The 54,383-nt window shown below is 61.7% G+C and carries 62 protein-coding genes and 1 tRNA gene (2 of these 63 only partly in view); 33 read left to right on the forward strand and 30 right to left on the reverse strand.

All coding sequences use genetic code 11. The features are described 5' to 3' along the window. Together ACR0K1_RS03175 and ACR0K1_RS03180 are read left to right on the forward strand one after the other, a co-directional pair. A protein-coding gene (locus ACR0K1_RS03175) for a nucleoside hydrolase (RefSeq protein WP_480614531.1) crosses the window boundary here: on the forward strand, window positions 1-263 show its 3' portion. 679 nt of this gene lie to the left of the window's left edge; 263 of the gene's 942 nt are visible here — the last part of the coding sequence; its start codon lies beyond the left edge, outside the window; the stop codon is at window positions 261-263. Next, window positions 260-709 (forward strand): GNAT family N-acetyltransferase, encoded by a 450-nt coding sequence (locus tag ACR0K1_RS03180; RefSeq protein WP_480848734.1) that lies wholly within the window; start codon window positions 260-262, stop codon window positions 707-709. The genes ACR0K1_RS03175 and ACR0K1_RS03180 overlap by 4 nt, the downstream gene beginning before the upstream one ends. 42 nt (window positions 710-751) lie before the next feature. Here ACR0K1_RS03180 and ACR0K1_RS03185 read toward each other — a convergent pair whose 3' ends face one another. The 5 genes from ACR0K1_RS03185 to ACR0K1_RS03205 form a co-directional block, all read right to left on the reverse strand. Continuing rightward, window positions 752-922 carry a hypothetical protein gene (locus ACR0K1_RS03185; RefSeq protein ID WP_480614527.1) on the reverse strand — a complete coding sequence of 57 codons (171 nt, stop codon included), beginning with the start codon at window positions 920-922 and terminating at the stop codon, window positions 752-754. A gap of 347 nt (window positions 923-1,269) precedes the next feature. Next, window positions 1,270-2,547 (reverse strand): phosphopyruvate hydratase, encoded by a 1,278-nt coding sequence (gene eno / locus ACR0K1_RS03190; protein WP_480614525.1) that lies wholly within the window; start codon window positions 2,545-2,547, stop codon window positions 1,270-1,272. Between the two features lie 123 nt (window positions 2,548-2,670). Beyond that, on the reverse strand, window positions 2,671-3,552 hold the full coding sequence (locus ACR0K1_RS03195) for a DMT family transporter (RefSeq protein ID WP_480614522.1): 882 nt from the start codon (window positions 3,550-3,552) through the stop codon (window positions 2,671-2,673). 135 nt (window positions 3,553-3,687) lie between these two features. Then, window positions 3,688-4,101 carry a Fur family transcriptional regulator gene (locus ACR0K1_RS03200; RefSeq protein WP_480614519.1) on the reverse strand — a complete coding sequence of 138 codons (414 nt, stop codon included), beginning with the start codon at window positions 4,099-4,101 and terminating at the stop codon, window positions 3,688-3,690. A gap of 86 nt (window positions 4,102-4,187) precedes the next feature. Then, complete coding sequence (locus ACR0K1_RS03205; RefSeq protein ID WP_480848738.1) at window positions 4,188-4,892, reverse strand: endonuclease/exonuclease/phosphatase family protein; 705 nt, start codon at window positions 4,890-4,892, stop codon at window positions 4,188-4,190. Between the two features lie 188 nt (window positions 4,893-5,080). On the opposite strand from ACR0K1_RS03205, the gene ACR0K1_RS03210 reads away from it, so the two are divergent. Continuing rightward, window positions 5,081-5,998: an adenylate/guanylate cyclase domain-containing protein gene (locus tag ACR0K1_RS03210; protein ID WP_480614513.1), complete on the forward strand. Its 918-nt coding sequence runs from the start codon at window positions 5,081-5,083 to the stop codon at window positions 5,996-5,998. Here ACR0K1_RS03210 and ACR0K1_RS03215 read toward each other — a convergent pair. Beyond that, window positions 5,974-7,392 carry a protein adenylyltransferase SelO gene (locus tag ACR0K1_RS03215; RefSeq protein WP_480614954.1) on the reverse strand — a complete coding sequence of 473 codons (1,419 nt, stop codon included), beginning with the start codon at window positions 7,390-7,392 and terminating at the stop codon, window positions 5,974-5,976. The two genes, ACR0K1_RS03210 and ACR0K1_RS03215, sit on opposite strands and share 25 nt — an antisense overlap. Before the next feature lie 84 nt (window positions 7,393-7,476). On the opposite strand from ACR0K1_RS03215, the gene ACR0K1_RS03220 reads away from it, so the two are divergent. Continuing rightward, on the forward strand, window positions 7,477-7,896 hold the full coding sequence (locus ACR0K1_RS03220) for a cupin domain-containing protein (RefSeq protein WP_480614510.1): 420 nt from the start codon (window positions 7,477-7,479) through the stop codon (window positions 7,894-7,896). A 3-nt stretch (window positions 7,897-7,899) separates the two neighbouring features. Further along, complete coding sequence (locus ACR0K1_RS03225) at window positions 7,900-8,790, forward strand: fatty acid desaturase (protein WP_480614507.1); 891 nt, start codon at window positions 7,900-7,902, stop codon at window positions 8,788-8,790. Between the two features lie 8 nt (window positions 8,791-8,798). On the opposite strand, the gene ACR0K1_RS03230 is transcribed toward ACR0K1_RS03225, so the two are convergent. The 3 genes from ACR0K1_RS03230 to ACR0K1_RS03240 all read right to left on the reverse strand — a co-directional run bounded on the left by ACR0K1_RS03230 (window position 8,799) and on the right by ACR0K1_RS03240 (window position 10,737). Further along, entirely contained in the window at window positions 8,799-9,263 is a 465-nt protein-coding gene (locus ACR0K1_RS03230) for a hypothetical protein (protein WP_480614505.1), read from the reverse strand. Window positions 9,264-9,273: 10 nt separating this feature from the next. Further along, window positions 9,274-9,561: a hypothetical protein gene (locus ACR0K1_RS03235; protein WP_480614502.1), complete on the reverse strand. Its 288-nt coding sequence runs from the start codon at window positions 9,559-9,561 to the stop codon at window positions 9,274-9,276. 102 nt (window positions 9,562-9,663) lie between these two features. Then, window positions 9,664-10,737, reverse strand: coding sequence for an anhydro-N-acetylmuramic acid kinase (locus ACR0K1_RS03240; protein WP_480614952.1), 1,074 nt, complete (start codon window positions 10,735-10,737; stop codon window positions 9,664-9,666). A gap of 288 nt (window positions 10,738-11,025) precedes the next feature. On the opposite strand from ACR0K1_RS03240, the gene ACR0K1_RS03245 reads away from it, so the two are divergent. Next, on the forward strand, window positions 11,026-12,297 hold the full coding sequence (locus ACR0K1_RS03245) for an MFS transporter (RefSeq protein ID WP_480614499.1): 1,272 nt from the start codon (window positions 11,026-11,028) through the stop codon (window positions 12,295-12,297). 91 nt (window positions 12,298-12,388) lie between these two features. Continuing rightward, complete coding sequence (tyrS, locus tag ACR0K1_RS03250) at window positions 12,389-13,633, forward strand: tyrosine--tRNA ligase (protein ID WP_480848742.1); 1,245 nt, start codon at window positions 12,389-12,391, stop codon at window positions 13,631-13,633. A 78-nt stretch (window positions 13,634-13,711) separates the two neighbouring features. Here the strand turns inward: tyrS and ACR0K1_RS03255 are convergent, their stop codons facing one another. Next, window positions 13,712-14,551, reverse strand: a complete 840-nt coding sequence (locus ACR0K1_RS03255; RefSeq protein ID WP_480848744.1) for a hypothetical protein — start codon at window positions 14,549-14,551, stop codon at window positions 13,712-13,714. Window positions 14,552-14,756: 205 nt separating this feature from the next. Between ACR0K1_RS03255 and ACR0K1_RS03260 the strand changes: the two genes are divergently transcribed. Next, window positions 14,757-15,512 (forward strand): 3-hydroxyacyl-CoA dehydrogenase, encoded by a 756-nt coding sequence (locus tag ACR0K1_RS03260; RefSeq protein ID WP_480848746.1) that lies wholly within the window; start codon window positions 14,757-14,759, stop codon window positions 15,510-15,512. A gap of 9 nt (window positions 15,513-15,521) precedes the next feature. Continuing rightward, a complete protein-coding gene (locus tag ACR0K1_RS03265) occupies window positions 15,522-16,067 on the forward strand; it encodes a sugar O-acetyltransferase (RefSeq protein WP_480613914.1) in 546 nt (181 codons plus the stop codon). A gap of 14 nt (window positions 16,068-16,081) precedes the next feature. On the opposite strand, the gene ACR0K1_RS03270 is transcribed toward ACR0K1_RS03265, so the two are convergent. From ACR0K1_RS03270 to ACR0K1_RS03280, 3 genes are all read right to left on the reverse strand, one after another. Continuing rightward, a complete protein-coding gene (locus tag ACR0K1_RS03270) occupies window positions 16,082-17,890 on the reverse strand; it encodes an ABC-F family ATP-binding cassette domain-containing protein (protein ID WP_480613912.1) in 1,809 nt (602 codons plus the stop codon). 63 nt (window positions 17,891-17,953) lie between these two features. After that, window positions 17,954-18,700 carry a GNAT family N-acetyltransferase gene (locus ACR0K1_RS03275; protein WP_480613910.1) on the reverse strand — a complete coding sequence of 249 codons (747 nt, stop codon included), beginning with the start codon at window positions 18,698-18,700 and terminating at the stop codon, window positions 17,954-17,956. A gap of 96 nt (window positions 18,701-18,796) precedes the next feature. Next, window positions 18,797-19,273 (reverse strand): outer membrane protein assembly factor BamE, encoded by a 477-nt coding sequence (locus ACR0K1_RS03280; protein WP_480613908.1) that lies wholly within the window; start codon window positions 19,271-19,273, stop codon window positions 18,797-18,799. A gap of 84 nt (window positions 19,274-19,357) precedes the next feature. Here ACR0K1_RS03280 and ACR0K1_RS03285 point away from each other — a divergent pair, with 84 nt between their 5' ends. From ACR0K1_RS03285 to ACR0K1_RS03320, 8 genes are all read left to right on the forward strand, one after another. Further along, on the forward strand, window positions 19,358-19,894 hold the full coding sequence (locus ACR0K1_RS03285) for a YceD family protein (RefSeq protein WP_480848750.1): 537 nt from the start codon (window positions 19,358-19,360) through the stop codon (window positions 19,892-19,894). 206 nt (window positions 19,895-20,100) lie between these two features. Then, window positions 20,101-20,307, forward strand: a complete 207-nt coding sequence (gene rpmF, locus ACR0K1_RS03290; RefSeq protein ID WP_008756996.1) for a 50S ribosomal protein L32 — start codon at window positions 20,101-20,103, stop codon at window positions 20,305-20,307. Window positions 20,308-20,331: 24 nt separating this feature from the next. Beyond that, window positions 20,332-21,420: a phosphate acyltransferase PlsX gene (gene plsX, locus ACR0K1_RS03295; RefSeq protein WP_480613906.1), complete on the forward strand. Its 1,089-nt coding sequence runs from the start codon at window positions 20,332-20,334 to the stop codon at window positions 21,418-21,420. Between the two features lie 21 nt (window positions 21,421-21,441). Continuing rightward, complete coding sequence (locus ACR0K1_RS03300) at window positions 21,442-22,413, forward strand: beta-ketoacyl-ACP synthase III (protein ID WP_480848753.1); 972 nt, start codon at window positions 21,442-21,444, stop codon at window positions 22,411-22,413. Between the two features lie 96 nt (window positions 22,414-22,509). After that, window positions 22,510-22,812: an integration host factor subunit alpha gene (gene ihfA / locus ACR0K1_RS03305; RefSeq protein ID WP_008755922.1), complete on the forward strand. Its 303-nt coding sequence runs from the start codon at window positions 22,510-22,512 to the stop codon at window positions 22,810-22,812. Between the two features lie 18 nt (window positions 22,813-22,830). Next, complete coding sequence (locus ACR0K1_RS03310) at window positions 22,831-23,418, forward strand: MerR family transcriptional regulator (RefSeq protein ID WP_480613902.1); 588 nt, start codon at window positions 22,831-22,833, stop codon at window positions 23,416-23,418. Window positions 23,419-23,479: 61 nt separating this feature from the next. Continuing rightward, a tRNA-Pro gene (locus tag ACR0K1_RS03315) sits at window positions 23,480-23,556 on the forward strand. A gap of 61 nt (window positions 23,557-23,617) precedes the next feature. Continuing rightward, window positions 23,618-24,697, forward strand: coding sequence for a 2'-deoxycytidine 5'-triphosphate deaminase (locus ACR0K1_RS03320; RefSeq protein WP_480613900.1), 1,080 nt, complete (start codon window positions 23,618-23,620; stop codon window positions 24,695-24,697). Here ACR0K1_RS03320 and ACR0K1_RS03325 read toward each other — a convergent pair. The 6 genes from ACR0K1_RS03325 to argS all read right to left on the reverse strand — a co-directional run bounded on the left by ACR0K1_RS03325 (window position 24,694) and on the right by argS (window position 30,302). After that, window positions 24,694-24,924 carry a hypothetical protein gene (locus tag ACR0K1_RS03325; RefSeq protein WP_480613898.1) on the reverse strand — a complete coding sequence of 77 codons (231 nt, stop codon included), beginning with the start codon at window positions 24,922-24,924 and terminating at the stop codon, window positions 24,694-24,696. The genes ACR0K1_RS03320 and ACR0K1_RS03325 overlap by 4 nt on opposite strands. A gap of 64 nt (window positions 24,925-24,988) precedes the next feature. Further along, complete coding sequence (gene scpB, locus ACR0K1_RS03330) at window positions 24,989-25,639, reverse strand: SMC-Scp complex subunit ScpB (protein ID WP_480613896.1); 651 nt, start codon at window positions 25,637-25,639, stop codon at window positions 24,989-24,991. After that, window positions 25,632-26,426, reverse strand: a complete 795-nt coding sequence (locus tag ACR0K1_RS03335; protein WP_480848757.1) for a segregation and condensation protein A — start codon at window positions 26,424-26,426, stop codon at window positions 25,632-25,634. Before ACR0K1_RS03335 ends, scpB begins: the two co-directional genes overlap by 8 nt. Further along, a complete protein-coding gene (gene nagZ / locus ACR0K1_RS03340) occupies window positions 26,416-27,423 on the reverse strand; it encodes a beta-N-acetylhexosaminidase (protein WP_480613893.1) in 1,008 nt (335 codons plus the stop codon). The genes ACR0K1_RS03335 and nagZ overlap by 11 nt, the downstream gene beginning before the upstream one ends. After that, complete coding sequence (locus ACR0K1_RS03345) at window positions 27,420-28,517, reverse strand: SPOR domain-containing protein (RefSeq protein ID WP_480613891.1); 1,098 nt, start codon at window positions 28,515-28,517, stop codon at window positions 27,420-27,422. The genes nagZ and ACR0K1_RS03345 overlap by 4 nt, the downstream gene beginning before the upstream one ends. Before the next feature lie 39 nt (window positions 28,518-28,556). After that, window positions 28,557-30,302, reverse strand: coding sequence for an arginine--tRNA ligase (gene argS, locus ACR0K1_RS03350; RefSeq protein ID WP_480848760.1), 1,746 nt, complete (start codon window positions 30,300-30,302; stop codon window positions 28,557-28,559). Window positions 30,303-30,433: 131 nt separating this feature from the next. Here argS and ACR0K1_RS03355 point away from each other — a divergent pair, with 131 nt between their 5' ends. Beyond that, window positions 30,434-30,985 (forward strand): putative pterin-binding protein, encoded by a 552-nt coding sequence (locus ACR0K1_RS03355; protein WP_480613887.1) that lies wholly within the window; start codon window positions 30,434-30,436, stop codon window positions 30,983-30,985. Here the strand turns inward: ACR0K1_RS03355 and ACR0K1_RS03360 are convergent. Then, complete coding sequence (locus tag ACR0K1_RS03360; RefSeq protein WP_480613885.1) at window positions 30,967-32,124, reverse strand: deoxyguanosinetriphosphate triphosphohydrolase; 1,158 nt, start codon at window positions 32,122-32,124, stop codon at window positions 30,967-30,969. The genes ACR0K1_RS03355 and ACR0K1_RS03360 overlap by 19 nt on opposite strands. A gap of 76 nt (window positions 32,125-32,200) precedes the next feature. Here ACR0K1_RS03360 and ACR0K1_RS03365 point away from each other — a divergent pair, with 76 nt between their 5' ends. Both ACR0K1_RS03365 and xth read left to right on the forward strand, forming a co-directional pair. Then, entirely contained in the window at window positions 32,201-32,524 is a 324-nt protein-coding gene (locus tag ACR0K1_RS03365) for a HesB/IscA family protein (RefSeq protein WP_480613884.1), read from the forward strand. A 280-nt stretch (window positions 32,525-32,804) separates the two neighbouring features. Then, window positions 32,805-33,584, forward strand: a complete 780-nt coding sequence (gene xth, locus ACR0K1_RS03370) for an exodeoxyribonuclease III (protein WP_480613882.1) — start codon at window positions 32,805-32,807, stop codon at window positions 33,582-33,584. Between the two features lie 4 nt (window positions 33,585-33,588). Here xth and ACR0K1_RS03375 read toward each other — a convergent pair whose 3' ends face one another. Next, window positions 33,589-34,740: an FAD-dependent monooxygenase gene (locus ACR0K1_RS03375; protein ID WP_480613880.1), complete on the reverse strand. Its 1,152-nt coding sequence runs from the start codon at window positions 34,738-34,740 to the stop codon at window positions 33,589-33,591. A 71-nt stretch (window positions 34,741-34,811) separates the two neighbouring features. Further along, on the reverse strand, window positions 34,812-35,234 hold the full coding sequence (gene dksA / locus ACR0K1_RS03380; protein ID WP_480613878.1) for an RNA polymerase-binding protein DksA: 423 nt from the start codon (window positions 35,232-35,234) through the stop codon (window positions 34,812-34,814). Between the two features lie 386 nt (window positions 35,235-35,620). On the opposite strand from dksA, the gene ACR0K1_RS03385 reads away from it, so the two are divergent. From ACR0K1_RS03385 to ACR0K1_RS03405, 5 genes are all read left to right on the forward strand, one after another. Beyond that, on the forward strand, window positions 35,621-36,466 hold the full coding sequence (locus tag ACR0K1_RS03385; RefSeq protein ID WP_480613876.1) for an AAA family ATPase: 846 nt from the start codon (window positions 35,621-35,623) through the stop codon (window positions 36,464-36,466). Window positions 36,467-36,582: 116 nt separating this feature from the next. After that, window positions 36,583-37,032, forward strand: coding sequence for an N-acetyltransferase family protein (locus ACR0K1_RS03390; protein WP_480613874.1), 450 nt, complete (start codon window positions 36,583-36,585; stop codon window positions 37,030-37,032). Beyond that, window positions 37,029-38,399 carry a DUF2927 domain-containing protein gene (locus ACR0K1_RS03395; protein WP_480613872.1) on the forward strand — a complete coding sequence of 457 codons (1,371 nt, stop codon included), beginning with the start codon at window positions 37,029-37,031 and terminating at the stop codon, window positions 38,397-38,399. The genes ACR0K1_RS03390 and ACR0K1_RS03395 overlap by 4 nt, the downstream gene beginning before the upstream one ends. 7 nt (window positions 38,400-38,406) lie before the next feature. After that, a complete protein-coding gene (locus tag ACR0K1_RS03400; RefSeq protein ID WP_480613870.1) occupies window positions 38,407-38,577 on the forward strand; it encodes a hypothetical protein in 171 nt (56 codons plus the stop codon). Window positions 38,578-38,581: 4 nt separating this feature from the next. Then, the gene (locus ACR0K1_RS03405) at window positions 38,582-39,766 is read left to right on the forward strand and encodes a vWA domain-containing protein (protein ID WP_480613868.1); all 1,185 of its coding nucleotides are present in this window, start codon (window positions 38,582-38,584) and stop codon (window positions 39,764-39,766) included. Window positions 39,767-39,808: 42 nt separating this feature from the next. Here ACR0K1_RS03405 and ACR0K1_RS03410 read toward each other — a convergent pair whose 3' ends face one another. Further along, window positions 39,809-40,729, reverse strand: coding sequence for a DMT family transporter (locus ACR0K1_RS03410; RefSeq protein ID WP_480613866.1), 921 nt, complete (start codon window positions 40,727-40,729; stop codon window positions 39,809-39,811). 184 nt (window positions 40,730-40,913) lie between these two features. Between ACR0K1_RS03410 and ACR0K1_RS03415 the strand changes: the two genes are divergently transcribed. Next, a complete protein-coding gene (locus tag ACR0K1_RS03415; protein ID WP_480613946.1) occupies window positions 40,914-41,600 on the forward strand; it encodes a M48 family metallopeptidase in 687 nt (228 codons plus the stop codon). Between the two features lie 70 nt (window positions 41,601-41,670). Here the strand turns inward: ACR0K1_RS03415 and ACR0K1_RS03420 are convergent, their stop codons facing one another. The 5 genes from ACR0K1_RS03420 to ACR0K1_RS03440 are packed head-to-tail and all read right to left on the reverse strand — an operon-like array spanning window position 41,671 to window position 46,945. Continuing rightward, window positions 41,671-42,213: an RSP_2648 family PIN domain-containing protein gene (locus ACR0K1_RS03420; protein WP_480613864.1), complete on the reverse strand. Its 543-nt coding sequence runs from the start codon at window positions 42,211-42,213 to the stop codon at window positions 41,671-41,673. Next, window positions 42,210-43,412 carry an RSP_2647 family RNA methyltransferase gene (locus ACR0K1_RS03425; RefSeq protein WP_480613862.1) on the reverse strand — a complete coding sequence of 401 codons (1,203 nt, stop codon included), beginning with the start codon at window positions 43,410-43,412 and terminating at the stop codon, window positions 42,210-42,212. Before ACR0K1_RS03425 ends, ACR0K1_RS03420 begins: the two co-directional genes overlap by 4 nt. A 42-nt stretch (window positions 43,413-43,454) precedes the next feature. Further along, window positions 43,455-43,727 (reverse strand): hypothetical protein, encoded by a 273-nt coding sequence (locus ACR0K1_RS03430; RefSeq protein WP_480613860.1) that lies wholly within the window; start codon window positions 43,725-43,727, stop codon window positions 43,455-43,457. Continuing rightward, complete coding sequence (locus tag ACR0K1_RS03435) at window positions 43,711-46,506, reverse strand: [protein-PII] uridylyltransferase family protein (protein WP_480848766.1); 2,796 nt, start codon at window positions 46,504-46,506, stop codon at window positions 43,711-43,713. Before ACR0K1_RS03435 ends, ACR0K1_RS03430 begins: the two co-directional genes overlap by 17 nt. 49 nt (window positions 46,507-46,555) lie before the next feature. Beyond that, on the reverse strand, window positions 46,556-46,945 hold the full coding sequence (locus ACR0K1_RS03440; RefSeq protein WP_480613856.1) for a DUF4440 domain-containing protein: 390 nt from the start codon (window positions 46,943-46,945) through the stop codon (window positions 46,556-46,558). A gap of 142 nt (window positions 46,946-47,087) precedes the next feature. Between ACR0K1_RS03440 and ACR0K1_RS03445 the strand changes: the two genes are divergently transcribed. The 5 genes from ACR0K1_RS03445 (at window position 47,088) to ACR0K1_RS03465 (ending at window position 50,940) form a co-directional block, all read left to right on the forward strand. Beyond that, window positions 47,088-47,510, forward strand: coding sequence for a DUF2852 domain-containing protein (locus tag ACR0K1_RS03445; protein WP_480848768.1), 423 nt, complete (start codon window positions 47,088-47,090; stop codon window positions 47,508-47,510). Window positions 47,511-47,576: 66 nt separating this feature from the next. Next, on the forward strand, window positions 47,577-48,008 hold the full coding sequence (locus ACR0K1_RS03450; protein ID WP_480613852.1) for an RDD family protein: 432 nt from the start codon (window positions 47,577-47,579) through the stop codon (window positions 48,006-48,008). A 76-nt stretch (window positions 48,009-48,084) separates the two neighbouring features. Next, window positions 48,085-48,909: an arginyltransferase gene (locus tag ACR0K1_RS03455; protein ID WP_480848771.1), complete on the forward strand. Its 825-nt coding sequence runs from the start codon at window positions 48,085-48,087 to the stop codon at window positions 48,907-48,909. A 7-nt stretch (window positions 48,910-48,916) separates the two neighbouring features. Beyond that, window positions 48,917-49,309 carry a VOC family protein gene (locus tag ACR0K1_RS03460; protein ID WP_480613848.1) on the forward strand — a complete coding sequence of 131 codons (393 nt, stop codon included), beginning with the start codon at window positions 48,917-48,919 and terminating at the stop codon, window positions 49,307-49,309. Between the two features lie 272 nt (window positions 49,310-49,581). After that, window positions 49,582-50,940, forward strand: a complete 1,359-nt coding sequence (locus tag ACR0K1_RS03465; RefSeq protein WP_480613846.1) for a dicarboxylate/amino acid:cation symporter — start codon at window positions 49,582-49,584, stop codon at window positions 50,938-50,940. A 122-nt stretch (window positions 50,941-51,062) separates the two neighbouring features. On the opposite strand, the gene ACR0K1_RS03470 is transcribed toward ACR0K1_RS03465, so the two are convergent. After that, window positions 51,063-51,446 carry a bleomycin resistance protein gene (locus tag ACR0K1_RS03470; protein WP_480848774.1) on the reverse strand — a complete coding sequence of 128 codons (384 nt, stop codon included), beginning with the start codon at window positions 51,444-51,446 and terminating at the stop codon, window positions 51,063-51,065. A gap of 46 nt (window positions 51,447-51,492) precedes the next feature. Continuing rightward, window positions 51,493-52,338, reverse strand: coding sequence for a HalD/BesD family halogenase (locus ACR0K1_RS03475; RefSeq protein ID WP_480613842.1), 846 nt, complete (start codon window positions 52,336-52,338; stop codon window positions 51,493-51,495). A gap of 125 nt (window positions 52,339-52,463) precedes the next feature. Between ACR0K1_RS03475 and ACR0K1_RS03480 the strand changes: the two genes are divergently transcribed. Together ACR0K1_RS03480 and ACR0K1_RS03485 are read left to right on the forward strand one after the other, a co-directional pair. After that, window positions 52,464-52,586: a hypothetical protein gene (locus tag ACR0K1_RS03480; protein ID WP_480613840.1), complete on the forward strand. Its 123-nt coding sequence runs from the start codon at window positions 52,464-52,466 to the stop codon at window positions 52,584-52,586. Between the two features lie 176 nt (window positions 52,587-52,762). After that, on the forward strand, window positions 52,763-54,383 hold the 5' portion of the coding sequence (locus tag ACR0K1_RS03485; RefSeq protein ID WP_480613838.1) for an acetolactate synthase 3 large subunit. It continues 131 nt past the right edge of the window; the window shows 1,621 of its 1,752 coding nt (coding positions 1-1,621); it begins with the start codon at window positions 52,763-52,765; the stop codon falls past the right edge of the window.

The raw sequence follows: 54,383 nt of genomic DNA on the forward strand, positions 1-54,383 counted from the left end.
TTGAACGCTTCGACAAAGAAAAATATGGCTCGGAAGGCGCGCCACTTCACGATCCCTGCGTGACCGCCTACCTGATCTGCCCCGAACTGTTCTCGGGCCGCCACATCAATGTCGAGATCGAAACCCAGTCAGAATTGACCCTGGGCATGACAGTGGCCGACTGGTGGCGGGTCACGGACCGCGCGCCCAATGCCATGTTTATGGGCGACGTGGACGCCCAGGGCTTTTTCGACCTGCTAACAGAAAGGCTGGCCCGACTATGAGCGCCGCCCTCCGCCTTGCCCGCCCCGAAGATCTGGACCGCCTGATGGCGCTGGTGTCGGCCTTTCACGCTGAACAGGGTATCGAACAGGATGCGGACCAGCGCCGCGATGCTTTGCTGCCGCTGCTCGAGGGCATCCCCCACGGCTGCGTCTATCTGATCGGTCCGGGCCGTGCGCCGCTTGGCTATATCATCCTGACCTTCGGCTGGTCGGTCGAATTCGGAGGGATGGACGGCTTCATCGACGAAATCTACATCCGCCCCGCCGTTCGTGGCCGCGGGATCGCGACCGAAGTATTGCTGGATCTCCCCAAAGCGCTGGCCGAAGCCGGCCTGACTGCCCTGCATCTGGAAGTGGACCGCAAGAACGAGTCCGCGCAAAAGCTGTATCTGCGTACCGGTTTCAAACCCCGTGACCGGTATATGCTGATGAGCCGGAAGCTCTGATAGCGTCACGGGCGGGGCACGCCCCGCCGGATTGCCATCGGATCAGCGGGATTCCCCACGGAAAATCATCGACTGATTATAGCTCATTTCATGGACGGGATCGTCCGCCGACACCTGTTGTCCGCTGATCGGGTACGTGCCGGGTGCGGAGCATGCCGCCAGAAAAACAGTGGCGATAACTGATGCTACGAGAATGAATTTCGAACCAGTCATGTTGTTCCCCTTTTCTGTAATACAGTCAGGATAGGAAACAGTGCGCTTTCGCTAATAGGTAAAAGTTCACACAAAAGTTAGATAAAATCTTCTGCTGCAAGGGTTATTCGCGATTTTCGGCTGAAAAACAAAGGCTAACGGAAACAATTTATTTTTACCTCTTCCTCGCGGGCACTGCGATTTCCGCGCAAAAATTCCCCCAGAAGTGACAGGACCGCGAAAACTTCCCGCAAAGCGTGAGCGTATTTTCCCGGCCCGCCCAAAACAAACGCCGGGCCGCTTTGCAGCGATCCGGCGTTCTGGATTCCAACTTGGTCCGCCGACTAGTCCGGGGACCACAGCACCACTCAGCGCTTCAGGATCGAAGCCCCGGCGTATTCGGCGACCTCGCCCAGCGACTCCTCGATGCGGATCAGCTGGTTGTACTTGGCCAACCGGTCCGACCGCGCCAGTGAACCGGTTTTGATCTGACCGCAATTGGTCGCCACGGCCAGATCGGCGATGGTGGCATCCTCGGTCTCGCCCGAGCGGTGGGACATGACGTTGGTGTACCGCGCGCGGTGGGCCATATCGACGGCGCGCAGGGTTTCGGTCAGCGATCCGATCTGGTTCACCTTGACCAACATCGAGTTGGCGCAGCCGCGCTCGATGCCTTCGGCCAGACGTTCCGGGTTGGTCACGAACAGGTCGTCGCCCACCAGTTGCACCTGTCCGCCGATGGCGTCGGTCAGCGCCTTCCAGCCGTCCCAGTCATCCTCGGACATGCCGTCTTCGATCGAGATGATCGGATAGTCGTTGACCAAAGCGGCCAGATAGGCTGCGTTTTCTTCCGAGGTCAGGGTGATGCCCTCACCAGCCAGAACGTATTTGCCGTCCTTGAAATACTCGGTGGCCGCGCAATCCAGAGCCAGGTGGATTTCTTCACCCGGTTTGTAGCCTGCTTTTTCGATGGACTTCAGGATGAAATCCAGCGCCTCGCGGGTACTGGCGATGTTGGGGGCAAAGCCGCCCTCGTCGCCCACACCGGTCGCCAGACCGGCGGCGGACAGTTCTTTTTTCAGCGTGTGGAATACCTCGGAGCCCATGCGCACCGCCTCGCGGATATTCGCGGCCGAGGTCGGCATGATCATGAATTCCTGAATGTCGATCGGGTTGTCGGCGTGTTCACCACCATTGATGATGTTCATCATCGGCACCGGCAGCACCCGGGCCGAAGTGCCGCCGACATAGCGATACAGCGGCTGCGTGGTGAAATCCGCCGCCGCCTTGGCGGTGGCCAGCGAAACGCCCAGAATGGCGTTGGCGCCAAGACGGCCCTTGTTCTCGGTTCCGTCCAGCTCGATCATCGCCTGATCGATGGCCACCTGCTCGGTCGCGTCAAAGCCCACCAGTTCCTCGGCAATCTCGCCGTTCACGGCTGCGACGGCCTCAAGCACGCCCTTGCCCAGATAGCGCGCCTTGTCGCCATCGCGCTTTTCCACCGCCTCATAGGCCCCGGTCGAAGCACCCGAGGGAACGGCGGCGCGGCCCATGGTGCCGTCTTCCAGAATGACATCCACCTCGACGGTGGGGTTGCCCCGGCTATCCAGAATTTCGCGTGCATGGATGTCGATGATCGTGCTCATGAGGCCCGTCCCTGTGGCTGACTTGGTTGCACGCCTCATAGCATTACCGGGTAAAAAGTAAACCATTTCCGTTATCGCTAACAACGACAGAGGCCGGTGTTTGCGCCAACCTGCGACGATCCGTCAGACCGTAACGGTCAATTCGCGCGCCAGCCTGCGTTCGCGGATAAAGGTGTACATGCCCGATCCGATGATCAGCGCCGATCCCGCAAAGGTCAGAAGATCGGGCCGTTCGCCGAACACCATCATCCCGGCGATGATCGAAAACAGCAGCCGCGTGTACCGGAACGGGATCACGACCGAAGCCTCGCCCACCCGCATCGCCAGGATGATACCGTAATAGCCAAACACCCCGAACGACAGCGCCCCGGCATAAAGCCACAGGTGCCCCGGCAACAGCGGCGAGACCGAGCCCGGTGTCGTGATCATCAGACCCGCGCCCACAACAGCCAGCGCCAGATAGGCCTGCATCGCCACCACAGACGAGGCGACGCTGTGGTCAATCTTGCGGGTGATCAGGTCGCGCGCCGCCACGGCGACAACGGCGACAACGACATAGAGCGTATCCGCGTCAAATGCCTCGAGCCCCGGGCGGATGATCATCAGTACGCCGACAAAGCCGACACCGATGGCGCTCCAGCGGCGCCAGCCGACCTGCTCGCCCAGAAACAGGGCCGCGCCCGTCGTGGCCACCAGCGGCATGGCCTGAAACACCGCCGCAACGGTGGACAGATCGACCAGAGACAGGGACGTGACGAAAGCCACCGAGGCGGTCGCCTCGGCTACTGTACGAAACAACGGCAACGGACCCCAGGCACGGGCCGAGAAAATGCGTTTGCGGGTGACAAGCGACATGGTCAGGAAGATGCACATCGTGACCAGCCCCAGCACCAGCAGGATCTGCCCCGTCGATACCGTGACCGACAGTTCTTTGACAAAGACGTCCTCGATCGTGAAAGCGGCCATTGCGGCAATGACCAGCAGGATGCCGTTAACGTTGTTCATGTCGTGGTCCACAAAAAACGGCGGATGAATTCCCGCCTTGCCGGCACAACACCCCAGGCATGGGGTCTGTGGCAAGTATTATCCGGCCGAAATGGATGATTTCCTGTGATCCCGGCGATCCGGGGCCGTTATGGGTCAGTCCCGCTTGAGCGGTACCCCGTACAGTTCAAGCCGGTGGCCTTTCAGCTGATAGCCCAGCTTTTCCGCAATCTTTTCCTGCAGCGCTTCGATCTCGGGGTCGACAAATTCGATCACCTTGCCCGACTGCATGTCGATCAGATGGTCATGGTGATCCCGCTCGGCATCTTCATAGCGTGCGCGCCCGTCGCCGAACTCCAGACGTTCGAGAATCCCGGCCTCTTCGAACAGTTTCACCGTGCGGTAGACGGTAGCAATCGAAATTCCCGAATCCATGGCCGAGGCGCGCCCGTACAGTTCTTCGACATCGGGATGGTCCTCGCTCTGCTCCAGAACCTGCGCAATGGTCCGCCGCTGGCCTGTCATGCGCAGCCCTTTGGCTTCGCAACGCGCGATGATCGAATCCGTCATGATGCCCCTCAGGAACTACTCGGGTTTCTGTCTTAGTATGTCTGCGCGTCCAGCGCCACAGGGATTCGGTTCAAACCGGGCGGGATTCAGGCGCTGCGCCGCAAATCCGCCCAGACCGGAAGATGGTCCGAGGCGATATGCGCCGGGCGGTCTTCGTGTACGCCATGGGCCAGGGCCTCGACCCCCTGACCCAGCGCGATCCGGTCCAGCGCGCCCAATGGCTGCGCCGCCGGAAAGCTGGGTTTCGGTGGCAAAAACCGCATCTCGGGCGCAAGGTTGTCCAGCACCGGCTGGCGCGACCATTCGTTGAAATCGCCGGCCCAGACCGTCGGCATCCTGTCCAGAACCGAATCGCACCGCCTGAGATGCGAAATCTGCTGGCGCCGCGACGCCGGGATCAGCCCGAGATGCAGCCCCATCACCCGCAACGGCCCGATCTGAGTGTCAAATTCGACCCGCACCGCACCACGCGGCTCCAGCCCCGGCAGGTCGTGATGCGCCGTCTGACGCACCGAGATCCCCTCGCCCCGCCAGATCACCGCGTTGCCGTGCCACCCCAGACTGCCCGCGCCGCCCAGATCGACGATCTGCCACCCGGCCTCATCCAGCATGAAATGCGGCAGTGCCGCTGGCCGGGGCGGCAGGCGTTTGTCGGCCTCCTGCAGCACCACGATGTCGGCCTGCATCTTGTCCAGCACCAGCAGGATGCGCTGCGGCTGACGGCGGAAATCCAACCCGACGCATTTCTGGATATTGTAGCTGGCAAGGCGCAGGGTGCGGGAACTGGTCATGGGCATCCGGTTTAACAATCAAGTGCAAGGGTGCCAAACTCGACGCCATACGCAACCGGATTTTGCAACACTTTGCCTTTTCGATGACCGCGCATCGGGAACTTCACCCTATGCACACAGAAACGACATAAAACCATGTACAGATCGGTATGCACCGTTAAACTGCACCAAAAAAAGGGGATGCAGGGTTGGACGTTAATTCCAGGTTCGCGACGATGGTCATCGCCGATATTTCGGGAAGCACACCGCTGTACAAGGCGGTGGGCGATGATGAGGCGCAGCGGCTGCTTCAGCTTGAAATCGACCGGCTGCGGACGGTCATGCTGGAGTTCGGCGGCATACCGGTTGGCCAGAAAGGCGACGATGTCCTCAGCTATTTCGACGACCCGGATGCGGCGGTCTATGCGACCCTGCAGATGATCGAGCGCCCGGTCGAAGCGCCGGTGTCCGTTCATGTTGGTGTGCATAGCGGGCCGATCGTTGTTGCCGAGCGGGGTATCTATGGCGAGGCCGTCAACGTCACCGCCCGCCTGTCCACCGCCGCCAACCCGCGCGAGGCCTGTATCAGCGACGATGTGGCCTCGATGCTGTCTCCGAAACTTCGGCAGCTTCTCAAACCGCTCGGCGGGCTCACCCTGAAAGGGCTGAGCGAGCCGGTTACGGCATATTCGCTGGTCAACTCTGTACTGGACCCGTCAACGCAAACCCGCCTGCCGCTGGATTTCGGCAGGACCGAAAGCAACCTGCAGACCGGGGATACCCTGACTTTGATTCTCAGCTACAAGGATCGGGCCTGGCGGTGCCGGGGCGATGGTGAGTTCAAACTGGGCAGGTCGTCCGACTGCGACGTGGTGTTGCCGCAGCCATGGGTTTCAAGGCTGCACGCCGTTCTGAGCATGAAAAATGGCAAGCTGTTTCTGACGGATCGCAGCACCTCGGGCACCTATGTCAAATCGGAAGGCGGGCAGGAAATTCAGTTGAAACGCGAAACGATCATGCTGACCGGCGGCGGCTTGATTTCGCCCACCCTGCCCATCGAACAGTCCGAGGCCTGCCTGCGGTTCGACATAATCGGCCGCCCTCAGGTTCCGCAGAACGTCGCCTGAACCACCTCATTCGCCGCCGGGGGCCGCGTCAGGTCGGTCTGGTCCGGTTGATCCTCGTAAGGGTTCGCGAGCACCGTGTTCAATCGGTGGAACGGTCCGTAGTCGCCGGTGACAGCAGCGGTGATCATCTGTTCGATCCGGTGATTGCGCGGGATGTAGGCCGGGTTGGCTAAGGCCATGACCCGGTGCGGGTCAGCCTCGCGCTGAAGCCGGGCCTGCCAGCCCTCTGACCAGCTGTCAAAAGCGCCGGGATCGGTGAACTGGTCCCGCGCTTTGCCGCCGCCCAGCGCCCGGAACGTATTGGTGAAATCGGCCTGATTCTGCGCCATGCGGGTCAGCAGGTCCGAGATCATCGCAAGGTCGCCATCTTCGGGCGCTGAAAGACCGATCTTCGCGCGGAACCGTATCAGCCAGTTCTGCTGCAGCAGGTCTGGCATCGCGTGGATGACCTCGGTGGCTTCCTCGACTGCGGCCTCTTTATCCTCGTATTGCTGGATCAGCGCTGTCGCCAGTTGGGCGAGGTTCCATACGGCGATGTCCGGCTGGTTGGAATAGGCATAGCGCCCCATCTGGTCGATCGAACTGTAGACCGTATTGGGATGGTAGCTGTCCATAAAGGCACAAGGCCCATAGTCGATGGTTTCCCCGGCAATCGAGCAATTGTCGGTGTTCATCACCCCGTGAATAAAGCCAACGCTCATCCACCCGGCGATCAGCCGCGCCTGCGCATCCCGCACCGCACGCAGCAGACCCATCGGGCCTTTGGCCTCGGGGTAATGGCGGGCGATGGCGTAGTCGGTCAGGCGCCGCAAGCTGTCCAACTGCCCGCGCGCCGCGAAGACCTGAAACGTGCCCACACGCAGGTGGCTTTGCGCCACACGGGTCAGAACCGCGCCGGGCATCGGGCCTTCGCGCAGAACCACCTCACCCGTTTCAACGGCGGCCAGTGCGCGGGTGGTCGGGATGCCCAGCGCATGCGTGGCCTCGGACACTACGTATTCCCTCAGAACCGGCCCCAGCCAGGCCCGCCCGTCCCCTTGCCGCGAGAACGGCGTGGGGCCGGAACCTTTAAGCTGAATGTCACGGCGGATACCGTCGGTCCCGATGGTCTCGCCCAACAAAACGGCGCGTCCGTCGCCAAGCTGCGGGTTATAGTGACCGAATTGATGCCCGGAATAGAGCTGCGCCAGCGGCTCGGCCCCTTCGGGCAGGGTGTTCCCGGCAAAGGCCTCGGCCATTTCCTGCACGTCACCGGGCGAGACCCGCAACAGCCGCGCGAGGTCGTCATTGAACGCGATCATCTGCGGCGCGCGCACCGGAACAGGGGCTTGCCGTGCAAAGAACCCGTCCGGCAGGCGGGCGTAGGAGTTATCAAAAGGGATCGTCAGGGTCATGTCGCAAACATATGCCCCCTGCGCATGATTGCCATAGCGGATCGCGCGCTTGCGTGCATAATCGCCCTGAACCACGAGGCCCCCATGACCGCTGACCAGATCATCGACCACCTGAACCTGCAACAACACCCCGAAGGTGGCTGGTTCAAAGAGACCTGGCGCGCCGACAATCCGGGCCGCGCCACCGGGACCTGTATCTATTTCCTGCTCAAGGCCGAAGAAAACAGCCATTGGCATCGGGTCGATGCGACCGAGATTTGGTTGTATCACGCTGGTGCGCCGTTGGTCCTGTCGCTGAGCGAATCCGACACAGGGCCTGCCAGCGACCACCTGCTGACGCCCGACCTGTCCCAAGGCGCGCCGCAAGTGATCGTGCCCAAAGGTCATTGGCAGGCTGCGCATAGTACCGGCGACTATACTCTGGTAAGCTGCACCGTCTCACCGGGGTTTGAGTTCGAAGGCTTCGAACTGGCCGCCCCGGATTTCGATATCCCGAAGGGTTAAAAGATGGATCACCGCGCCCTGATCGCCGCAATTCCGCCCGAAGCAAAAGATCGTCTGCAAAAACGGTCCGATGCAGCAGGTCTGAAGCATCTGGCGCTGTATTTCGGGGCGCTCGCCGTGACCAGCACCGGGATCGCCGCGCAAATCCCGCTGTGGCCGCTGCTGATCCTGCCGCAGGGGATTTTGTTCGTCTTCCTGTTCACGCTCAGCCACGAATGCACCCACAAGACGCCGTTCAGAACCGAATGGCTGAATGACACGGTTGGGCATCTGGTCTCGGTGCCCATCGCCCTGCCCTTTACGTGGTTCCGGTATTTCCATCTGGCGCATCACAAATGGACCAATCATCCGCAGAAAGACCCCGAGTTGGACGGCAAACCGCGCCCCGACAGTTGGCGCAGCCTGATCGTTTACCTCAGCGGATGGCCTTACTGGTCCGGCATGGCGCAGACCCTTCTGCGCAACGCCGCCGGAAAGATTGACGCGCCCTACCTGCCCGCCCGCCAGCATCGCGCCATCCGGGCCGAGGCGCGGGTTCTTCTGGCGCTCTATGCCCTCGCAGCGCTCAGCCTGTTTTATACGTCCGTCTTGTTCTGGCTGTGGCTGCTGCCCGTGCTGATCGGCCAGCCCTTTCTGCGCCTCTACCTGCTGGCAGAGCACGGGCTGTGCCCGCCCGTCGCCAACATGCTGGAAAACTCGCGCACCACCTTCACCAACCGGATCGTTCGGTTCGTGGCGTGGAATATGCCCTATCATGCGGAACACCATGCGTTCCCTAACGTGCCGTTCCACCAACTGCCCGCCTTCCATGGCTGGACGCAGGCGCATCTGAAATCCACTTCGGACGGCTATACCGAATTTGCGGCCGACTACGCGCGCACCTTGAAGACCTGAGACCCGCGTTATTCCTTACGCTCTTTCGCACGCAGAATCGCGGTCAGAAGCGGAACCAACAGGGCCGGCAGAGACCCCAGAGGGTTCGCACCGATGCTTTTGACCGCCTGAACAACCTCACGTGCCTCAACCGCCAGTTCTTCCAGCTCATCCTCGATATCGGCGATGGCCATGTCGCGAACCTCGACCGCCGGGGCGATCTCATCCTCGACATTCGTGCGTTTTGCAAACAGCACAAGCAGCACGGCCAGCAGCAGGTTGGCCAGCGACAGAACAGCGGCGGAGGCCCCCGAGGACATCCATGTTTTCAGCATAAAGAACAGCGCGACATCCAACAGAACCAGACCTGCAAGGGCCGAGATTCCCGCCAGGACCATCAGAATGGTCTGCTGTTGCATGACGGCAAAACGGCGGCGCGTGATCAGGCGTTCGGTGCGATAGATCGTTGTCAGGTTTTTGCTGAGTCTGTTCATGTCCCGTATCCTAACTGCGCGCGCGGCCAACGACATATCCAAGGGTAAAGGCAATCAGCAAAGCGGTGATCGGGTACTGCTTCTGCAGCCTGCCGAATTCTTCGACCACATCCTCGCCCAGCGCTTCGGCCTTTTTTAGGTCTATGCCGTGCTCTTCCAACAGTTTCCGAATCTCGTCCGCCGTTTTCAAAGGCGGCGAGGCTTCGGGCCTCGGAGGTTCCTCAGCCTTTGCCTCCAACGTCGCGTTGCGCGCGCGAAGCGCGTTCAGCTCAGCTTCCAGTTCCGCCTTGGTCGCCATCAATACCCACCTTCAATATGCCCGGATCAGACCGCGCCCTAACCCTTGCACATCATTGCGGTTTTTTGAACTGCTGTTCTGTGGCGGTTCCTGCAAAGCGGTTCAGACAGCGCGATCCATCGACACTGCGCTGACAACCCCGCCGCCCACTAAAGCCCGCACACCAGTCGTTCCGGGGCACGAGGTCGGCAGCCCGCGCGCCACGCGCACAGCGAGATAGGCAAAGGCTTGGGCTTCCAGCATGTCGCCGTCCAGACCAACCGTCTCGACCGGTTCGACCGGGCAGTCCAACGCGGCCCGCAGCATCTCCATCAGCACCGGGTTATGACGCCCGCCGCCTGTCACCAGCAGCCGCGCGGGCGGCTTGGGGCAATGCTCCATCCCCTGCACCACCCCGGCGGCACACATGCCGGTCAGCGTGGCGACAGCATCGGCATCGCTGAGTTCCTGCACCAGCCCGATCATCTCGGCAAAGTCGTTGCGGTCCAGCGACTTCGGCGGCATGCGGGCAAAGAACGGCTCGGCCAGGAACAGTTCCAGCGCGCCGGTCTCGACCGTCCCTCCGCGCGCAACCGCACCGTCGCGATCCATCGGCAGGCCCAGCCGCACCTGCATCAGATCATCGACCGGCGCATTGGCTGGGCCGGTGTCGAAAGCCAGCAGTGCCCCCGGCATCTCGGGCCCGTCAAAGGACGGGTCCACATAGGTCAGGTTGCCGACACCGCCGAGGTTCAGAAAGCACAAGGGTTCCTCTGCCCCGATCCACTTGGCGCAGGCAAAATGGAAGAACGGCGCAAGCGGCGCGCCCTCGCCCCCCATTTTCACATCGTCGCTGCGAAAGTCCCAGACCACCGGCAGGCCCAGCGCCTGCGCCAGACCAAAGCCATCGCCCACCTGCAGTGTCCCCCGCCCGCGCGGCTCATGCGCAAGGGTCTGGCCGTGAAAGCCGATCAGGTCGACATCTTCGAATTCCGACAGCGCCTCGGCATGGGCCAGCGTCACCAGTTCCGCCGCCGCATCGACCTGCGGCCCGCTCCACTGTCCAAGCGCGGCGCGCAGTTGGGCACGCTCGGCCTCAGAATAGGCGCGATAGCCGCTTTCGCCGAACCCGAATATCCGGTGCCCGTCGGTTTCCACCACGGCGGTATCCACCCCGTCCAGCGAAGTCCCCGACATCGCGCCCAGCGCCCGGATCGCCTTGTTCGTCTTGATGGCCAGGCCCACGCCTCTCTCCTGCTTGGTGATGTGGATTTTCGCAGGGGCATTACACCCTTGGGTTGCGACCCGATCAAACTGCAACCTATCCGCGGCCCATGGCAAGGGCCTTGCGCCGCATCCTTCCGCTTTTTTCGCCGCCTGCGCCCCGGGATCAACACCAAAGCCCCAATCCCATTGCAGAAAATCGATATCTGAGCCAGCATTGAGGGAAAGCGGGACACCAATACAGTCGTGCGAAGAGAAAGAATGGGACAACCCGAGACGTCAAAGCAAACGCGAACGGTTGAAAACCGGAACTACCAGTTGATCTTCTGGTCGGGGGCGCTATCGACCATCGGGTCGCAACTGGTCAACCCGCGTCTGGTGCTGCCGTTCCTGTACCTCGCCCTGGGTGCGCCTACGTTTATCGCGGGTCTGCTGCTGCCTTGCGTGACCGGTGCCCGCCTGATTGCCGAGATTTTTGTTTCACCCTTCATCAACCGTGTCACGCGGGCGAAGCTGGCCGTCTACATACCCAACATCCTGACCGGGGTGATCCTGTCCATCGTGGCGCTTTTTGCGACCAACCTGCCGCAGGTTTTGGTCGTTCTTCTTTTCCTGACCACGGCGGCCATCATGGGCCTGTGTCAGGGGCTGTCCAGTCTCGGCACCAGCCAGATTTATGGCGTCTCGGTGCCGGATGCCAAGCGCAACCGGATGGTGTTTGCGCAGGCCACCATCTCGGGCACTTTGGCGATTGTCGTTGTCTGGGTGACGAAAGACCTTCTGGTTTCGGAAGAACCCATGCAGCGTCATATCGTCGTCATGTGGTGCGGCGTTGTCGCCATGTTCGCCGCCGGGATCAGCTTTGCCGGTGTGCGCATCTTCGAGGAAGACCAGCCGCCCAACCCTGCTGCCGCCGCCAAACCCAAACCGCTGGCCGAACTGGCGACAGGCTTCAAGACCGGCATGGGCTATCCCTGGTACCGCAAGTTCCTGTTCACCCGGCTGCTGTTCGTATCGGTCGAACTTGCAATGCCCTTCTACACCATCCACGCCGCCACCTATCACGTGGGCACGAAGCACTCGCTGAGCTACTTCGTGATCGGAGCCAGCGCAGGCGTCGTGATCGGCTCGATCATCTGGGGCTGGCTCAGCGGGCGGATTTCCGTGAAGCCGGTGATGTGGCTGGGATGCCTGATCTCGACCCTGTCGGCGGTGTTGGCGCTGGCATTCACCTTTATGGGCTATGCGCAGAACGTCTGGCTGTATGCGGCGGTGATCCTGCTGTTGTCGCTGGGCGGCAACGGCGTAATCTATGGTCGCTACCTGTATGTCATCGAAATGACCAACGAGAACGAGCGCCCCTATCTCGTCGCCCTCGGGGATGTCACCGCCGGCCTGGTCGGCATCGCCTTTGCAGCAGTTCTGGGGGCCGTGGCACATCTGCACGACCCGGTCACGCCGATCTTCGTGCTGGCGGCGTTGAACCTGATTGCGATGGTGTTTGCCTTCCGCCTGCCGCCGACCAAAAGCTGAGCTCTGCACGTTAAAACGGGCAAATGCACCTTTTACTTGGCATTGCACGGCCCTATACGTTGCCGCGCAACATTAACCCAAAGGGCACGATATGACCTACCACCCCAAATCGGATTTCATCGCCACGATGATCGAGCGCGGCTTTCTCGCCGACTGCACCGATTATCAGGGCCTTGACGACGCGCTGATCAGTGGGGTGCAAACAGCTTATATCGGCTATGACGCCACGGCTCAGTCGCTGCATGTGGGCCATCTGATGAACATCATGGTTTTGCGCTGGCTGCAAAAGACCGGCCACAAGCCGATCACCCTGATGGGCGGCGGGACGACCAAGGTGGGCGACCCCTCGTTCCGGTCGGACGAACGCCCCTTGCTGGGCCCCGAACAGATCGACGCGAATATTGCGGGCATGAAGCAGGTGTTCTCGAAATACCTGTCCTATGACGACAGCGAGACCGGCGCGCTGATGCTGAACAATGCCGAATGGCTGGACAGCCTGAACTACCTCGATTTCCTGCGCGATATCGGGCGGCATTTCTCGGTCAACCGGATGCTGTCGTTTGAATCGGTGAAATCGAGGCTGGACCGGGAACAATCGCTGAGCTTCCTCGAGTTCAACTACATGATCCTGCAGGCCTATGACTTCCTTGAACTGAACCGCCGCTATGGCTGCGTTCTGCAGATGGGCGGCTCGGACCAATGGGGCAACATCGTCAACGGCATCGACCTGACCCGCCGCGTGCTGGATCACGAGATCTATGGCCTGACCACGCCCCTGCTAACCACCAGCGATGGGCGCAAGATGGGCAAAAGCCAAGGCGGCGCGGTGTGGCTGAACGGCGATATGCTGTCGTCCTATGAGTTCTGGCAGTTCTGGCGCAACACCACCGACGCCGATGTGGGCCGGTTCCTGAAAATCTTCACCGAACTGCCCGTCGACGAATGCGACCGTCTGGCCGCGCTGCAGGGGTCCGATATCAACGAGGCCAAGATCCGCCTCGCCAACGAGGTCACCACCCTGCTGCACGGGGCCGAGGCCGCCGCAACCGCCGAGGCCACCGCCCGAGAGGTGTTCGAAAAAGGCGGCGTGGGCGGGGATCTTCCGACCCTGACGCTGACCGCCGATGACGTGCCCGTGTCGATCGTGCAACTGATCGTGAAATCAGGTCTGGCGAAGTCGGGCAAAGAGGCCAAACGCCTGATCGCCGAGAACGGTGCCAAACTGGACGATGCGCCGCTGACCGATGCGGGGCTGATGATTGACGCAGGCGCGCTGACTTCGCCCATCAAGCTGAGCGCGGGCAAAAAGCGTCACGCGCTGGTGCAGCTGGGCTAAGCAGTCCGAATATCGACACAGCAACGGCCACCCCTTGGGTGGTCGTTGTGGTTTCAGAAGGAAGCGGCTCAAACCGGCTTAAAGCTTGCCGCTACCCCTGCCGGGCTTGCCGCCGCCGCTTTCATCGTCATTGGCGTTGTTGCCGCGTCCGGGGCTGCTGCCTTCCGAGCCGTTTCCGTGGCCATTGTTGCCTTTACCGCCACCTTTACCTTTGCCGGGGCCATCACCGCCCTTGCCTTTACCGGGGCCGTCGCCGCCTTTACCGCCACCTTTGCCCTTGCCGGGTCCGTCGCCGCCCTTGCCGCCGCCTTTGCCGGGCTTGCCATCACCTGGCTTGCCACCGCCATCGCCCGGCTCGCCGCCGTCACCGGGGCCATCATTGCCGCCACCGTCGCCGGGGCCATCGTTGCCACCACCGTCACCGGGGCCATCGTTGCCGCCACCATCACCGGGGCCGTCATTGCCACCACCATCGCCGGGACCATCGTTACCGCTGCCGTCACCAGGACCCGCGTTACCACCGCCGCCGGGAGTGTCATTGCCGCCCCCGCCTGCGTCCGCAACCTGACCGGCCCCTGACGAGTTGCGATCAGAACTACGATCCTCTCCCAAAGTGCTGGCCGCGTTCGAAATGCTCGCCGTCGGCAGGTCCGTCAGCAACGCCGCCAGACCCGGGCATTGCGCTCCGGTCACAGTCAGGGTTGTTTCGAAATCGGACCGGCTCTGAAGCCGCTCCAGAAAGCTGGGCGTGACCTGCGCGCAATCGCACAAGGCGGCATAGTCACCCGCGTTTGCGTAATCCCGCGCGGTTTTCCAGTTGCAGGTTTCAGGTGCCGCAGCCGCACTGCCCACCATCAGAATTCCCATAAATGGCACAGCCGTAAGCGCGCCCAATTTCTGCTTTGTACTCTTCGACATATCAGCACCTCGTGACCAAAAAGACACCCGACGTGACCGGGCAGTTCAGCACCGAGATGGCGATGTCGCGTGAAGCACCGCTAAAGGGTTTCTGAGGATATGTTTAGAATCCACCACCCCAATGGCTGACACCATCAAACATGTGGACACAGAGAGCTGAAATCAGTTATTGAACAATCGTTCATATACCTGCGAGGAGCCTGCCATGCACCTATCCGACACCGCTGCAATCATCACCGGAGGGGCGTCCGGTCTGGGCGAGGCCACGGCGCGCCACTTCGCGGCACAAGGCGCACAGGTCACGATCCTGGACCGGGACGCGACCCGCGGAACGCAGGTCGCCGAGGAAATCAACGGGCATTTTGCCCAAACCGATGTCACGCATGAGCCGTCCGTTGCCGAGGCAATCGCCCACGCGATGGACAAAATGGGCAAGATCACCGCCGCCGTGAACTGCGCCGGTATTGCCGTTGGGGCAAAGACCGTGGGCAAGGACGGGCCGCACCCGCTGGACGCGTTCCAGCGCACCATCGATATCAATCTGGTTGGCAGCTTCAACGTCTCGCGTCTGGCAGCGGCTGAGATGGCGAAGAACGACCCCGAACCGGACGGCGCGCGTGGGGTGATCATCAACACCGCCTCGATCGCCGCCTTTGACGGGCAAAAGGGTCAGGCAGCTTATGCGGCGTCAAAAGGCGGCGTGGTGGGCATGACCCTGCCGATGGCCCGCGATTTGGCCGCGACCGGCATCCGGGTGATGGCCATTGCGCCGGGCATCTTCATGACGCCGATGCTGGCCGGTCTGCCGGAAGAGATCCAGCAGCAACTCGCCGCCGATGTGCCCAATCCGCCGCGTCTGGGCGACCCGAACGAATACGGGCGGCTGGCGGGTTTTATCGTCGAGATGGGTTATCTGAACGGCGAGGTCATCCGCATCGACGGCGCGTTGCGGATGCGCTAGGCCTGCAGCATGACCGAGCGGGAAAAGATGGAAGCGGGCGCGTGGTATTGCTGCATTGACCCGGAACTTGAGGCGATGCGCGCCAAAGCGCGCCGCGCGGTGCATGCCCATAACACCTTCGATCCCGACGAACGGGGTGCGATGGCTCCCGCCCTGCGTTCAATATTCGCCCGCATCGGCACGGATTGCTTTCTCGAGGCCCCTTTTCACTGCGCCTATGGCGTGAACATCCATCTGGGCGACCGGGTCTATTTCAACGCCGGTTGCGTCATTCTGGATACGGCGCGGGTACTGATCGGGGATGGCACCATGTTTGGCCCCAACGCCCAAATCTATTGCGCACAGCACGCCAAAGACCCCGCCGAGCGCGCCCGTGGGCTGGAAATCGGCCTGCCGGTCAACATCGGTCGCAATGTCTGGATCGGCGGCAGCGCCATCCTGATGCCCGGCATCACAATCGGAGACAACGTCATCATCGGCGCGGGCAGCGTGGTGACACGGGATGTCAGCCCCGGCGCAACGGTCGTTGGCAATCCGGCCCGCCCCATTCGCTAGCGGCCCGCCGAGGCTTACCCGCCCTCGGCCTTTTCTTCCAGTATCAGCCATTCGTCTTCGGCCGCAGACAGCTTTGTCTGGCGCTCAACCAAGGCCTCGGTCGCTTTCTGGAACTTGACCGGCTCCCGCGTGAACAGCTCGGGGTCGGACATCAGTTCTTCCAGCTTGCCGATTTCGGCCTCAAGCCGTGCGATTTCAGCGGGCAGCTTCTCAAGCCGGTGCTTCTCCGAGAATGAAAGCCCCGCCTTCGGCTTCGCTTCCTGCATTACCTTCGGCTTGGAAGGCTTTGTTTTTTCTTCTTTCCTCTCAAAAACATCGCCGCGCTGCGCAATATAGTCGGTCCATCCCCCGGCATAGACCGTCGCCCGGCCATTGCCCTCCATCGCGATGGTCGTCGTCGCCACCCGATCCAGAAAATCCCGGTCGTGGCTGACCAACAGAACCGTGCCGTCATAATCGTCCAGCAATTCCTGCAACAGATCCAGCGTCTCGACATCCAGATCGTTGGTGGGTTCGTCCAGCACCAGCAGATTCGATGGCTTGGCCATCAGCTTGGCCAGCAGCAACCGCGCTTTTTCCCCGCCTGACAGTGACTTAACCGCCGCTCTTGCCTGCCGCTCGTCAAACAGGAACTCCTTGAGGTAACCGACAACATGCTTCGGCTGCCCGCCCACCATGACCTGATCGGCCTTGCCTGAAACCCGCATCTCGGGGTCGCCGGTCAGGCTGTCCCACAGGGTCATCTCGGGGTCCAGCTGCGCGCGGGTCTGGTCGAAGACGGCAATCTCCAGATTTGTGCCCAGCGTCACCGTTCCTTCATCCGGGGCCTCCTGCCCCAGCAGCATCTTCAGCAGGGTGGTCTTACCCACGCCGTTCGGCCCGACAAAGGCCACCCGATCCCCGCGCTGCGCCAGAAGGTTGAAGTTGCGCACGATCTGCTGATCACCAAACGCTTTCGAGACACCCTTGGCTTCGATCACCTTGCGGCCCGACTTGGGGCCCGATTCCAGCGACATCGCCGCCGATCCCTGCCGTTTGATCTGCGCCGCCTTCTCGGCCCGCAAGGCCTGCAACGCGCGCACGCGGCCCTGATTGCGCTTGCGGCGGGCGCTGATGCCTTCGACGGCCCATTTGGCCTCGGACTTGATCAGCCGGTTCAGCTTGTGCCGCTGCTGGTCTTCTTCCTCCCAAACCTTGTCGCGCCAGGCCTCGAACGCCTCAAACCCCTGCTCCTGCCGCCGAACGACGCCCCGGTCGATCCACAAGGTCGCGCGGGTCAAGGCACGCAGAAATGCCCGGTCGTGCGAGATCAGAACAAACGCCGCCCGCGTCGCGCCCAGTTCCCGCTCGAGCCACGCGATGGCTTCGATATCCAGATGGTTGGTGGGCTCGTCCAGCAACATCAGATCGGGCGCCTCGGCCATCAGCTTGGCCAGCGCCGCGCGACGCCTCTCCCCGCCCGAGGCTGTTTCGACCATACGCGCCGGGTCGAATTTCAGGCCCTCTCCGGCCCGTTCGACCTTATACAACTCCCCCGGCTCCAGACCGCTGGAGGCATAGTCACCCAGCGTCGCAAACCCGTCCATTGTCGGGTCCTGCTCCATATATCCAACGGATTTCCCCGGCGGAATCACGATGTCGCCCCGATCCGCCTCGACCAGACCGGCCATCACCTTCATCAGGGTCGACTTGCCCGACCCGTTGCGCCCCACCAGCGCCACCCGATCACCGGGCTGCACCACCAGATCAAGGCCGGAAAACACCGGTTCACCCCCGAAGGTCAGGGAAATGCCGGACATCTGCAACAAAGGAATTCTCGCCATGTCCGCCAGCTAAACCGGCGGGAACAACGCGTCAACGCCCCGGCTTCATCTTTTCAAAAATACTCAAATCACCCCGGCCACTGCCCGCAGCAAACGTTTCCGCGCCGGGGGAATCGCCCCGATCTCGAGCCCAGTAAACACATGCAGCGTGTTCATATGCCGATCCACCACCGCATGATCGCTGACCCAGCCCCCCATCATCAGATAGGTGCGCAATAGCGGAGGCATCCTCAGCATCGCCTTTTTCGCATCCGGCCTGCGGCGCAGACGGGCCGCAAAGCGGAAGACATGCGGCGCCTTGACCTGCGGCAGCCAGCGCTTGGGCCCCAGATGCCGGTGCTTGAGCATGGCGAACGCGTCCAGATATTCGGCGGTTTCGGTCCCCGCGAACGAGGAACAGCCAAACAGCATTTCGACCCCGGTCTGATCGACATAGGCCGTCATCGCCCCCCACGCCACACGCAGAATGTCGGGGTCGGTCCAATCCGGGTGGATACAGAACCGTCCCATCTCGACCATACGCCCGCTGAAATCCTGCAGCGACGACAGATCGTAGAACTGCGCCGAATAGCTGCGCCCGATTTCGGCACCACGCTCCATCACCAGCATCCGAAAGCAGCAGACCAATTGCCCCGCAGACCGCATATCCTCGACCAGCACATGGGCGCATGCGGCGTCGAAATCGTCCCGATCGACCTGCCCGGTGCCAAAGGCCAGCGTTCGCAGCGCCTGAGCAGCCGACACATCCTTGGCCGTTTGCGCCAGACGGGCCTGATAGCGCCCCTTGCTCAACAAAACTGCCGTAGCCATGGTCGCATCCTCCCCGGCTGCTGACCCGTTATCTTCGCCACGTGCCTAACATAAAATTTGTGACCGTCCTGTGAAGCCACAAGAGGATGACAGAGTTTAGTTGCCGACGCCCGGGATATTGGCCGGGTTGAAGGTGCCGATATTGCCCAGCAGCTGCCGCAGGAAGCCTTTGTCCTGCACGCTGGAATCGGTCACGCGGCGTTCCAGCGGAATCACGATACCGTCCTCAAGGCCGAAGCGTTCGATGTTCCGTACCACGCCACGCTGATCGAAGCTGATCGCGACCAACTCGCGCGAGACGACCTGGGGCCGTTTCGGGCCATAGTGGCGGACCCGCGAGCGGACGTAGTAGTAACCGGAATCCTTGACAACACCCGACGCGCCCGGTGCGCCGATCGCCTCGGCCACACTGTCGCGCGTGTCTTTGCCAACCTGAATTTCGGCCAGATCTTCTGCCGGCGGCACGTATCCGTGATTCTTGAAGACAGGCGAGCAGGCCCCGACGACGGCCAGAGCGGCAATGACGACAAGCGACTTCGCAGCCGGTTTGAACCTGTTTACAACCTTCAACATACGCACCCTCTTGCCTTGGCCTGTCACGGCTTCTATCCGATTACAGAAACCGCTGCCACGGTTCAACACAGGAAAGACTCTATGATGACTAACGTCACATCCCTTCGGGTGGCCGATCTGCCGCAAAACGCCCCCACGCCGTTTGACCTGCGCCCGGGGCCCGAGGCGCTGGAAGCGCTGAAAAACGATCTTCAGCTGCTGGGCCTGCGCAAACTCAGCTTTGTCGGCCAGGTGCGCGCGCAGGGCAAACACGACTGGGAGCTGACCGGCAAGCTGGGCGCGACCGTGATTCAACCCTGCGTCGTCACGCTTGAACCGGTCACGACCCGGATCGACATCCCGGTGTCCCGCCTGTTTCTGGCCGACTGGACCGACCCGGACGAAGCCGAGTTCGAAATCCCCGAAGGCGACGAGACCGAGCCGCTGGGACCCGAGATTGACCCGGCGCAGGTGATGGCCGAGGCGCTATCCCTCGCCCTGCCTCAGTACCCGCGCAAGGACGGTGCGGAACTGGGTCAGGCCGACTATACCGAACCCGGCAAGCAGGCGATGACAGACGAAGATGCCAAGCCTTTTGCCGGATTGGCGGGATTGCGCGATACGCTGAAAAAAGACGAGTGACAGGGCGCGGATTTCCTGTCATAGCAGGCGGTCAGAAAAATCGCTTGAACATACCGAGAATCGCAGTATTTTCGCGCGCTCATCGGATTTTGGGTTGGACATTGCGGGGCTCGTCCCCTAAACGCGCGTCAAACCACGATAAAACGAACTACGAAACCCGGGTCGGCAGCGAATCTGCGGCCCCCAGTCAGACAAAGGTTGAGACCATGGCCGTCCAACAGAACAAAGTTTCCAAGTCGCGTCGCAACAACCGCCGCGCACACGACGCTCTGGTTGCTGCAAACCCGAACGAATGCCCGAACTGTGGCGAGCTGAAACGCCCGCACCACGTTTGCGCGTCCTGCGGCCACTATGATGATCGCGAAGTCGTCGCGCAGGCCGACGAAATCGATCTGGACGAAGACGCAGCCTAAGCCTGAACGAGCGCAGGCCAAGGCATGACTGAACAACCCACGCACGCCGGAAGGATCACCATCTCGGTAGACGCAATGGGTGGGGACGCAGGTCCCGCAGTCGTTGTTGCAGGCATTGCGAATTCGGCCAAAAAGAACCCCGAAATCGGGTTTCTGCTGCACGGTCCGGAACAGACGCTGCGCAAGCTTGTCGCCAAACGGCGTGTCCTTGATGGGCGCGTCGTTTTTCGTGATTGCCCCGACGTGGTCACGATGGAGGACAAGCCCAGCCAGGTTGTGCGCAACGGCAAGCAGACCTCGATGTGGTCCACGCTCGAGGCCGTGCGCCAGGGCGAGGCGCACGGGGCGGTGTCCTGCGGCAATACCGGCGCGCTGATGGCGCTGTCGATGATGCGCCTGCGCAAGCTGCCGGGCGTGAACCGTCCCGCCATCGCGATTCTGTGGCCATCTCGGAACCCGCAGGGGTTCAACGTGATGCTGGACGTGGGCGCGGATGTGCGCGCCGATGCCAAGGACCTGTTGCAATACGCGCTGATGGGGGCGTCCTACGCGCGCAACGGCATGGCGCTGACCCGTCCCCGGATCGGTCTGCTGAACGTGGGCACCGAAGAACACAAGGGCCGCGCCGAGCTGAAAGAAGCCCACGCCATGATCTCGGACTTCGCCGGCCCCGCGAATTTCGACTTTGTGGGCTTTGTCGAAGGCAGCGACATTCCCGGCGACAAGGCCGATGTCATCGTGACCGACGGCTTCACCGGCAATGTCGCGATCAAGACCGGCGAAGGCACCGCCAGCCTGATCGGCGACCTGCTGCGCCACGCGTTCAAGTATTCACCCCTGTCCCGTCTGGCCTCGGTACTGGCGATCACATCGCTGAACCGGTTGAAAAAACGCATCGATCCGCGCCGGGTAAATGGCGGCGTTTTCCTTGGCCTGAATGGTACTGTGGTCAAATCCCATGGCGGCGCAGACGCGACCGGCGTATCGGCGGCGGTCAAGCTTGCATTCACCCTGGCCCAGTCAGGATTTGCCGAAAAATTGGCGGCACGGGTTGCATCAACGGCCCAGCTTGCCCAAGATGCCGCGCAATCTGCGCCGCAGACGGAAAAATAACCAAAAAGGCAGTACCCCAACATGGCAGGCCGTTCAGTTGTTGTAGGTGTCGGGCACTATTTGCCTGAACGTGTTGTTCCGAATTCCGAGTTTGAAAAGACGCTGGACACCACCGATGAGTGGATCCGGACCCGCTCGGGGATCGAACGCCGCCACTTTGCTGCGGATGGCGAGACCACGTCGGACCTTGCGACTCATGCCGCCGAGGCGGCGCTGACCGATGCGGGACTGACGGCGGATGATATCGACGCCATCGTTCTGGCAACCTCGACCGCCGATCTGACCTTTCCGTCGGCGGCGACGATGGTTCAGGCCCGGCTGGGCATGACCAAGGGCTTTGCCTTTGACGTTCAGGCCGTATGTGCCGGATTCGTCTTTGCGCTCAGCAACGCCAACGCGCTGATCCTGTCGGGTCAGGCCAAACGCGTTCTGGTGATCGGGGCCGAGACCTTTTCCCGAATCATGGACTGGAGCGACCGATCCACCTGTGTGCTGTTCGGCGATGGCGCGGGCGCGCTGGTGCTTGAGGCGCAAGAGGGCGAAGGCACCCCCGCCGACCGTGGCATTCTGGCGACCGATCTGAATTCGGACGGGCGCTACAAGGATCTGCTCTATGTCGATGGCGGCGTGTCGACCCATACGACCGGGCACCTGCGGATGCAGGGCAATCAGGTCTTCCGCCATGCTGTTGAAAAGCTTGCAAAAACGGCTGAAACCGCCTTGGACCGAGCGGGCCTCGGCAGTGCCGATGTCGACTGGGTCGTGCCGCATCAGGCCAATATCCGCATCATTCAGGGCACCGCCAAAAAGATGGGCCTGTCGATGGATAACGTGGTGGTTACGGTACAAGATCACGGCAATACATCCGCCGCCTCGATCCCGCTGGCCCTGTCTGTGGGCAAGGAACGGGGGCAGATCAAGAAGGGCGATCTGATCGTGACCGAGGCCATCGGCGGCGGTCTGGCCTGGGGCGCGGTGGCGCTGCGCTGGTAACAGGCGCAATCCGGCTTACACAGCCGCCTGCAATTCATTGATATTGACAGCGAATTTCCCCTGACCCTATTCTTTCCTATCAACAGGGGAATTGGCATGGGCGACAAAACACTGACCAGAATGGATCTGAGCGAGGCCGTCTTTCGTGAAGTTGGCCTTTCACGCAACGAAAGTGCGCAACTGGTCGAAAGCGTTCTGAACCATATGTCCGACGCACTTGTGCGCGGCGAGCAGGTCAAGATTTCATCCTTCGGCACCTTCAGCGTTCGCGACAAGACCGCCCGTATCGGCCGCAACCCCAAAACCGGCGAAGAGGTTCCGATTCAGCCCCGCCGCGTTCTGACCTTCCGCCCGTCGCACCTGATGAAGGATCGCGTCGCCGCCGGGAACCGCAAGTAAGTCAGAGGTCCCGCAGAGATGAGCAAGTCCCCCGACGCGTTTCGCACGATCAGTGAGGTTGCGGACTGGCTGGGAGTGCAAGCCCATGTGCTGCGGTTCTGGGAAAGCCGGTTCAGTCAGGTCAAACCCGTAAAGCGTGCAGGCGGTCGGCGGTATTACCGGCCCAACGACATGCGGCTGCTGGGCGGTATCAAGAAGCTGCTGCACGAGGATGGCATCACCATCAAGGGCGTGCAGAGCATCCTGCGCGAACAGGGCGTGGCCCATGTTGCCGCCCTGTCTCAGCCGCTGGACGAACCTGCCGAGGCTGATGCCACCGTGGTTCCTTTCACCGCGAAACAGCCCGCCTCAGCCGAACAAATACACATGGACTTGCGTGAGCCCAAGGTGCAGCAAGCCGTGCCGGAAAGCCCAAAACCCGCCGTTGCACCCGCGGACCCCGCACCGCGCGAGGTGGAACTGGACACGGCCCCGCTGCTGGGCGGTGTGGCGTCGCTGGCCTGGAACCGCGACGAATACGACGACGCGCTTCTGGCCCGAATCGCGCCGATTGCGCGGGACCTGCGCGTGTGGCTGGATCGGGTGGAAACCAAGGTGGCGGGATAGGAAAAAAGGCATTGTTTTCCTCTTGCCCCTGCCGGGAAAATCTTTATGAACAGCCCAACGTCGGGCTATGGCGCAGCCTGGTAGCGCGTCCGTCTGGGGGACGGAAGGTCGCAGGTTCGAGTCCTGCTAGCCCGACCAAATCACACCGACGTTTATGGCACACAGGCCAGATCCCGCTCTGGCATCAGGGGGGATCGGAATGACCGGCGTATGCCCAAACCAGCAGATCGAAGCGATGATCGCGCGGGGTGAAATCACCGCCAGCCCCGAGATCATTCCGGCTCAGGTTCAACCCGCCAGCCTTGATTTGCGTCTGGGGACAGTGGCTTACCGCGTCCGCGCCTCGTTTCTGGCCGGCGAATCCCGCTCGGTAGCCGACCGTCTGGCCGAGTTCGAGATGCACCGCATCGATATCACCGATGGCGCGGTTCTGGAAAAAGGCTGCGTCTATCTGGTACCGCTGATGGAATCGCTGGCTCTGCCCGATGATGTCAGCGCGGTGGCCAACGCCAAAAGCTCGACCGGGCGGCTAGACCTGCTGACCCGCACCATCACCGATGGCGGGGCCGAGTTCGACCGGGTGCCCGCAGGGTATACCGGGCCTTTGTTTGCCGAGATTTGCCCGCGTTCCTTCTCGGTCCTCGTCCGCCCCGGCATGCGCTTGAACCAGATCCGGTTCCGGCAGGGTCAGGCGGTTCTGACGGATGCCGAACTGGCCGCGCTGCACGCCGACTCACCGCTGGTGGATGGCCCTGCGGTGATTCAGGACGGGTTGGGCTTTTCGGTCGATCTGCAACTGCCCGACACCGATCTGGTGGGCTACCGCGCCAAGCCGCATACCGGCGTGATCGATCTGGACCGGATCGGAGGGTACGACCCGCAGGACTATTGGGAGGAAGTGCGCACCAAAGATGGCCGCATCATCCTCGACCCCGGCGCGTTCTACATCCTCGTCAGCCGCGAGGCGGTGCATATCCCGCCGATGTACGCCGCCGAGATGGCCCCCTATCTGGCAATGGTCGGTGAATTCCGGGTGCATTACGCGGGCTTCTTCGACCCCGGTTTCGGCCACGCCGCCGCCGGTGGCGCAGGCTCGCGCGGTGTGCTTGAGGTCCGCTGCCACGAAGCGCCATTTGTGCTGGAGCACGGTCAGGTTGTCGGTCGCCTGGTCTATGAGCGCATGGCCGAGATGCCCACGCAGCTATACGGCGCGGGTATTGCGTCGAATTATCAGGGGCAAGGCCTGAAACTGTCCAAGCATTTCAAAGCTGGTGGTTAAAACTTCATGAACCGGCGCATCTGGCGGGTCATCCGCTGTGCCTGTTTCATGTTCTGCTTTTGCCGCTTGGAGTTGTCCGCCATCTGGCGCCGGGCCTCTGGGTCACGCGGGGCTTGCCCCGGTTTGCCCGCCCGACTGGCCATGTCAAAGCCCTTGTCCACGCCGCGCATCACCAGCCGCCGTATGACCTGACGCACGATCATGTCGATGATCCGGTTCGCGTTCATTGCTCAACTCCGTTTGCTGGAACACAACTTAAGGGGTCTTTGCGGTCGAAAAAGGGCCGGTTGGTCACTCTTCCTCGAAAAGTTCCGTCTGATCCTCATCCGCTTCGTCTTCGCGGCCCTCGCCCAGCGGGATCGCCCCCGGCGGCGGGCGGTTTTCCAGCAGCCCTGCGGCGCGCAGTTCCTTGAGCCCCGGCAGGTCGCGGGCGTTTTCCAGACCGAAGTGATCCAGAAACTGCGGCGTCACCACAAACGTCACCGGGCGGCCCGGTGTCATGCGGCGGCGACCCAGCCTGATCCACTCCATCTCAAGCAACTGGTCGATGGTCCCGCGCGACACCGACACGCCCCTGATCTCTTCGATTTCCGCACGCGTGCAAGGTTGGTGATATGCAACGATAGCGAGTGTTTCGATGGCGGCGCGGCTCAGCTTGCGGGTTTCGACCGTTTCCTTCTGCATCAGAAAGCCCAGATCAGGCGCGGTGCGAATGGCCCATGCCTCACCCACGCGCACGACGCGGACGCCGCGCCCCTCGTAGCGTTTCTGAAGAAATTCAACCGCTTGCGCCGCGTCGCTGCCGTGGGGCATCCGGGCCTCAAGATCGGCTACGGTGACAGGTTCGGCACTGGCGAACAGAACCGCCTCGACCATCCGTTCCTGTTCCGCCAGCGGCGGGGCTTCGAACAGCATGCCGGTCTCTTCGGGGGCGTCAGTCACGTGTTTCGGTCCTTTTCCGCAGATGGATCGGAGCGAATGTCTCGCTCTGCTTGATCTCCATATGTCCTTCCTTCACCAGTTCCAGCGAGGCCGCAAAGGTCGCCGCCGTGGCCGAGCGTCTGCGCACCGGGTCGGCATCCCAGCCATCGGGCAGATAGGTCTCCATATCCGTCCAGGTCCCGGCAAACCCGATCAGCGGGCGCATCCGTTCCAGCGCCTGTTCCATCGTGAACACCGCGTCGCGATCCATGACAAAGGGGCGGAATTCGTCGCGGGTGCGGATGCGGGCATAGCCTTGCATCAGGTCCAGCAGCGTCGCGGAATAGGTCACGGTGCGGATACGGGTGACATCCTCACCCTGCCCGCGCTTGAAGAAATCGCGCCCCAACTGGTCGCGCGCCATCAGCCGTGCGGCAGCATCACGCATGGCCTGCAGACGTTCCAGCTGGAAGGCCAGATGGGCGGCCAGTTCCTCGCCCGAAGGCCCTTCGTCATCCGGGTCCGGCGGCAGCAGCAGGCGGGATTTCAGGAACGCCAGCCACGCCGCCATGACCAGATAATCGGCAGCCAGTTCGATCCGCAGCGCGCGGGCCTTTTCGACAAAGGCCAGATATTGCTGCGCCAGCGCCAGAACCGAGATTTTCCGCAGGTCGACCTTTTGCGTCCGCGACAGGGTCAGCAGCACGTCCAGCGGGCCTTCGAACCCGTCGACGTCAACGATCAGCGCTTCGGCTGCGAGACGATCCGCGACCGAGACCGGGTCTTCGCTGAAAAGGTTATCGTTCATATACCTGCCCGCCCATTAGGGCAGATAGTTCCGCCTCGGCGGCTTGGATGTCAAGTTCCTGCGGGGCTTTGCGCATGGCCAGCGCGCGTTCCGCGCGGGTTTGTGCCATGTCCGACATCTGACCTGCAGCTTCCAGCACTTCGGCACGTTCTGCAAAGCTTCCGTTGCAGTGCAGGACAACATCGCAACCGGCCTGCAATGCCTGCTGCGACAGGTCCGCGGCAGACCCGCTGAGCGCTTTCATTGAGATGTCGTCGGTCATGATCAGGCCATCAAAGCCGATCACCTCGCGGATCACGCGCATCATCGGTGCCGAAATCGTGGCCGGAGCGAGGTCAACCTGTTCGAAGACCAGATGCGCCGTCATCCCCATCGGCAGATCGTTCAGGGCGCGGAAGGGCGCGAAATCGCTTTCTTTCAGGTCCTCCAACGGCAGGTCAACGCGCGGCAGATCGTGGTGACTGTCCAGCGTCGCGCGACCGTGGCCGGGCATGTGTTTCACGACGGGCAGAACACCGCCATCCAGATGCGCCTGCGCCACGGCGCGTCCGATCTTGCCGATATGGTCCGCGTCACCGCCGTAGCACCGGTTGCGCAGAAAGGCATGAGTTTCGCTCCGCGCCACATCCACCATCGGGGCGCAATTGCTGTCGATGCCCAGTTCGAACAGCTCATGCGCAATCAGGCGATAGCGCAGGTACATGGCCCGTTCGGCCTGATCCCCGGCGCGGTCCGCGTGATCCAGCGGCGGCAGCCATTCGCGGGCCAGCGGGGCGCGCAGACGTTGCACGCGCCCGCCTTCCTGATCGATGGTGATGGGGCAATTGCGGCCAACCGCCTCGCGAAAGTCATCGCACAGGGCGCGGACCTGGTCGGCGGTGTCGATATTGCGGGCAAACAGAATGAACCCGAACGGGTTCATCTGGCGGAACAGCGCGCGTTCCTCATCACTCAGGCGCAGACCTTCGGCATCGGTGATCGTGGCACCGAAATTCACCGCACGGCCACCGGGATGCAATCAGCCCCCTGCGCCACCAGCGCGGCGCAGAACTGGCGCGAGTCGCTCAGATCATCGAAGCCCAGCACGCGCAGGCGGTAGAACGTGCGCCCACCGCTTGAGGTTTTCTGGATAACACGCTGTTTTCCGTCCATGTACTCGCCAAACCGCCCGTTCAGCCGCGCCCATTCGGACTTGGCAACACCCACGCTTTCATAGGCCCCCAACTGCGCCAGACGGGTCCCCTTGCTCAGCGTGTCGGGATCAACATCCAGACCCACAGCCGTTTTGACGGCGGCACTGATCGCGTCCTCGGCAGGTGCACTGCGCAGGCTACGGGCCGGGCGGGTATGGGGCCGCAGAGACCGACGCACACCGGGCAGCGCCGCCAGTTCCGGGTCCGGCAGCGATGCCGCCAGATCGGCAGGGTCAATGGCGGGCTCGTCGTCAGGGGTTGCCAACGCGGCGATTTCCACGCCTTCGTCCTGCGGCTGTTCCTGTCTCGCCGCCTCTCCGGCCAGTTCCGCGACCAGCGCGTCAACGGCGTTCTGCCGCAATTCAGCCGCTTCCCGGTTCGAGATCGGCTCTTCAATCACATGCACCGCTTGCGTCGGCTTCAGCTCACCGGCGGGCAGGTCCTCATCCGTCAGGGACACCGGGCGCGGGGCAAGGATCAGGCGATCTGCCGGGGCCGCAGCCGAACCTTCAGCGGCCACCGCATTTACAGCAAGGCCCTGATGATCCGCAGGCGTACCGCCCGGCTTTTCGGGCTGGATGCGCATCGGCCCCTCGGCCGCGCGCACAACCGGAACGCCGCTGACGTCCCGCATGACCAGCTTGTAACCCCAGACACCGACCCCAACGACCAACGCCACCGAGGCAACCGCACCCAGCACATTGACCGCGCGCCCCAGACCAAAAGACCGCGCAGGCGCGTCGTGGCCCTGCACGTCTTCGGGATACTCATACGCATCCTGCGCATGGGGTTGATTCGTGTAATGCGCGTGCTCGGGGCGCTGTTGCCCCGAGTAATCGTAACTCGTCATATCCGCCTCACCGCCCGTTTCGCGCCTGAAAACGGGCGCGCGGGTCATTTCTTGCCTACCTCGTACCGGCGGTTCGGGCGATATTTGTTACCGCATCTCCTGCGCCGGAGTGACGCCAAGAATACCCAAGCCCGCTGAAATCACAACAGAAACGGCCCGGGCCAATGCGATTTTTGACTGGCTTGTGGCAACATCGCCATCCTGGATGAATCGCAGCTGGGTTTCGTCATTGCCCTTGTTCCACAACGCGTGGAAGTCGCCCGCCAGTTCGTACAGGTAAAAGGCAACACGGTGCGGTTCGTTGGTGCGTGCCGCGATTTCTACCAGACGCGGCCATTCGGCCAGCTTCTTGGCGACGGTCAGTTCCGACGCATGGTCGATCTTGCCCAGATCAGCCCCTGAAAGGGTCGCGTCGTCAGCGGAAATCCCGGCCTCGGCGGCGCGGCGCAGCACGCTCATGACGCGGGCATGGGCGTATTGCACGTAGAACACCGGGTTCTCGCGGCTCTGCTCCAGCACCTTGTCGAAATCGAAATCCAGCGGCGCGTCGTTCTTGCGCGTCAGCATCACGAACCGGGTCACATCCGGGCCAACCTGATCGACCACATCGCGCAGGGTGACAAAGTTCCCGGCCCGTTTCGACATCTTGAACGGCTCGCCATTCTTCCACAGCTTCACCAGCTGGGTCAGCTTGATATCCAGCGACACCTTGCCATCGGACAGGGCTGACACCGCCGCCTTCATCCGCTTGACATAGCCCCCATGGTCCGCACCGAACACGTCGATCAGCGCGTCAAAGCCACGGGTCACCTTGTCATAGTGATAGGCAATGTCGGGGGCAAAATAGGTCCAGCTACCGTCCGATTTCTTGACCGGGCGGTCCACATCGTCACCATGTTCGGTCGACTTGAACAGGGTCTGCTCGCGCGGTTCCCAATCCTTGGGCTTCTTGCCTTTGGGCGGCTCCAGCACGCCTTCATAGATCAGGCCCTTGTCGGTCAGCGACTCCAGTGCAGCCTCGATCCGACCCGTGCCATAGAGCGACTTTTCCGAGAAGAACACATCCATCTCAACGCCCAGCGCCTTCAGGTCGGCGCGGATCAGGTCCATCATCGCGTCGGTCGAAAACTCGCGCAGGTCCTCAAGCCACTCGCTTTCAAGCTTGTCGATCAGGCTGTCGCCGTATTTCTCTTTGAGAGCCTCACCGATCGGGATCAGGTAGTCGCCGGGATAGAGCCCCTCGGCAATCTCGGGGCTCAGCCCGTTGGCCTCGCGGTAGCGCTCATAGGCGGACCGCGCCAGCACATCGACCTGCGCGCCGCCATCGTTGATGTAATACTCGCGGGTCACATCATGGCCGGAATAGGCCAGCAGGCTCGCCAATGCGTCGCCGAACACCGCGCCGCGCGTATGCCCAACGTGCAGCGGGCCGGTCGGGTTGGCCGAGACGTATTCCACGTTCACTTTCTGCCCGTGACCCATGGTCGAGCGGCCATAATCGGTGCCCTTTTCCAGCACAGCAGCCAGCACACCCTGCCAGACGGACGGCGCAAGACGCAGGTTCAGGAACCCCGGCCCCGCCACCTCGGCACTGGTAACGCGGTCATCCAAAGCCAGTTTCCCGGCCAGCACATCGGCAATGTCGCGCGGCTTCATCTTCGCAGGCTTGGCCAGCACCATCGCCGCATTGGTCGCCATGTCGCCATGCGCCGCATCGCGCGGCGGTTCGACCGCCACGTTGTCAAAGCTCAACCCCTCGGGCAGCGTGCCTTCGGACTGCATCTGCGCCAGCGCGTCCAGTACCAGGCCGCGGATCTCGGAAAACAGGTTCATTTCGGATGTCCTTTTGCTTGCCCGGCGGTTTACCACGCAAAGCGCCAAGGTCAATGGACGCCTAAAGTTTGAGCTTGGTTTGGCGCGCGGGCCGGGTAATCTCGGCCAACCAGACTGATCGGAGATCTGCCATGCGCCACGCCCTGCCCCTTGCCCTGCTTCTGACCACCGCGCTGCCCGCTTGGGCCGAAATCCCGGCCCCCAAGGGGCACGTCATCCTGACACTCGGCGGCGCGATCGAGACAACCAACCTGCCCGCGCGTGGCGAGAACGACGGCGGCCTGTTGGGTTATCTCGAAGTCACCCACGACGGCGCGGCAGGCTTTGACGCCACGATGCTGGACGGGTTGGAGCAAACCCGGATCACGATCCCCTACGGCCCGCCGGACAACCAGCGCGACTATACCTTCTCGGGGCCGCTGCTGTCCGAGGTGATGGCCATGGCCGGTGCCGAGGGCAAATCCGCGCTACCCATGGCGATGGACGGCTATCAGGCGGAAATCCCGTGGCAGAGTATCGAGGCACATCAACCCATCGTGGCGACCCACGCCGACGGCGCGCCGATGGGGATCGGTGGCTATGGCCCCACGATGATCGTGTTCCCGCCCACGGATGACGAAGACCTGGCTCAGGAACAGGCGGGCCAACAGGTCTGGGCCATCGCCTATATCGCGATCGAGTGATCGCCGGTCAGGCGGGCGTGGTCCTGCAAGGCAAACCGGTCGGTCATGCCCGCGATATAGTCCGACACGATGCGGGCCAGCGCCGTTTCGCCCTCTGCCGCTTCGATGTCTGCATGCCAGCGCGCGGGCATTTGCCTCGGGTCGTTCAGATATATCGGAAAGAGCTCCTGCACCACCTTGCTGACCTCGGCCCGCACCTGCATCACCGCGGGCGCGCGGTACATCCGGGCAAACAGAAAGGCGCGGATTTCTTTCAAATGCGCCCAAAGTTCGGCTGAGAACTGCACGACCGGATAGCCCAGATTGCGGATATCCTCGACCGACTGCGCACTCGAGGTTTCGATCAGGTTTCGGGATGTGTCGATGACATCCGAGACCATAACGCCAAACACCCTGCGCAACGCCTCATGCCGCCGCCGATAGGGATCGAGCCCGGGGTATTTGCGATCCACCTCGGCGTAGCAGTCGCCCACGATGGGCAATTGCTCGATCTCATCATCCGAAAAGAGCCCCGCCCGCAGCCCATCCAGCAAATCGTGGTTGTTATATGCTATGTCATCCGACAGCGCCGCCACCTGCGCCTCGGCACTGGCATGGGTGTGCAGTTCCAGATCAAAGCCGCCATTGCATTCGGCCAGCGCCCAGGGCAGTTCCCCCAGCACCGGACCGTTATGCTTGGCGATGCCTTCAAGGCATTCCCATGTCAGGTTGCAGCCGTCGAATTCTGCATAGTGCCGTTCCAGTTTCGTGACGATCCGGATGGCCTGCGCGTTGTGATCGAAGCCGCCATACGGTTCCATCAAGGCATGCAGAGCATCCTCGCCCGTATGACCAAACGGCGTGTGCCCCAGATCATGCGCCAATGCGACCGCTTCGGTCAGTTCCGGGTTCAGGCCCAAAGCCCCGGCAATCGTGCGCGCCACCTGCGCCACCTCGATGGAATGGGTCAGGCGGGTGCGATAGCTGTCACCCTCGTGCTCGACAAACACCTGAGTCTTGTGTTTGAGCCGCCGAAAGGCGCTTGCGTGAATGATCCTGTCCCGGTCGCGCTGAAAGCAGGACCGGAAACTGCTCTCCTCTTCCGGCACCAAACGCCCTCTGGCGCGGCCCGGATCCGAGGCAAAACCCGCTCGCTCCACTCGTCTTGTCCTTGTCGCCTGTCGTCAGGTCTCATATATTGTACCGTGGTTCAGAAATAAACCTTTGGAGACCGGCATGAATCTGCCCCCGACAGTCACAGAACGCGCCTTTGATCGTCTGGCCGAAATCGGCGCGGCAGATCAGGGCCAGGCCCTGCGCGTCGCGGTGGAAGGCGGCGGATGTTCCGGTTTTCAATACGAAATCGCGCTGGACACCCCGAAAGAGGATGATCTGATCCTGGAAGGCAAGGGCCAGAAAGTGATCGTCGATTCAATTTCGCTGCCGTTTCTGGAAAACGCGGTCATTGATTTCACGCAGGAACTGATCGGCGCGCGGTTTGTGATCGAGAACCCCAACGCCACGTCCTCCTGTGGCTGCGGCACGTCCTTTTCGATGTAGCGCCGGTGGGGGCTTTGCCCCCACGCCCCCAGGATATTTTTAGACAGATGAAGCAGGGATCCGCTCCCCAGCTTGTATGCCGGAGAGCTTCACCTGTCGCGGTCATCGGCGTCCCCGCCTGTACCGCCTGATCTTCTTCACTCCAAATGGTTAAAAATCCGTTTCTTCATCTGTCCAGAAATATCCCGGAGCGCGAGGCAGAGCCTCGCAAACCCGCCCACCACTTGCCGCTGGGGTTTGTATGGGCGATAGGTTGCCACAGGCCAACGGAGGACCGCGCATGAAAATCGCCACGTTCAACATCAACGGCATCAAGGCGCGGGCCGAGGCCCTGCCCCGCTGGCTGGACGATGCGCAGCCCGACATTGTGCTGCTGCAAGAAATCAAATCGGTCGATGAGAACTTCCCACGAGAGATATTTGAAGATCGCGGCTACAATGTCGAAACCCATGGGCAAAAGAGCTTTAACGGTGTGGCGATCCTGTCCAAACTGCCTCTGGAAGACGTCACGCGCGGTTTGCCCGGGGATGACGAGGATGAGCAGGCGCGCTGGATCGAAGCCACTGTCATCGGTAAAAAGCCCCTGCACATTTGTGGGCTCTACCTGCCCAATGGCAACCCCGTCCCCGGTCCGAAATATGACTACAAGCTGGCCTGGATGGAGCGTCTGTATGATCGCGCCCGTGATCTTATGGCGGCGGAAGAACCGGCCCTGATGGCAGGGGACTACAACATCATTCCGCAAGCCGAAGACGCGAAGCGCCCGGATGACTGGCGCGAGGACGCGTTGTTCCGGCCGGAAAGCCGCGCCGCGTTTCGCAAGATTCTGAACCTCGGGTTCACCGAGGCGTTTCGGGCGCGCACGCAGGGGCCCGGGCATTACTCGTTCTGGGATTATCAGGCCGGGGCGTGGAACAAAAACGACGGCATTCGCATCGATCATTTCCTGCTGACCCCGCAGGCCGCCGATCTGATGCGGGATTGCCGGATCGATTCAGAAGTGCGCGGGCACGAGAAGCCCTCGGACCACGTACCCGTCTGGATCGATATGGACCTCTGAGGTCTCAGACGGTCGCGTCGTACCGATAAATCCACTCATAGCGCCGAGACAGTCGTGGGCCGATGACCGTCAGGGCTGCCTGCGCCGCGAGCCGGGTGGCTCCGGTCAGGTGGAAATTGCGTGCATTGGCGTTGGCGGCGTCAACGACTTTCTGCGCGCGCGGTCGTCGCGTTTGTTCATAAGCGGCAAGCGCTCGGGTTACGCCGGGTTGTTCCTTGAAGGACCGGGCCAGTATCCACGCGTCTTCCAGTGCCATACACGCCCCCTGTGCCATAAAAGGCAGTGTCGGATGCGCCGCATCGCCCAGCAGCGTCAGCCGCCCGTTTTGCCATTTGTCAGAAACGGGGCGCAGGAACAAAGCCCAGAGATGCGCCTGTTCCACCTTGGCGAGAATGTCACGAACCGGCCCGCCGAAATCGGCAAAGCGCGCGCGCAGATCGTCCGGGTTCCCGGGACGGCGCCAGCCCTCCTCGTGCCAGTCCGAGCGTTCCTCGATTGCCACGATGTTCAACAGGCGTTGGTCGCGCAAAGGGTACGTCACGACGTGGCGGTGGGGACCCATTGTCAGTGTCGCTTTCGGGTTTGCGTCGTGGTGTTCCCAGGGAATAGTCGCGCGCCAGGCAACCTGATGGGTGAATTGCGGGTCTTCGGGTCCGTTCAGGATGGGCCGAATGATGCTGCGCCCGCCATCCGCAGCGATGGCACATTCGGCGCGCAGCCTTTCCCCATCGTCCAGTCTCACCTCGGCCTCGCCGGGGTGTTTAACCACCTGCGTGACACGTGCACCCAGACGGATATCGACGCCCGCCTGTTGCGCTGCCTTGTGCAACAGGTCCAGCAGATCGGCGCGGTGGTAGTAATAGGTCGGCCCAGCAGATGGGCCCGGCAGACGGCTGATAAGGCGACCCTTTCGGTAGTCCCGCAGCAGAGTGCCATGCGATCTCTGCCCCGCTTGGGGAACGTCACTCACCACACCCAGCGCGCGCAGAACGCACATTCCGTTGGCGCTGATCTGCAGACCCGCGCCCACCTCGGTCAGGGCCGGGGCCTGTTCCAGCACCGTGACCTGAGCGCCGGATTGCCGCAGAGCCAGCGCAACGGCCAGCCCTCCGATCCCACCGCCGATGACGCAGAATTTCAGCCCGTCGATATTCATGGCACCGGCTTAACGCAAAAACGCCGGAGCGACAGGCCCCGGCGTTTGTGTTTTACCAAGTTTCCCAGCGATCAATCGTCGCGGTGGACTTTTTCGCGGCGCTCGTGACGTTCCTGCGCTTCAAGCGTCATGGTGGCAATCGGGCGGGCGTCGAGACGTTTCAGCGAGATGGGATCACCGGTCTTTTCGCAATATCCGTATTCGCCTTCGTCGATCCGCCGCAGGGCTGCATCAATCTTGGCGACCAGCTTACGCTGACGGTCCCGTGTGCGCAGTTCCAGTGCCCGATCGGTTTCTTCGCTGGCCCGATCTGCAACATCGGGAATGTTCCGGGTATTGTCCTGTAGCCCTTCGATCGTGTCGCGGCTGCCTGCTAAAAGTTCATTTTTCCAATCCATCAGCTTGCGGCGAAAATACTCAAGCTGTTGATCGTTCATAAACGGTTCATCTTCGGCCGGTCGGTAATCTTCCGGCAGAAAAACTTCCTGCTTCATACTTGCTCCCTCGGTATGGCCAGAAACGTCGTTGGTTGCGGTCGTTTCACCTGACATTTGGCACCCCCTTCTGCGCTGCATGTATCCGACGCGCGTGGGAATGTCACTACACAAACGTAGCGCAGACGCGCCGTCACAAGAACCAGTCTAAGTATGAGACTTTTAGAAACAAAACCTTGTTTTTCTGTGAACTTTGTCAGGCCATTTTGGGGCGCGTTACAACCCATGCGGCACCCGGTCCCGCGCGAATCAAGCGAAACGGTTTGAAGTCGCTGCGAAATTCTTCAAACGCGACGCCGGGGCCCGGGTTGTAAAAAACCCTGGCTCTCTGTAACCCGGGAACAACAATTCAGCCCGCACATCTCGCGAATCTATATGAGGGGTCCATGACCGCACGTTTTCAAGGCACAGCCGAATATGTCGCCACCGACGATCTGACCATTGCCGTGAACGCAGCCGTCACGCTGGAACGTCCGCTGCTGGTCAAGGGTGAGCCCGGCACCGGCAAGACCGAACTGGCGCGGCAGGTGGCCGGGGCGCTGAGCCTGAAGATGATCGAGTGGAACGTCAAATCCACCACCCGCGCGCAGCAGGGCCTGTATGAATACGATGCGGTAAGCCGTCTTCGGGACAGCCAGTTGGGCGAGGAACGCGTGCATGACGTGTCGAACTACATCCGCAAGGGCAAGCTTTGGCAGGCGTTTGAAGCGGACGAAAAGGTCGTTCTGCTGATTGATGAGATTGACAAGGCCGATATCGAATTTCCCAACGACCTGCTGCAGGAACTCGATAAGATGGAGTTCCATGTCTACGAGACCGGCGAGACGATCCGCGCCAAGCACCGTCCCATCGTGATCATCACCTCGAACAATGAAAAGGAACTGCCGGACGCCTTCCTGCGCCGCTGCTTTTTCCACTACATCCGTTTCCCGGATGAAACCACGATGCGCCGGATTGTCGAGGTCCACCATCCCGGCATCAAGGACGCGCTGCTGACCACCGCGCTGACCCAGTTCTACGAAATCCGCGAAACGCAGGGGCTGAAGAAAAAGCCCTCGACCTCGGAAGTGCTGGACTGGCTGAAACTGCTGCTGGCCGAGGATCTGACGCCCGAGGACCTCAAGCGTGACGGCGCGAACGCGTTGCCCAAACTGCATGGCGCTTTGCTGAAGAACGAACAGGATGTGCACCTGTTTGAACGGCTGGCCTTCATGGCCCGGTCAAAGCGGTAACGCAGGGCTGATCGGCGCGCGGGGATCACGGCTTGCCTTACGGCGGGCTGAATGCAAGCATTGTGCATGGCCCACCGCGCGGGTCCCGGCACCAAAACAGCAGAGCAGGACGTCCCTTGGCCGACACATTGACAATTCGCCCCCTGCGGCCCGAGGACAAAGAACCCTGGGCCGCGATGTGGCACGACTATCTGGCGTTTTATGAGACCTCGGTGCCGGATGAGGTCTATGACACGACCTTTTCGCGCCTGCTGGGCGAGGATCCGCAGGATTTTTCGTGCTTCGTGGCCGAACAGGACGGCCAGCTTGTGGGCCTGACCCACTACCTGTTTCACCGCCACGCGTGGAAGGTGGAAAACGTCTGTTATCTGCAAGACCTGTTCGCCCGCCCCGAAGCACGCGGAACCGGTGTCGGACGGGCGCTGATCCAGGCGGTTTATGACGAAGCCGACCGGCAGGGCGCGCCCTCGGTCTATTGGTTGACGCAGGATTTCAACCACACGGCCCGGCAATTGTATGACCGGATCGGCAAGAAGACGCCCTTTATCCGGTACAACCGCTCATGATGCGGTGGGGTGCATTCCTTCTGGTGGCTGCGCTGTCGGCCTGTACGCAGGTGGACCGGATTGAGCTTCCGACCCGGGTCAACGTCACCGAAATATCGCTGCCCCCTGCCAAGAGTTTCGCCCGCGCGTATCCGATGGCTCCGGCCCGTTCGAACAGGAACATCGCCGCCGATTTCGTCTCGCTGCATTTCGAGCTTGAAAGCGGTGCCCCCCTGCCCGTCTTCACCCGGTTCGAAACGCCCGTTACCCTGCGCCTGACCGGAACCCCGACCCCAAGCATGCAGCGGGATCTGACCCGCCTGCTGAACCGTATTCGGCGCGAAGCGGGGATCGACATTCGCCAGATCGACGAAGGTCAGGCCAACATCACCGTCGAGGCCGTTAGCCAAGAGCAAATCCACCGCGTCCTGCCGAACGCCGCCTGCTTTGTCGTTCCCAATGCCTCGAGCCTGGAAGAATATCGCCGCGACAGGCGCAAGGCCAAAAGCAGCTGGACCGAGCTGCGCCGACGCGAGCGGCTGGGTATCTTTATTCCATATGACGTCAGCCCGCAGGAAATGCGCGATTGCCTGCATGAAGAGATCGCGCAGGCGCTGGGGCCGCTGAACGACCTGTACCACCTGCCGGATTCGGTGTTCAACGACGACAATATCCACACCGTTCTGACCGGCTTCGACATGCTGATCCTTCGGGCGGCCTATGCGCCCGAACTGCGAACTGGGATGACCCGCGAACAGGTTGCCGCCGTCATTCCCGGCGTTCTCAGACGGTTGAACCCACGGGGCGAGAACCTGCCGGTAGAGTCGTTCTCGGAAACCCCTCGGGAGTGGATCGACGCGATCCAGAAATCGGTCGGGGCCGGGCCGGGTTCTCCGCGGCAGATGCGGGCGGCCAAAATGGCGGCGCAGATCGGTCAGCAGATGGGCTGGACAGACCACCGCCGCGCCTATCCCTACTATCTGATGGGCCGAATGGTGCAGTTCGATAACCCCGAAGAGGCGCAGCGCCAGTTTCAGATCGCCTTGCAATACTTGCGCGCAGCACCGGGCACCGAGGTACATCAGGCACATGTCACCACCCAGACCGCAGCCTATGCGCTGGCGCAGGGTGAAGGCCCCCGTGTGCTGCCCGATCTGGACCGGGCCATAACCGTTATGACGCGGGCCGAGAACGCCTCGATCCTCGCCACGCTTCTGTTGCTGAAGTCCGAAGCGCTGCGGCAGGCGGGCCGAACGCAAGAGGCACGCTCGGTCAGGCTGGACAGTCTGGGGTGGGCGCGCTACGGCTTCGGCTCGGATCTGGTGGCACAGTCGCTGACGCAGGACGTCGCGGCCCGAGCCCCGGCAAACGGCAGCAGAGGTGGATGAAACACATATGTTAGTGGTTCTGGGAATGGCGCTGATCGGGGCAATCCTGGGCGCGTTGACCGCGCGCAAACGCAACGGCAACGCGGCGGACATGGCGCAATATGCCGCCGGGTATGGCATTGCCTTTGCACTGGTCGGCCTCATAATCTCGATGGTGCTGGTCCGACTGGTGGTATAACGCGATGTTCCTGCCGTTCTTCGAAAATCTCCGCAATGCAGGCATTCCTGTATCGCTGCGCGAATATCTGACCTTTCTCGAGGGGATGAAAAAAGGCCTCGCCACCTATGATGTCGAGGCGTTTTACTACCTCGCCCGCGTGTCGATGGTGAAGGACGAGCGCAACATCGACAAGTTCGACCGCGCCTTTGCCGCCAGTTTTGAAGGGCTGGATCAGATCAGCTTCGATCAGGTGCTGGAAGCCGTGGATATCCCGGCCGAATGGCTGGCGAAAATGGCCGAGAAGCATCTAAGCGAGGAAGAAAAGGCCGAGATCGAAGCCCTTGGCGGCTTCGACAAGCTGATGGAGACGCTGCGCGAGCGGCTCAAGGAACAACAGGGCCGCCATCAGGGCGGCAACAAGTGGATCGGGACCGCCGGGACCTCTCCGTTCGGGGCCTATGGCTACAACCCCGAAGGGGTGCGCATCGGGCAAAAGGAAAGCCGCCACCAGCGCGCGGTCAAGGTCTGGGATAAGCGTGAATTCAGGAACCTGGACGACACGGTTGAACTGGGCACCCGCAACATCAAGGTCGCCCTGAAACGCCTGCGCCGCTGGGCGCGCGAAGGGGCTGCCGACGAACTGGATCTGGACGGCACCATCCGCGCCACCGCCGAGCATGGCTATCTGGACGTCAAAACCCGTCCCGAGCGTCACAACGCGGTCAAGGTGCTGCTGTTCCTTGACGTGGGCGGATCAATGGACCCGCATATCAAGGTGGTCGAAGAACTGTTTTCCGCCGCGCGGACCGAGTTCAAGCATCTGGAATACTACTACTTTCACAACTGCCTGTACGAAGGCGTCTGGCGCGACAACCGCCGCCGCTGGGATCAGCAGACCCCCACGCATGAGGTCCTGCGCACCTATGGCGGGGACTACAAATGCATCTTTGTCGGCGACGCCTCGATGAGCCCCTACGAGATCGCCTATCCCGGCGGCGCAAACGAGCACTGGAACCAGGAGGCCGGTCAGGTCTGGCTGCAACGCGCGCGTGAGCAGTGGCCGTCGAACCTGTGGATCAACCCGGTGCCCGAGAAATACTGGGGCTACACCCACTCCATCGGCATGATTCAGGAGATATTCGAGGACCGCATGGTGCCGATGACACTGGCCGGGCTGGAACATGGGATGCGCGAACTGACGCGATAGGCCCGGCCCGCGGGGTCAGGCCTGATTTTCGGTGTCCGCGTCTTAGGCGGGCTTTGCCATCACCGCCGGGGCCGGTTGTGTCGCCCGGCTTTGGGTCAGAAAGATCGCCCCCAGAATCAGCGCACAGGCCACGGCCTGCGCCGGGCTGATAACCTCGCCAAAAGCAAAGACACCAACCGCGAACATGGTCGGCAATTCGATGCTGCCACTCACAGCGGTGCGCGTGGTGCCAATCAAAGGGGCGCAGATGGTAAAGATCAGTTGCGGAATAAGCGCGGTCAGCAGGCCGATACCGACGACGAGCATCCAATCCGAACGGTCGCGCGGTATCATCTCGGCAGCGTCCGAGTTCAGCACCAGCGGCATCAGCCCCAGAACCGATCCCAGCGAGACAGATGCCAGCCGGGCCAGCGGCGGGATGCGTGACAAGCGATGCACCATAACGCAGATGCCAAGGCCAAATCCAAACGGGGCGGCAAGGGAAATCAGCAATGTCACCAGATGCTCTCGCCCGACCGCGGCGGGTGAGGCCGCGATAACCGCGCCCAAAATGATCAGACCAACCGCGATCAGCCCGCGCCGGCTGGGAGTGTCTTTGAACAATACCCAGGCAATCAGCAGCGTGAACACCGGATACGTCATGTAAATCACGCCCACCGTGGATGCGGGCACCGATTTCAGCGCGGTCACGTAGCCGACCCAGCCTAGCCCGATAAACGCACCGGCAGCCAGACCCCACAGGATTTCGCGCCATGCGGATCTGCTCCGAACCAGAAACGGGAACAGAAGCACCGCCGCCAGAATATAGCGATAGAAGGACACGGCATGCGATGCCAGCCCCTGATCGGTCAGGCCCCGACTGAAATAGGGAACCAGCCCGACGCCGATCGACGCGAACAGCATCCCGCCCACGGCAAGCGGGTAAGGAATCGCGGGCTGATGAGTCTGTGTGATCTGATCCATGCGCCCGCGATATCAGGTTGCGCGGGTCCGTAAAGACTCAAGATCACAGCATTTGGTATTTTTTGATATTTTATACAATTGTGTTGCTCATCGACACTTGCAACTGGGCACGATTGACCCGGCGGCGGGGCCTGATCTGGTAAAACCCATTGCCCTGCCCGTCGCAAAGCCCCATATCTTAATCATGCTGCGCCTTACCCCAATCCTGCTGGCCATCGCCTATGCCTTTGTGATGTACCGGATTTCCGTCTGGCGCACGCATCGCGAACTGGATGCCAAATCGACCGAACTTGCCGACCCGGCGCTGAAACGGATGACGGACAGACTGGCGGTTGCTTTGGATGTGCAGCGGGTGCCGGTCTATATCTACGAGATCGACCCGGTAAACGGGCTGGCCGCGCCGGACGGGCGGATATTCATAACGCGCGGTTTCTATCGCAAATTCCGCAACGGAGAAGTGTCGGCCGAAGAGATGGCCAGCGTGATCGCGCATGAGCTGGGGCATGTGGCACTGGGCCATGCGCGGCGGCGGATGATTGATTTTTCGGGACAAAACGCGTTGCGGACCGCGCTTATCATGGTTTTGAACCGGTTTATCCCATTTGTCGGTGCAATGATCGCAAATGCGCTGACATCGCTTCTGGCCTCGCGCCTGTCACGCGCCGATGAGTATGAGGCGGATGAATACGCAGCCGCCCTGCTGACCAAGGCAGGGATCGGCATCGGGCCGCAGAAATCCTTGTTTCATAAGCTGGAAGACCTGACGCAACAACGCGCCGGAATGGTGCCCGCCTGGTTGATGAGCCACCCCAAAACCGAAGAACGGATTGCGGCGTTGGAAGCGCTTGAGCAGCGTTGGGCGGGTGGCTGATGGCAGCGCAGCGAGAGGCCAGCCTCTCGCGCTCTCCGGGATATTTTTGGACAGATGAAGGGGATCCCACCTATTGCGAAAGGGCTTTGCCCAGACGCGGCAGGCGGGCTTTTTTCATCAGGGCGCGCAGGGTCCATTGATCGCCGGACAGGCGGTTGGCTTCTCGCAGAACGCGGGTTGCAAGGATTGTCATCTCCTCCGGGTCAGCGAGCCAGAAGTCATGCAGAAGACTGTCGGGGTCGCGCCGGCCAAGGCCCTCTTCCGCGAGGATGTTTCTGGGGAAGTCTTTGGCATTGACCGTCACGATGATGTCTGCCGAACCGGCAATGGCCGTGGCCAGAACGTGGATATCCGCGCTGTCGGGCAGCCAGAGCCGTTGTTCCAGACCCGGCGCGGCGGAGCGATCTGCCTTGGGCCATTGCGACTGAACCAGCGCGATTTCGGCGCGGGCCTGCGCCTCACCCTGCGGACCCAGTTTGCGGGCGGCGCGGGCCCATTCTTCGAGGATACGCTGAGACCAGAGCGGGGTGAAATGGCCAATACTGGCGGCGCCCAGCAGCATCTCTCGCATCACCGTGGGGTAGATGACGCAGGTGTCCAGAACCGCCTTCACAGCCTGTAGAACACGGCTTTGAGGTAGCCGCTTTCGGCCAGTTGCGGCAATTGCGGGTGGTCGGGTCCGGCAAAGCCTGTGTGGATCAGTTGCGCCTGCCGTCCGGCACGGCCAATCCCGCGCGAGGAGGCATCGCGGAAGCGGCCCAGATCGGCGGCGTGGGAGCAGGAACAGAGGCCGAGATAGCCGCCCGGTTTGACCAAGGGGGCAGCAAGACGGGCCACGCGTTCGTAGGCGCGCAGGCCCGCATCCAGCGCTTGTTTTGATGGGGCGAAGGCAGGCGGGTCGCAGATCACCACGTCGAATTGCGCGCCCTCTTCGCCCAGTTGGGTCAGAACGTCGAAGGCGTCTCCCTGGCGGGTTTGGAAGCGATCGGCGCAGCCCGAGGCCTTTGCCCCTTTGGCCGCCAGGTCCAGCGCGGCGGCGGAGCCGTCGACGGATAGCGCCTGCGCGGCCCCTCCGGCCAGCATGGCCAGTGCAAAGCCGCCCACATGGCTGAATACGTCCAGCACCTGCGCCTCGGGATGAACCAGCCGGGCGGCGAAGGCGTGATTGGGGCGTTGATCATAGAACAGACCGGTTTTCTGGCCGCCCGTCAGGTCGGCCATGTAAGTCGCGCCGTTCATGGGCACGGGCAGAGGGGCATCGGGCGTTGTTCCGCGCAGGGTTTGGTTCACGTCGTCCAACCCCTCCAGCCCGCGCGTGCGGCCCGAGGCATTCTTCAGCACGTTTGAAACACCCGTCACCTTGACCAGCGCGTCGGTCAGCGTTTCAAGATGCGCCTCGGCCCATGCGGCGTTGGGTTGGATGACGCAGGTATCGCCGAAGCGGTCGATGATCACGCCGGGGAAGCCATCGGCCTCGGCGTGGATCAGGCGGTAATAGGGCGCATCGAACAGGCGCTCTCGCATCGCAAGCGCGCTTTGCAGACGGGTTTCGAACCACTCTGCGTTCAGGCCGGCCTGCAGGTTTCGATCCAAAACGCGGCACATGATCTTGGAGTCGGGATTGACCGCGACCAGCGCGATGGGTGCGCGTTTGTCATCCTCGAGAATGGCCAGTGCCCCGGCGGAGATCTTGCGGGTGCGGCGGTCGGTGACGATGTCGTTGGCATAGACCCAGGGAAAACCATGGCGCAGCCCGCGCGCGTTGGCTTTGGGTTTCAGACGGATACGGGGGCGGTCGGCGGTTTGGGTCATGACGCCCTCATAGTCCTGAACCGCCCGGTGGGAAAGCCCCTGTTAACGCGGACGGCTGCGCCATCCGCCGCGTCGTTTCGGGGCTTGTGCCGCTTGCAGCCCCTCGGCCAGCACCTGCGTCATCGGATGATCGGCATCCTGCGCGGAATAAGCCGCGTGCAGATCGGTCAGCGCCTGTTTCTGGTCCTGCCCGTCCGGCAGGCTGATCGCCCAGTCCAGAAAGATGCTGCGGCATTCGGGCAAGGCGATGCCGTCGATGCGGTAGGCCTCGCGGATCAGGCCCTTGGGATCGTTGGGATCAGTGCTGCGCGCCATCGTCGCCCCCCTTGATCACGCTGCCGATCAGCGCGGCGGCGGTGGTGTAACTGTCCTGCAATGCGGCCTGCAACTCGTCCACCCGTTCGAACCCGGTGGCGCGGCACAGAAAGGCCGAGCCACCCTCGCCGATCTTGTCGGCCTCGATCACTTTGCCGGACAGCAGCCGCGCGGCGCATTGCACCGACCAGCATAAGTCGTAACTGTCCTTCAGCGTTTGCGCCTGCGCGACATCCAACAGACCCGCAGCGACGGCCCCGTCGAGCCCGGCTTGCACGTCTCGTTTCGGGATGCCCGTCAGCAAGGCCCCCGTTTCGGCCATCAGTTCTATATCCATCATCCGACCGGGGCCGTTCTTGGCATCCCACACACCGGCGGGCGATTTCGCGGCGGCCAGCCGGGTTCGCATCTCGGCCACTTCGCGCAGAACCTTGTCCTTGTTGCGCGGGTGGGACAGGAAATCGGCCCGAAACGCCTCGATATCCTTGGCCAGGGCCGGGTCGCCCGCCACCACATGGGCGCGGGTCAGGGCGAGGTGTTCCCAGACCCAAGCCTCTTCCTGCTGGTAATGTGTGAAGCTGGCCCAGCTGGTCGCCACCGGCCCCTGATTGCCAGAAGGGCGCAGGCGCATATCGACCTCGTACAGCCGCCCCTGCGACATCGGCGCGGACAGTGCGGTAATCAGTGCCTGCGTGAACCGCGCGTAATAGGTGCGGGTTGCCAGAGGGCGCGGGCCGTCGGACATATCCTGATCCAGCGGGTCGTAAATCACGATCATGTCCAGATCGGATTGCGAGTTTATGCGCCCTGCCCCCAGCGACCCCATGCCAAGAACCGCAGCCCCCCGCCCCGGTGCGGGGCCGTGCTTGCGCGCGAAATTCTCGGTGACATGCGGCAGGATCGCAGCAATGACCGCCCGTGCCAGATCGGCGTATTGACGCCCCGCATGCGCCCCGTCGATCAATCCGCGCAGGTGATGCACGCCGATCCGAAAGTGCCATTCCTTGCACCACCGGCGCGCGAAATCGAGTTGTGTTTCGTAGTCGGATTCCTGCGCCAGCGCCTGCGCCAATTCTTCCTGCAGCGCCGCCTGCCCCGGCCAGTCGGCGAAGAAACTGCCACCGATCACCGCGTCGAATACCGATGCATTGCGCGACAGGTGCGAGGCCAGGGCGTGCGAGGTGCCGACGATGTCGATCAGCAGGTCGATCAAATGGGGGTTGGCCTCGAACAGCGAGAAAAGCTGAACGCCTGCGGGCAGCCCGGCAAGGAACCCATCGAGCGCCATCAGCGCCTCTTCGGGCTGGGCCGTTTTGGCGAGGCGCGACAGAAGCTCGGGTTTGAGACGGTCGAAGATGCGCCTGCCCCGTTGCGAACGCAGCGCCGGGTAAGTCGACCAGCGGGCGAGTATGCCCTGGTCGAACTCCACTTCCTGCACAGGCACCCGGGGCGCGCCGGGTCCGGGCGCGAAGAAGCCTTCGGTCAGGTCGTGCACTTCGATCAGGCGTCGGGTCAGGTCCTGCGTCAGTTCGGCACTGCTGAGGCCCATAAGACAGGCGACGCGTTCGATCCCATCCTCGGATTTGGGCACTTTGTGGGTCTGGGCATCGTGGATCATCTGGATGCGGTGTTCGACCTCGCGATGGGCGCGGTAGTGATCGGTCAGCTTGGCGGCGACCTCATCGGGCACCCAGCCCTTGGCGGCCAGCGCTGCCAGCCCCGGAACATTGCCGCGCACGCGCAGATCGGGATCGCGACCGCCTGCGATCAGTTGCCGGGTCTGGGTGAAGAACTCGATCTCGCGAATGCCGCCCTGCCCCAGTTTCATGTCATGGCCGGGGATCGACAGAGCGCCCCCGGTGCCCTTGTTTTCGCGAATGCGCAGGCGCATGTCGTGAGCGTCCTGAATGGCGGCGAAATCCAGATGGCGGCGCCAGACAAATGGGCGCAGCGCGTCCAGAAACCGCTGCCCCGCCGCGATGTCCCCGGCGCAGGGCCGCGCCTTGATGTAAGCGGCGCGTTCCCATGTGCGGCCGAGGCTTTCGTAATACCGCTCTGCCGCTTCCATCGCCATGCAGACCGGCGTGACAGCGGGATCTGGGCGCAGGCGCAGATCAGTGCGGAAGACATAGCCATCCGCCGTCTTGTCGCTGAGCGTGGCACAGAAATTGCGCGTGGCGCGGACCATGCCGTGGCGGGCCTCGTAGAAATCATCAGGGTCGAACCGCGTCTCATCAAACAGAACGATCAGGTCGATATCCGAGCTATAGTTCAACTCATGCGCGCCCATTTTCCCCATGGCGAGGATCACCATCCCGGCGGCGGTTTCGACATCATCCTCGGTCATGCCGGGCAGTTTCTTGCGGCGGATCAGTGCGGCGATCTCGGCCTTGGCGGCCACATCCGCGGCCAGAGCGCCGAAATCGGCCAGCGCCGCTGTCACCTTTTCCAGCGGCCACGCCCCGGCAATATCCGCCAATGCGGTCAGCAAGGCCATGCGGTGCTTGGCCTGCCGCAGCCCCGGCTTCAACTGATCGGGCGGCAGGGCCCGCGCCGCCTCCATGACCTCCGCCAGCGCCTGATCCGGGTTTTGCAGCGCTTGCGGCAGCCAGTCTTTCTCGCGCTCGATCAGGCCTTTCAGATAGGGGCTGGAGCCTGCGGTTCCGGCAATCAGATCACCCTGCTCTGCGGTCAGATCGGGCAACAGCAGCCGGGTTTCTTCCCCAAGGGCCGGGTCAAAGGCGCGCGGCAGGCGGTGAATGGCAAGAGCGTCAGTCATATGCGCAACCTGCGCATTGCCGTGGGGCGGCGTCAATGGGGCAATCTGGTCAGGCCTGTTCGACCGGTGTGTCCTGACTGAAACTGTTGACCCAGACATCGTGACGCCGCTCCCAAAGCGAGGAGATCAGCATCGCCTCCCACCCCGGCGCGTCGGGCCGCTGATAGTCGGCGCGATAGGACAACAGCACGATATCAGGCGTCAGGACCCGCAGCCTTTCGTCGCTCAGCCTGAACTCGGCCATTGTCGGCGCATCGGCGAATTGCCCTACGTGATCATCCCGATTGGCAAAACCAGTGGGGTAAACACCCAGAAAATCCGCGCTCAGCAAGGCGCGATCGGTCTGAGCGTTCCCATCGACCAATGCCATCCAAACCTGCTTTTCCAGATCAAGGATTTCATCAAGGGTCGGGGCGGGCTTTTTGTCATCCGTATTCATACACGCAACCTGCGTCTGATGCGCCGGATCGTCAACCAGATCGCAAGATGTAAATCTTTTTCACATTGACCTCTTGCAACGCACAGACGGATCCCCATCTAGACAATGTGAAAGGAATTTACATCAACCCAGGAGAGCCCAAATGACCGCACTGTCCGAACCCGCCGCCCCTTCGAATCCGGGATGGTTCTACCGTGCCGAGGCCTGGATGGACGACAAAGGCAAAGGTGCCTGGATCGCAGCCATGGTCCTTGGTTTCATCTTCTTCTGGCCAGTGGGCCTGGCCCTTCTGGCCTATATGATCTGGAGCAAACGCATGTTCAGCAAGTCCTGCAGCCGCCGCAAATCCTGGCACCGCCACATGAGCGCTATGAAGCCCTCGGGCAACAGCGCGTTTGACGCCTACAAGGCCGACACGCTGGCGCGGCTGGAACGCGAGCAGCAGGAATTCGAAGCCTTCCTGCACCGCCTGCGCGAGGCCAAGGACAAGGCCGAGTTCGACCAGTTCATGGATGAACGCGCCCGCGAAAACCACGACGAAGCGGACAAGGGCGAACCTGCCTGATCCCCCTTGCCCTGTCCCGGAGTTTCGGGACAGGGTGACGCGACCAATCTCTGCGGAAAGCCCATAATGACTCACCTGCCCGATCCCGATAGCCAACCCGAGTTTTACCAGTCGGTGACCACCAAACGCTTCATTGCATGGCTGTTCGATATCGCCTTTATCTCGTTGCTTTGCACGGTGGCGATCCTGTTCACCGCCTTTATTGGACTGTTCTTTCTGGCCCTGATCTACGGCGTCATCAGCTTTGTCTATCGGGTGGTTACCATCGCAAACGGGTCGGCCACGCTGGGCATGCGGTTCATGGGGATTGAACTGCGCGATGCCTTTGGTGAGCGGATGGATGCGGGCAAGGCCGTGGCGCACACTGCCGGGTATTTCGTCTCGATGACCTTCTTCGTGGTCCAGATCATCTCGGTCATCATGATGCTGACCAGTGCGCGTGGCCAGGGGCTGACGGATGCCTTTCTGGGCACGGTCATGATCAACCAGCGTGCGTAAAAAGACCCTCGCGTGAATCACTTGGCGGTTCCGGGAACCGTTGTTATCATCCGGTCTCAGGAAACACGGGACCTTCATGCGACACACGCTGCCAATCGCGCCACAGTTCTATGTGACGGCACCTCAGCCCTGCCCTTATCTTGAGGGCAGGATGGAGCGTAAGCTGTTCACCGCGCTGCAGGGCGAAGGCGCGGATCAGCTGAACAATTCCCTGTCGCAACAAGGGTTTCGCCGGTCCCAGAACGTGCTTTACCGCCCGTCCTGCACCGACTGCGCCGCCTGCCTGTCAGCCCGGATCGACGTGTCGGCCTTTCGCCCGCGTAAAAGCCAGAAACGGGCCGCAAAGCGCAATTCCTACCTGCAACGGCGCGCCACGTCGCCCTGGGCCACGGACGATCAGTTCGAGCTGTTCCGCCGCTACCTGGATACCCGCCACGCCGATGGCGGCATGGCCGATATGGATGTGTTCGAATTTGCCGCGATGATCGAGGAAACCCCGATCCGCAGCCGCGTGGTGGAATATGTGGACCCCGAAACCGGCAATCTGATCGCCGTCAGCCTGACCGACGTGCTGGATGACGGGCTGAGCATGGTTTATTCCTTCTACGATCCGCACCAGCCTCAGAACTCGCTGGGCACGTATATGATCCTGGACCACATCGACATCGCGCGCGAGGCTGGCCTGCCTTACGTCTACCTCGGATATTGGGTCCCCGGCAGCCCGAAGATGGGGTACAAGGCCAAGTTCGCGGGGCTCGAGGCTTACGTTCAGGGCGACTGGCAAAAGATCAAGGACCCCGAGGCTTTTTCGCGTACCGACCAGCACCCCTTGTCCACCGCGCCAATCGCCGAACAGGTGGCGAGTATCCAGCTGCCGGACCGTCACCCCACCAAGGGCTGAACCCCAGATGAAACAATCCCTGCACGCCGTCACTCTTGTGGTGCCGGACTATGATGACGCCATCCTGTTCTACACCGAAACGCTGGATTTCGAGCTGACGCAGGACATCGATCTGGGCGGCGGGAAGCGCTGGGTTCGCGTCACTCCGCCCGGATCGGATGGCGCGTCGCTGCTGCTTGCCAAGGCGGATGGAGTCGATCAGCAGGCCGCCATCGGCAACCAGACCGGCGGGCGCGTGGGTTTCTTCCTGCAGACGGATGACTTTCAGCGCGACCACGCCGCGATGCTGGCCAAGGGCGTCGAATTCGAGGAAGACCCCCGGCACGAGCCCTACGGAACCGTCGCCGTCTGGCGCGATCCGTTTGGCAACCGCTGGGACCTGATCATGTTCAAGGAGTGACGTAACAGGCTATAATAGAATAACTTTTCCTGCATTTTACAGTTGCAATCTGCCCCCAAGCACTTACACGCGCCCAATTTTATTGCAAAAATGTGATCCTGCATAATTTTTAAGCAGTTGAAAACTGACGCTGCGTCACCAAATACCCTGAACCCGCTCGGCAGAGCGTGCCTTTCAATTACGACGACCGGCGTTGCCGGACTTCACGGACATAATGATTTCGGCACCGGATCCCCGATCCGGCGCGCTGAGTGCGATAAGGGGGAAGACAAATGAAATACGCCGCCCGCAGAGTACTTTCTGCAAGCCTGACGACGCAGATCATGCTGGCCCTCGCCTTGGGCTCCATTCTTGGCATTACGCTGAATTACCTAGATATTCCGGCTTTGGAGAACAGCCTGACCAACGGCCTGTTCGCCATGGTCGGCCAGATGTTCCTGAACGCCCTGCAGATGCTTGTGGTGCCGCTGGTGGTCTTCTCGCTGCTCTGCGGCGTGGTGGGTATCGGAGACGTCAAAGTGCTGGGCCGCATCGGCGGCCTGACCTTTGTCACCTACCTTGTGACAACCGCGCTGGCAGTCACCACCGCGCTTGTCTTTGCCAATATCATCAACCCGGGCAGCGGGTTTGAGAGCATGCATCTGGCGGATCACAGTGTTTCCGTCAACTCGGCGGAATCGGCCTGGCAAATTCTGGCAAACATCGTGCCGAAGAACCCGGTTCAGGCGCTGGCCAATGGCGAGATGCTGCAGATCATCTTCTACGTCATCGTCGTTGGCGTTGCGGTCCTGATGATCGGCAGCCGCGCCAAAGCCTTTGTCGAAGGGTGCGAGTTCATGAACGATCTGGCGATGAAGATCGTCGAAATCGTCATGGCCTTCGCCCCCATCGGCGTGTTTTGCCTGATTGCCAGAACTTTCGCGATGGAGGGGTTCGGCCTGTTCGTCCCGGTGATGGGGTATTTGACCACGATCAGCCTGACCCTGGTGTTCCACCTCTGCGTGACACTGATGGCCCTGCTCTACGTGTTTACCGGCCTCAGCCCGCTGGCGTTCCTGCGGAAAATGCGGTCGGCACAGGTGTTCGCGTTTTCGACCTCAAGCTCGAACGCGACGATCCCGGCCAGCATGCAATGTGTGACCCAGCGGATCGGCGTTGACCGCTCGGTCGCCTCGTTCGGAGTCCCTCTGGGCGCGACGATCAACATGGATGGCACCGCGATCATGCATGGCGTGGCGACCGTGTTCCTGGCCAATGCCTATGGGATCGATCTGGGGCTTGGCGGGTACATGACCATCATCTCGATCTCGGTTCTGGCCTCGATCGGCACCGCAGGTGTTCCGGGCGTGGGTATCGTGATGCTCGCCATGGTGCTGAACCAGCTGGGCATGCCGCTGGACGGTATCGCGATCATTCTGGCCGTTGACCGGATCCTCGACATGATGCGGACCGTGGTGAACATCACTGGCGATGCGGTCGTCACGACAATCGTGGCAGACAGGGTGGGCAAGCTGGACCGCGCCGTATTCAACGACCCCGAGGCCGGTACGACAGACCTGTCGCATCTGGAAATCGACCACGAGGCCGAGATTGAGTTTGCAAAGCTGACCCACGCAAAAACAAACTCGTAACCCAACAGCCCGGAGGCCATGCGTTCTCCGGGCTTTAAGCATTCCACAGCAGCGCAGCGCTGCCGGGCCCAACCAGAGGAGGCACGCCAAAGGCGTGCTAACGATGGGCGGGAGCCTTCACCCTAGTCTCTGGGCCGAATGTCTTCGCCGAAGAACACCAGCGTCCCGTCCTCGTCGAGGACATGGAACTCGCGCTGCAGATAGGGCTGATCGAACGGGGCCCGCACGCGCCCCTCGGGCAGGTCCTTCAGACCGGGCAGCAGACTTTCATACAGCGCATCGATCCCCTCGACATCGATGTAAAACGACTGATTGTCCCCAAGCGGCTTACCGTCTTCGCGGGGCGGGCATTCCAGCAGCCGAATGGCAACCGGCCCACATGACAGATAGGCGTAGTTTTCCTGCTGGAAGCCGCAGGTGAATCCCAGACGGTCACAATAAAAGTCAATCTGTGTTTTCAATGACGAACACAGAACAAATGGCGTAAGTTGCAATAGCTTTGGCATCAATACCTCCGACCACGTGAGTTGGTTGCCAGAAGGTTAACACGTTTCAGTCCAACAGATCGTCTTGCCGTATCCCGGCCCGCTCATAGTGATGCGGCAGCACCCGACCATAAAGCTGCTGGGTCCGCTCGACCCCGCCGCACATCCCTTCGGCTTCGACGAATGAGAATATCCCCACATACCGGCGGCGCGCGCCCTTGACTGGGGCAACCCGATGCAGCGCATACCTGCCCTTGAATATCTGCAGGTCACCCGGCTGCAACTCCAACTCGCGCACTCTGGCCCTGTTGCCGTCCAGAACCGAGGCTACGGACCCAAAGTTCTCATCCTCGGCGCTGCGCAGGTTCGGGACGTATTCAAAGCACCCGCCGGATTCCCCGTTTTGAATAGCCAGAGTGACCGTGTAGTTGTTCGTGTCGAAGTGCCACGGGAAACCCTGCCCCTCTTCCACAACATTGATGATCACATCCGCCAGCGGATCGTCGTAGCGAAAGAACCGGTCTGCGGGTTCGTTCAGGGCGTCGCGGATAAACGGCATGAAGCCTTCGAATTCGTAAATCCGGCGCAGCGGGCCGGATTTGAGGAAATTATCCGCCGGCACAAAGGCGTTCGAACGGTCATAAAACCGGCGGATCGGATGGCCGATGCCAAGCCGCGGGTCGTCTTTGGAGAAATAGGCATTTGTTCTGTTGAAAGATCGGTGGGCTTTGGGCGACACCTCATCGGCCTCGCGAATTAGCAATTCCAACCCAGCCTCGTGAACAAAGCCCGGCAGCACGGCGCATCCGTCCAATTCCAGTTCCCGCCGCAAATCCGCGATCATCTGGTCATAGGCCCGCGAGTCCGGCCGGTCGATCGGGTATCGGCCCAGGTCCACCAAATCCATCAACATATACCGCCTCCGTGAATTGCTGCGTCAGGATCACCGTGACTCGGACAAACGCGCATCTCATGTCAGTTTGGGACATTGCGCTGACGCATTTTGACACTCGCAGGCTCGCCACTCTGTCCTTTGGCATGCTCAAATTCGCGGAAATTCCGCAGATGCGTCAATCTGCGCAAGAAAATGTCGCAGAATTCACCGTTGCGGTCAGAAAATTGGGTCATTTGCCTGTTGACGCCCCCATCGCCCGGCCATAATGTCCCCCGCAAGCAGAAAAGGAGCCTCTGGCGATGAAAGCGCTAGTCGTAATCGTAGGAACCACGCGCATGGGCCGGTAACGGTAAACCATAATCCAACCCATGCGCCTCCGAAAAATCTCGGGGGCTTTTTTTATGCGGAACGCAAGACACATGTCGCGAACGGAGCAAAGCAGATGACACGTGAGATGACCGGCGCAAAGATGGTGGTTCAGGCCCTCAAGGATCAGGGCGTGGACACGGTATTCGGATACCCCGGCGGCGCCGTGCTACCGATCTATGACGAGATCTTTCTGCAAAACGACATTCGCCACATTCTGGTGCGCCACGAACAAGGCGCCGTGCACGCGGCCGAAGGTTATGCGCGCTCGACCGGCAAACCCGGCGTTGCGCTGGTAACATCCGGCCCCGGCGCGACCAACGCCGTGACCGGGCTGACCGACGCGCTGCTGGATTCGATCCCGATCGTTGTTCTGACCGGTCAGGTTCCGACCTTCATGATCGGCTCGGACGCGTTTCAGGAGGCCGACACCGTTGGCATCACCCGCCCCTGCACCAAGCATAACTGGCTGGTGAAAGACACGGATTCACTGGCCCAGACGATGCACGAGGCGTTTCACGTCGCCAAATCGGGCCGCCCCGGCCCGGTGCTGATCGATATCCCGAAGGATGTGCAGTTTGCATCCGGCGAATACAGCCCGCCGAAACCTTCAACCTCGCACTATCAGCCTGCGCTGAAAGGCGATCTGGAAGAGATCACCGAACTGGTTGCCGCGATGGAGACGGCGAAGAAACCGGTCTTTTATACCGGCGGTGGCGTCATCAACTCTGGTCCCGCAGCCAGCCAGCTTCTGCGCGAACTGGTGGATGCGACCGGTTTCCCGATCACCTCGACCCTGATGGGTCTGGGGGCTTATCCGGCCTCGGGCAAGAACTGGCTTGGGATGCTTGGGATGCACGGCCTTTACGAGGCCAACATGGCAATGCATGACTGCGACCTGATGATCAATGTCGGCGCGCGGTTCGATGACCGGATTACGGGGCGGATCGATGCGTTCTCGCCGAACTCGAAGAAAGCGCATATCGACATCGACCCCTCGTCGATCAACAAGGTCATCCGTGTGGATATCCCGATTGTGGGCGACGTGGCGCATGTTCTCGAAGACGTTCTGAAGGTCTGGAAAGCGCGCGGGCGCAAGACCGATGCCGCGAATGTGCAGCAGTGGCAGAACCAGATCAGCGAGTGGCGCAAGATCAACTGCCTGGCTTTCACCAACAGCGAAAAGGCGATCAAACCGCAATACGCGTTGCAGCGGCTTGAGGAACTGACCAAGAAGCACGACCGCTATATCACCACCGAGGTCGGTCAGCATCAGATGTGGGCCGCGCAGTATCTGGGCTTTGAGGACCCCAATCGCTGGATGACATCCGGAGGGCTGGGCACGATGGGCTACGGCTTCCCGGCCTCGATCGGCGTGCAGATGGCACACCCGGACGCGCTGGTCATCAACGTGGCAGGCGAAGCCTCGTGGCTGATGAACATGCAGGAAATGGGCACCGCCGTTCAATACCGGCTGCCGGTGAAACAGTTCATCCTGAACAACGAACGCCTTGGCATGGTGCGCCAGTGGCAGGAGCTGCTGCATGGCGAGCGCTACTCGCACAGCTGGTCCGAGGCCCTGCCCGACTTCGTCAAACTGGCCGAGGCTTTCGGGGCCAAGGGTATCATGATCAGCGACCCCGCCGATCTGGATGACGCGATCATGGAGATGATCAACTATGACGGTCCGGTGATCT

Source organism: Ruegeria sp. F5 (assembly GCF_056533845.1).

Coding starts and splice junctions, on each gene's coding strand:
- ACR0K1_RS03180 (WP_480848734.1), top strand. CDS start 260: ATGAGCGCCGCCCTCCGCCTTGCCCGCCCCGAAGATCTGGACCGCCTG.
- dksA (WP_480613878.1), bottom strand. CDS start 35,234: ATGAAGCAGGAAGTTTTTCTGCCGGAAGATTACCGACCGGCCGAAGAT.
- ACR0K1_RS03470 (WP_480848774.1), bottom strand. CDS start 51,446: ATGCCAAAGCTATTGCAACTTACGCCATTTGTTCTGTGTTCGTCATTG.
- ACR0K1_RS03235 (WP_480614502.1), bottom strand. CDS start 9,561: ATGGCGACCAAGGCGGAACTGGAAGCTGAGCTGAACGCGCTTCGCGCG.
- ACR0K1_RS03455 (WP_480848771.1), top strand. CDS start 48,085: ATGCGACACACGCTGCCAATCGCGCCACAGTTCTATGTGACGGCACCT.
- ACR0K1_RS03450 (WP_480613852.1), top strand. CDS start 47,577: ATGACTCACCTGCCCGATCCCGATAGCCAACCCGAGTTTTACCAGTCG.
- ACR0K1_RS03435 (WP_480848766.1), bottom strand. CDS start 46,506: ATGACTGACGCTCTTGCCATTCACCGCCTGCCGCGCGCCTTTGACCCG.
- ACR0K1_RS03310 (WP_480613902.1), top strand. CDS start 22,831: ATGAGCAAGTCCCCCGACGCGTTTCGCACGATCAGTGAGGTTGCGGAC.
- ACR0K1_RS03345 (WP_480613891.1), bottom strand. CDS start 28,517: ATGACCCGCGCGCCCGTTTTCAGGCGCGAAACGGGCGGTGAGGCGGAT.
- ACR0K1_RS03195 (WP_480614522.1), bottom strand. CDS start 3,552: ATGAACAACGTTAACGGCATCCTGCTGGTCATTGCCGCAATGGCCGCT.
- ACR0K1_RS03375 (WP_480613880.1), bottom strand. CDS start 34,740: ATGAATATCGACGGGCTGAAATTCTGCGTCATCGGCGGTGGGATCGGA.
- ACR0K1_RS03475 (WP_480613842.1), bottom strand. CDS start 52,338: ATGTTGATGGATTTGGTGGACCTGGGCCGATACCCGATCGACCGGCCG.
- ACR0K1_RS03405 (WP_480613868.1), top strand. CDS start 38,582: ATGTTCCTGCCGTTCTTCGAAAATCTCCGCAATGCAGGCATTCCTGTA.
- ACR0K1_RS03325 (WP_480613898.1), bottom strand. CDS start 24,924: ATGAACGCGAACCGGATCATCGACATGATCGTGCGTCAGGTCATACGG.
- tyrS (WP_480848742.1), top strand. CDS start 12,389: ATGACCTACCACCCCAAATCGGATTTCATCGCCACGATGATCGAGCGC.
- ACR0K1_RS03260 (WP_480848746.1), top strand. CDS start 14,757: ATGCACCTATCCGACACCGCTGCAATCATCACCGGAGGGGCGTCCGGT.
- ACR0K1_RS03425 (WP_480613862.1), bottom strand. CDS start 43,412: ATGACCCAAACCGCCGACCGCCCCCGTATCCGTCTGAAACCCAAAGCC.
- ACR0K1_RS03430 (WP_480613860.1), bottom strand. CDS start 43,727: ATGGCGCGCAGCACTGATCCCAACGATCCCAAGGGCCTGATCCGCGAG.
- ACR0K1_RS03400 (WP_480613870.1), top strand. CDS start 38,407: ATGTTAGTGGTTCTGGGAATGGCGCTGATCGGGGCAATCCTGGGCGCG.
- ACR0K1_RS03265 (WP_480613914.1), top strand. CDS start 15,522: ATGACCGAGCGGGAAAAGATGGAAGCGGGCGCGTGGTATTGCTGCATT.
- ACR0K1_RS03275 (WP_480613910.1), bottom strand. CDS start 18,700: ATGGCTACGGCAGTTTTGTTGAGCAAGGGGCGCTATCAGGCCCGTCTG.
- ACR0K1_RS03465 (WP_480613846.1), top strand. CDS start 49,582: ATGAAATACGCCGCCCGCAGAGTACTTTCTGCAAGCCTGACGACGCAG.
- ACR0K1_RS03365 (WP_480613884.1), top strand. CDS start 32,201: ATGAATCTGCCCCCGACAGTCACAGAACGCGCCTTTGATCGTCTGGCC.
- ACR0K1_RS03215 (WP_480614954.1), bottom strand. CDS start 7,392: ATGACCCTGACGATCCCTTTTGATAACTCCTACGCCCGCCTGCCGGAC.
- ACR0K1_RS03410 (WP_480613866.1), bottom strand. CDS start 40,729: ATGGATCAGATCACACAGACTCATCAGCCCGCGATTCCTTACCCGCTT.
- ACR0K1_RS03445 (WP_480848768.1), top strand. CDS start 47,088: ATGACCGCACTGTCCGAACCCGCCGCCCCTTCGAATCCGGGATGGTTC.
- ACR0K1_RS03230 (WP_480614505.1), bottom strand. CDS start 9,263: ATGAACAGACTCAGCAAAAACCTGACAACGATCTATCGCACCGAACGC.
- plsX (WP_480613906.1), top strand. CDS start 20,332: ATGACTGAACAACCCACGCACGCCGGAAGGATCACCATCTCGGTAGAC.
- ACR0K1_RS03395 (WP_480613872.1), top strand. CDS start 37,029: ATGATGCGGTGGGGTGCATTCCTTCTGGTGGCTGCGCTGTCGGCCTGT.
- ACR0K1_RS03320 (WP_480613900.1), top strand. CDS start 23,618: ATGACCGGCGTATGCCCAAACCAGCAGATCGAAGCGATGATCGCGCGG.
- ACR0K1_RS03480 (WP_480613840.1), top strand. CDS start 52,464: ATGCTCAAATTCGCGGAAATTCCGCAGATGCGTCAATCTGCGCAAGAA.
- eno (WP_480614525.1), bottom strand. CDS start 2,547: ATGAGCACGATCATCGACATCCATGCACGCGAAATTCTGGATAGCCGG.
- ACR0K1_RS03255 (WP_480848744.1), bottom strand. CDS start 14,551: ATGTCGAAGAGTACAAAGCAGAAATTGGGCGCGCTTACGGCTGTGCCA.
- ACR0K1_RS03300 (WP_480848753.1), top strand. CDS start 21,442: ATGGCAGGCCGTTCAGTTGTTGTAGGTGTCGGGCACTATTTGCCTGAA.
- ACR0K1_RS03185 (WP_480614527.1), bottom strand. CDS start 922: ATGACTGGTTCGAAATTCATTCTCGTAGCATCAGTTATCGCCACTGTT.
- ACR0K1_RS03270 (WP_480613912.1), bottom strand. CDS start 17,890: ATGGCGAGAATTCCTTTGTTGCAGATGTCCGGCATTTCCCTGACCTTC.
- ACR0K1_RS03280 (WP_480613908.1), bottom strand. CDS start 19,273: ATGTTGAAGGTTGTAAACAGGTTCAAACCGGCTGCGAAGTCGCTTGTC.
- ACR0K1_RS03440 (WP_480613856.1), bottom strand. CDS start 46,945: ATGAATACGGATGACAAAAAGCCCGCCCCGACCCTTGATGAAATCCTT.
- ACR0K1_RS03220 (WP_480614510.1), top strand. CDS start 7,477: ATGACCGCTGACCAGATCATCGACCACCTGAACCTGCAACAACACCCC.
- ACR0K1_RS03245 (WP_480614499.1), top strand. CDS start 11,026: ATGGGACAACCCGAGACGTCAAAGCAAACGCGAACGGTTGAAAACCGG.
- ACR0K1_RS03240 (WP_480614952.1), bottom strand. CDS start 10,737: ATGTCGGGGACTTCGCTGGACGGGGTGGATACCGCCGTGGTGGAAACC.
- argS (WP_480848760.1), bottom strand. CDS start 30,302: ATGAACCTGTTTTCCGAGATCCGCGGCCTGGTACTGGACGCGCTGGCG.
- ACR0K1_RS03415 (WP_480613946.1), top strand. CDS start 40,914: ATGCTGCGCCTTACCCCAATCCTGCTGGCCATCGCCTATGCCTTTGTG.
- ACR0K1_RS03460 (WP_480613848.1), top strand. CDS start 48,917: ATGAAACAATCCCTGCACGCCGTCACTCTTGTGGTGCCGGACTATGAT.
- ACR0K1_RS03285 (WP_480848750.1), top strand. CDS start 19,358: ATGACTAACGTCACATCCCTTCGGGTGGCCGATCTGCCGCAAAACGCC.
- ACR0K1_RS03355 (WP_480613887.1), top strand. CDS start 30,434: ATGCGCCACGCCCTGCCCCTTGCCCTGCTTCTGACCACCGCGCTGCCC.
- ACR0K1_RS03200 (WP_480614519.1), bottom strand. CDS start 4,101: ATGACGGATTCGATCATCGCGCGTTGCGAAGCCAAAGGGCTGCGCATG.
- ACR0K1_RS03335 (WP_480848757.1), bottom strand. CDS start 26,426: ATGAACGATAACCTTTTCAGCGAAGACCCGGTCTCGGTCGCGGATCGT.
- xth (WP_480613882.1), top strand. CDS start 32,805: ATGAAAATCGCCACGTTCAACATCAACGGCATCAAGGCGCGGGCCGAG.
- ACR0K1_RS03385 (WP_480613876.1), top strand. CDS start 35,621: ATGACCGCACGTTTTCAAGGCACAGCCGAATATGTCGCCACCGACGAT.
- ACR0K1_RS03205 (WP_480848738.1), bottom strand. CDS start 4,892: ATGACCAGTTCCCGCACCCTGCGCCTTGCCAGCTACAATATCCAGAAA.
- ACR0K1_RS03225 (WP_480614507.1), top strand. CDS start 7,900: ATGGATCACCGCGCCCTGATCGCCGCAATTCCGCCCGAAGCAAAAGAT.
- ihfA (WP_008755922.1), top strand. CDS start 22,510: ATGGGCGACAAAACACTGACCAGAATGGATCTGAGCGAGGCCGTCTTT.
- rpmF (WP_008756996.1), top strand. CDS start 20,101: ATGGCCGTCCAACAGAACAAAGTTTCCAAGTCGCGTCGCAACAACCGC.